The sequence below is a fragment of the Dyadobacter psychrophilus genome, assembly GCF_900167945.1.
Taxonomy (GTDB): Bacteria; Bacteroidota; Bacteroidia; order Cytophagales; family Spirosomataceae; genus Dyadobacter; species Dyadobacter psychrophilus.
On sequence record NZ_FUZA01000011.1, the window covers coordinates 1 to 57,671 of the forward strand.

The following is a 57,671-nucleotide window of genomic DNA, read 5'->3' on the forward strand; positions in this document are numbered from 1 at the left end:
TGCAATACGATCAAAGGTTGGGCATGGGCCAGCAATTATCCAGGCAGTCCTGTGACCGTTGAAGTACTTGAAGGTGCATCGATCCGTGCTACGGTCGTTGCGAACATATTCCGTCAGGACCTTTTGGATGCTGGTACTGGCACGGGCAACTACGGTTTTAGCATTGCCCTTCCCGCTGCACTGAAAACCGGTCAAGCCCGTCAGTTGAGCATCCGCATCCAGGGAACGACATTTACACTAGCAGGCTCGCCCAAGACAATCACTTGTGCAGCACCTCCGGTTTACAATGGCAACTTTGAAACTGCCGATTGTGATAAAATTAGTGGTTGGGTATGGGCCGTTAATTATCCAAATACAGACATAATTGTTGAGGTCATGGAAGGAACGTCAGTAATAGCAACAGGGCGGGCAAATATTTATCGAGGTGACATGAATATTGGTACTCGTAACTACGGATTTAGGATACCATTGCCTGCATCACTGAAAACTGGACTTTCACGTCAACTAACCGTTCGTGTACAAGGAAGTACTTATATTTTGCCAGGTTCATCTAGAACAGTTACCTGCGTATCACCTCCAGAGCCATATGCGGGTGACTTTGAGTTGGCTGATTGCAATACTATTAAGGGCTGGGCCTGGGCTTCCAGCAACCCTAGTTCATCTGTTACCATTGAAGTTTTGGAGGGTAACACAGTTTTTACAACTTCTGTGGCAAACATTTTCCGACAGGACCTTTTGAATGCGGGGACAGGCACTGGCAAATATGGGTTTAGCGTGGCACTTCCTGAGGAATTTAAATCTGGTCAAGCCCGTCAACTCAGCATCCGGATCCAGGGGACAATATTTACACTTTCTGGCTCGCCTAAAACAGTTACATGTGCTAAACCAGCAATCTACGGCAATTTCGAAACAGCAGATTGCAGTAAGATCAGCGGTTGGGTGTGGGCGTCAAATTATTCTAATTCTTCTTTAACAGTAGAAGTTTTAGAGGGAAGTTCAATTGTGGCAACTGCACAAGCAAATCTTTATAGAGGGGATATGAGTATCGGAACCAGAAATTACGGTTTTCGAATTCCACTACCGGAATCATTAAAGAATGGACAGCCAAGGCAATTGAGCGTTCGAGTCAAAGGGACTACCTATGTACTACCAGGTTCCTCTAAGACAGTGATATGCTCCTCTTCTGCAAGATACGCGGCTTCCGATTTTGGAGTGTTTAAGTCTTCGGTAACCGCAAATGGACAAATTGACTTTGAGCTAGTTCTCGCCCCAAACCCAACGAAAGGGCTGGTTACGGTAAATTACAACCTATTGCCGGGGCAAAATGCAGAACTAATTGTATTTGATTTAAAAGGTAGGACAGTCTATACTGGAATAGTAACTGGTATTGGAGAAAAGAAATCACAGCTGGTAGACCTCAGCTCGAATGCTGAAGGCGACTATATTTTCCAACTACGAGCATCCAACAATGTTCAAGTGAAGCGTGTCGTCTTGATAAAATAAGAGCTTTCGAGGCAGCAATTTAAGAATTTGTCAAAGTATGTATCTCAAGTAAGGCGTAAGCGAAAAAACTTATTCTGAAAATGCCAAACAGCCTCTAAGTGAGAAAAAGGCTTTGAATGACACTGAAGCGGGCGCTACCAACTTGGATTTTGTAAGCGATACTTTTAAATCTGGCAGAATTTTCAAACATAAATAAATATGGATGACGCTAGCAGAGAAGCACTTGCGGCGGATGCGGACTAAAAATTAAACAGTAACTATCAGCACAGGTCAATGAAGGTCAAGCTTCAAATCAACAAGCGTCCAATGATAAAAGAAAATGCCGTCAGAAAGAAAAATTAACTGTTACAATCAATAAACGGTTTAAGTTGCCGGCCTTCTTAAAGTGAAAGCCTGCATTGTAATCGTTAGCCGCGATAAAACTAAAATTTAAAAAGTCTATGTTAGCTCCTCATATATAGAAATTAGCGATTTAATATTTCTGTCTGGAGTGTACTTGCGCTCATAGGTTTCTCTTGCATTTTCTCTCATCTGCCTTTTTATTTCCAGGGGGAAATTTTTCCAATTGTCAATTTTATTTTGCAAATCTGCAACATTACCGGCCTCGAAGTGAAGCCCGTTTACACCATCGGTAATCATATCTGTCATTGCACCAAGCTTAGAGGCAATGACAGGCGTTGAAACGGAAAAAGATTCTATTATTGTCAATGGCATACCTTCATACCAGATTGATGGAAATACTAATGCAGTGGCTTCTTGCATATTCTTTTTAACCAAATCAATAGGAAGCTTACCCTTGAAAACAATATTTGGACTTTTCTCGGCCGATTGTTCAGTGAATTTTAATAGTGGGCCATCTCCTATAATTACCAATTTGTGATCAGAGTTGGCGAAAGCTGAAATTAATTGTGAAATTCCTTTTTCCTCATTAAGGCGACCTACATAGAGAAAGAAATCACCGGAGTTTGCTGCGACTTTCTCATTGTTGCTGGCCGTCGAATTAGCTTTCACAAGAACTTGATCCTCTCTCAGGCCGAAATCAGAATTTAAAAATAATGACCTAACGAATTCACTGTGAACCAGATATTTATTGACATATTTCCAGGTTCCCATTCTTTTGTGTAAAAAAACAGTAAAAGCAAGCCAAAAGGTCATTAGGATTGAATTCTTGTAAACACCCTTAAATACTGCTTTCCAAGGGAATCGTGTATTTAAACTTTCATGAAAAATTGCACCATTATGGAAAAGTGTGGCAGATGGACATAAAAGTCGATAATTTTGGATGGTGAGAACAATTGGAACATTTGCCCATTTTGCAGCCAAAATCACTGCGGGAGATGCAGCAAAACTCCAGTTATGTAAATGAATTATATCAGGCTTGTATTCATTGATTGTATTTTTTATCGACAAAAAGGAGAATAAATTAAATGGAAGCATAATAAATTTCAACATTGCCTTAAACCCTTTTCCATTCGAAAAGAAAATCGTTTTTACGTCTAAACCTGCTTCAAGCAAGTGATGTGTTTCATTCTCAACTATTGTTTCTTCGCCACCCCGAACATTATAGAGTGTGTGGATTACAAGTAGCTTCATAGATTAAAAATATTTTAAGTAAATTTTCAAATCGAAAGTAGCAAACGAAAGATCTACTTTTAATAAATTTGAAAAACATAATTGTATGCAGTTGATATAATAGCATGTGAGACATTACAAACTTGTAGCGGCAAGACTTCAAAGTTTACCAATATCAAATACGTAATTCGTTGAACGGATATAGTTAAGCTTTGTTTATTCCCTGAGCCAAATGAATTTCATAAGAATCGGGAATTTGCTTGAAAAGTTTAATAGAAATGTACTCTTTTAAGAAAAGGTAAACAAAAATAGAGTTAGTTACAAAATACCGCTTCCATAGTCTGCGAGGTTCTTGAAATAGGCGATAGAGCCATTCGAGGCTATATTTTTGCATCCATAACGGCGCTCGAGATTGTGTCCCAGCAAAGACTGGGAAAGCCCCACCAAGTCCAATCATCACAGCATTAACGTTGCCTTTCATCGTGGCCATCCACTTTTCCTGTTTCGGGCACCCCAATGCGACAAGTACAATACCAGCATTGGATGAATTGATCTTTTCTATAATACAGTCTTGCTCGACCTTTGTTAGCGGTCTAAATGGGGGAGAGAAAAGGCCAGCTACCTTTAATTTTGGATACTCTTCTTTACACCGTTCGATAATAGTCTCGAGAACATCATTGGTGGACCCGTAAAAATACACACTTGTCTTTTGACGCTGGGCGCCAATAAGTAGAGATTGCATCAGATCCATTCCAGCAACACGTTCTTGATTAATGTTATATAATCCATTTAACCCAAAAACAAGTGGCATACCATCAGGAGTCACAATATCTGCGTCATTCACAATCTTTGCAAACGTGTTGTCGAAGTATGCCTCAACTAACATGTGTACATTCATCACACATACATAGGCAGAGATGTTTTTCTTGGCTAAATCCAAGATTCTGTCTATAAAACTTTGATAATTCCCAAATGAAATTTTGGAATTTAAGAATGTTATTTTTCGTTGAGTAACTGCTGAATCTTTCATTATATTTGTTTTTAAGCGCTTAAAACCTCAAGTTGACTCTGGATAGTATCCGGTTTCAAGGTAAGCATATTTATACACTATATTAGTTGTTCCACTTTCGAATCGCTTGCTCTAGCACATTGTTATTTGGACTATTCTTCTGAAAATGATTATTTCTCATTTTCAACTGAGTACTGTCTGAGTGATTAAAACGATACTCACCGTTCTGAATATTTACAACTGTGTTCCCACTAACATCAAAGTCGGAGGAGCTTTGGTCAAAGAAGAATCCATTGTTGTCGGAACCTATTGCGTGCTTCGATTTATATATATTCTTAATATAATTATTGGTATATCTAGTACCAGTTTGTTTTCCAAGCGTATATATTCCAGCACCATCCGCCAATACCTTCATTACATTAAATATATAGTTCCCATCTATTAGATTGTCGGTTGTATAATTTTCTGAACGATCGTAAGTCCATCCTACACTTATGCCGCTGTAAGGAAGATCATGAATAATATTGGATTTGAGAAGTGTATGATTTGCTTGCATCACTCCAATGCCGACACCAGAAGGGAAAACTTTGCCACAATCATTTATCACGCAACCCTTTACTTGATTGAATGCAGGAGACTTGCCATCTGGCCAACTCTTGCGTTTACCGCCAGTAATATCAAAACCTATAATAATGCCGCCGCCTCCATTGTCATAAATTTTACAATTTGCCACAATGTTATTAGAGGAAAATTGACCTATCCAAATAGCATAATTTCCCAGATGACTAAAAGAACAGTAATTAAACGAACATCCTGTAGCAGCTTCAAGATAAATTGAGGAGCCACAGTCTAACGCAGCCTGGTTAGAGGAGAAACCTTTATCAAAACGAATCCAAGGAAAATTTGCAGAATTCTTGTTTTTATCAACTTCTGCAATCCTGTGTACTCCCCAACTCGAAGATGAATATTGGAAGTTAATATTCGAAAATTTAAGGTTGCGCACTAATGCCCCCGTGTTTGAATCACCTTTTATTATAACTAATGAATCGACGATAGGCGCAATAAATTTTAATTGATTGGGATCCTCACCTCTTCTAGCAAAATACCATACCTCACTTATGTCAGATTTTAAAAGCCATTCACCAGGAGAGTCCAGGTAGTCTTCGGAATTCTCAATTCTAAAACGAATTTTGGGACCGTAGAAGCCAACTGGATAGGTTGCAGGATTTTCAAAATTAATAATGTGATTTTTCTTGTCAATATTTCGTATTGTATGCCAAGAAGCTTCCCAACTGTTGTACACTATCACTTCTCCGGATAGATCTCTTATTGAGTCTAGAACATTATCTGCATATATAAAGCCACAAAAAACATCTATCGAATCTTTAACAAGCCTGCGGATCGCTGGGAAATCTAAGACTTTGTATGATGAGGCAAATTTTCCAATAGGACCTTTGCTAAACATTGTATCTGATGCTGCACGTGGAAGTCTTTTGCCGTTTACGAACAGAGCTCGGAAGACGCCATACCTCTTATCATATGCGCTAAGTTTAAGTTTCCAGATACTATTTTTATCGCTTTTTACCCATTTGCCCGATAAAACGGTTCCCCCATTCAATATGACCTTTTCATCTTTGTATGCAATATATTCGATGCTATGAAGTGAATCTCCTCCATCTTTCGGTGTGAAAACGATTGGCTTTTTCAAGTAATAAGTTCCGCCTCTAAGAATCACTTGAACGTTCGTTTTCCTGTCGGTCCTATTTCTAATCTTCTGCTGGACTTGATCAAAATTGGAAAATGGATTCATGATAGAACCGTCAGGATTGTTAGAGCCTTTGGAAGCTAGATAATATCGAATCACACTCTGTCCAAACATCTCGGAAATAGATAAAAGTGTAATAAGAAGCATGAACGTTATTTTCTTCATCTAGTTTAGAACAATCTAAGTTGGTTACTCTTATCTTTTAGTTCAAATAACTTTAATTTTACATGATTTTAAGTCTCTGATCCTCAGACGAAGAGTCGCAAATTTTTTTTTATACCACGGTGAGCGCAGTCATGTTATAAGTTTTGTATGGTAGCAAAGACGGCTATCAATTATTATCTGCGTATATCATCTATATTAGTCTTAACGGCCGAAGCGGAGGTAAAAGTGCTTTTTGTCGAAATTCGCTTTTCACCCCGTGCTTTATCAAGTCTAAAATTTTCTAATAAAGGCATTTGCAAGTTGCGTTCATTTCCTCTCGAAAGTTGCTTTGCCAAATCATGCGCATCCTGTATTAACTTGGGGAGTGGACTTTTTACTCATATTGTTACTTTTTTACTCATATTGCTACTTCTTGGTCTTGATATAGATTGGTGCTGATCAAATGACATAACTGCCCGCCTAATGGAAAACACCTGATATGCCATTTAACACGAATCTTACATAAAAAAGTAAACAAAATATCACTAAATATGCAATTCGATAGTATAACTTATAGAAAGTTATTGATGCTAGATAGATATTAGCAAAAATTAATATTATTGAAACCCGTTGAATAATTTGAATGAAGAAGAAAAGATTTTGTAAGATTATTCCAGCAAAAAATATGTTAAAAAAAACAATAACTGTCGGGGTGACTTTGATTTTATTGGAATAAAAGATCAAATAGAATATTGTGGCAAATATGATCTGATCAAGTATAACACCGTTTAACGAAACCTCGCTATTACTTAACTTTTCAACTTCCGAAAAATAATTAGGAAGATTAGCCATGTAAATTCTTAAAAATGTGTCTGCTTGTTTGAACAACCCAAACAGACTATTAACCTGATTTAAAAATAAAAAAGCTGCAGAGGCAAGCCACAGACCTAAATAATATACTGGCGATAAAAACTTTCTTGAGAGAAAGTACAATGGAAGTAAAATTATCGACAATTCGTGAATTGTAAACAGAATGGTGATGAGTACGCAATAAGCCGGGAGGTTTTTTTTGAGAATATAAGTAACTCCAAACTGGTAAAATAGCGCAGTTATGATAAACTGTCTTAAAATATTAAGGCTTAGACAATAAAATACTAACGCATACATTAATATTCCGAACAAAGGATATTTAGTAAATTTTACAATGGAAATGTAAATTAATAGCTGTGTAACTAGGGATATAATAATTAAGAAAAATCTAGGATCATCGCTAAAATATCGAAGAAAAGTTATTAAAGCGTTGTATCCAATATTTCTACTTTGTACACTTGTCCTTGGATTGATATATCCCTGAACATACGTCATAGTATCGGTACCAACGTCAAATGGCCGAAATGCCGAAATTAAATACAATATTAAAAAAACAAAAAAACTCCAAGCTAAAAACTGAATTTGAAGCTTCTGGTTATTAATGGTCACTATTGTTCTCATTACATCTTTTTGTTATCAGTAAGCTATATGAATACTACGGGGCAAATGTACGAATAATGCGAGCCGGGTTACCGACAATCACCGAATTATCAGGTACGTTCTTGACCACAACGCTTCCAGCACCGATTTTTACGTTATTGCCAATTGAGATATCACCGATTATACAGACGTTTGCACCCACATCGACATTGTCGCCTAACACTGGACACCGCGAGTAGGAGCCATCGGCAAGTACTTTTGTGCCGATGGTTGTTGAATGACGTAATATACAATTACTACCAATAATAGTCCCGTCATTGACCACAAGAGCTTGGCCATGAAATAGCGTTAATCCACCTTTAATGACGGTTTTGTATGGCAATTCAACACCTAGAAACCACTCTACCACAATCCTATATATTACAAGCTGGGGAACCAATAGAAAGAATAGAATTTGGTTTTTCGTGGCGATATGCGATAGCCGAAAGCCAATCATAATTAGACGGCCTTTAATGTTTCTTGGATTATTACTCCAATCTTTAAACAATAGCATGATGAAATGTTTGAAATTTTAAAAATTTGCAGTGCATACTTCATTGCTGGTTGTTTACATTACAGGTTTTTTATGAAACCTATAAAAAGACCTTTTTACACTTGACAGATACAGTTCCCCAAGTTGAAATAAATCACCGTTGAGCAAGGGGGAAGTAAGACAGCTGGATAAACGAAGATTCGCATAGTAAGCGAAAAGTAGATAGCGTTTTTCATTAGCAGCTATCTTAAGTGACCTTATTTTCGACGGCAGATTTAAAGAGTCGGCTCTTAGCCCGTAGGATGCAAGAACTGTCAAAAAATAACTATAACCAATGTTATACCCTAACTCTCGTTGTTCCTCTTTTTTGCTAGTGGAAATCTGTTGATCAGATCTTCTGTACTTAAGTAAGGATTCGGGAATATTTGCGAGAGTTCCGTACATGGCTAGTCGGCTAAAAAGGTCATAATCTTGACAATACCTTACCTGTTCATTGTATCGAATTGAATTTAAAACAAGGGTCGCTCTTCTTATAAAAACGGTTGGATGTGCTATGCAATTTCTCATTAGGAGAATTCTTTTGATATCATCGCTTTCTATCGGCTCTCGTATTAGTTCCATTAGGTCCGACTCATTAAAATAGTTCATCCAAGTTCCGCAGACTACACAGTTCGGATTTAAGTTCATGAATTCCACCTGTTTCTCAAACCGATGAGGAAGAGAAATATCATCGGCATCCATCCTTGCAATATATGTACCGGATGCTTTACTTAGCCCTACATTTAAGGATTTTGTCAAGCCGATGTTATTCGAATTCTCTATAATTAATATCCGGAGATCACGTTTCTGATAATCTTCCAGCAATTTCCGATTTGAAATGCTTTGTGGATTATCATTTACGATAATGAACTCAAAATCGCCATATGTCTGATTTAATATGGAATCAATGGATTTACGCAGCCAGTCGGCAGGTTCGTTGTAGATGCTCATCACCACCGAAATTTTAGGTGTTTCACTTTCTGCCATATTTTTAATTCTTAATTTGCGTCAATTAGTTTTTCGTCTTATTATTTTAGCTGGATTCCCTGCAACTACACAGTTCGCCGGGACGTTTTCAAAAACTACGGATCCAGCTCCTATAATAGAATTAGATCCAATTGTGATGTCACCAAATATGACGGAGTTGGCAAAGATCGTGACATTATTTTCAAGGACAGGATATGCCGCTGTCAAGAATTCTTTTGTTTCCTTTGTTCCAATCGTGACGTTTTGATAAATTATACAATTTTTGCCAAGTTTTACTTTTTTTCCTAGTACTATGCCGACAGGATGTGGAAATATTGTGCCCTGCTCGTTTAAATACTTTATTCCAATTGTTAAATGATTACAAAAATATATTTTAAAGGTCTTAAAATATACAAGACTATATATTGTATCACGAATGAATGCAATCAATAATTTAAAAGCTTTAATAGCTATCATCACTGTCTTGTTATGTTATATTAATTTTCTAGAGCGAATTGCTTGATACCGGTATATCGTTTCAAATAGAAAAGAAAATAGATAGATGTAGGCAAACACAAAAAGCTCGTGCTTGTTAAATAAATTGATGTAAATAAATACTAGAATTAAATATACCAAAGCAGAGTATGCCATGCTACCGAGGATTGGTCGATCAAAACCATTTACGAGCAGGCAATTTCTACCAAATAATGCGCCAATTATATATACTGGAAGATTAAATGCTAATAATCTTGTTAGGTCAATTGCGGTATCCATGTCTTCACCGCCTAGTAAATAAACTAACGTTGGTGCTAACACCTGAATTCCGGCTACCATTACAAGTGAGGCGATAAGGGCAATTGCAAGGATTTTCTTTAAAAATCCAGTGTCTCGCAACCTACTCATTCTTGGAAATACGGCTTGGCTGATAAGGTCCAGAAAAGTAATGCCAAGATTAATAATCTTGGTTGCCAGATCGAAATAAACCACTTCTGTTAAGGAAAACAGATGTTTGACAACAATAATACTAAAATTGGTTTTAAATATGTTTGTACCGTAAGATAATGCCATTACGTAAGTTCTTCTTAGATATCCTCGCAGTATATTAAAAGGCTGCCACTGAAATTTCACACCGTGGCGTCTGATAATTAGTAAAGAAACTACACATGAAAGCATTGAGCCGATCCCGTTTATGGCAGGAACTAAGAGATAGTCATCATTTCCATGAATAAGAACAAAGATAAATGTTAAAAAAAATAGCCTACTTACAAGCGTCAGCACAGTTATGTACTTCATTTTCTCTGTCCCTTGAAAGTACCATAATGGGAAAACGAACTCATAAAGACACATCCATAATGTTAGATAAAATAGTGCTTTATACTCGGCAAGCTCGGCAGAAAAGGCCAAAAAGGCTGACATTAGTAAGCATGAACAAAGAAAAAGAACTCCTTTGATAAGATATACACTGCTAGCAATTTCAGTAATCTTTTTGGGATCATCTCGATGTACACTAATATCCTTTGTGGCTGTAATGTTGAAACCAAAATTAACTAAAACGACAAGGTAGCTTACAATGGCTTGCGAGTAAACCACCATACCATATTGCTCGGTACCAAGAACACGGATTAAATATGGATACGTAAGTAAAGGCAGAGCAAGATTGAACAGTTGCAATAAAGATAAATAACCAAAATTAGCTATAAGAAGATAATAAGGTTGAAGTTTGATTCTGAAAGATTCAATTCTAGCTTTCATTAAGCTCATATGCTATTTTGCGGCAAGGTAGGTTAGGACTTAAAGTATTCTTTAAACCAACTTGCGAAGTCCTTCAATCCAGCTTTTAAGCTCACATTAGGTTTATAACTCGTTATTCGTTCTAACTTTTCCTGGTCAGCCCAGGTTTTTGGAACGTCCCCCGGTTGCATAGGCATAAAGTTTTTTAATGCAGGTTTGCCTAATCCGTTTTCAAGTTCTTCAATGAATTCCATCAGATTTACCGGTGAACCATTGCCAATATTCAATACGCGATATGGCGGCTCCTCCGTAATCGTTGTCAGCGCAGTTTTTACAATACCATTTACAATATCTTTGACATATGTAAAGTCTCGCTGCATGTCGCCATTGTTGAAAACTTTGATCGGCTTACTATCAGAAATAGCCTTCGCGAACAGCATCGGCGCCATGTCGGGTCTTCCCCATGGTCCATAGACAGTGAAAAATCGCAGGCAGGTGATCGGGATACTATATAGATGGCTATATGAGTGTGCCATCAGCTCATTGCTTTTTTTAGTAGCCGCATACAAGCTTACAGGAGAGTCAACTTTATCCTCTTCCGAAAATGGAATTTTAGCATTTGCGCCATAAACAGAGGACGATGAAGCATGAACCAAATGCTTAACTGGGAAGTATCTACATGCTTCCAGTATATAATGAAATCCTACTATATTAGATTGAACATACACATCGGGATTTTCAATTGAATATCTTACTCCCGCTTGTGCTGCAAGATTAATAACAATATCAAACTTTTCTGACTGGAAAAGACTAAAAAGTTGTTGCTTATCTTCGAGGTTCATTCGAACAAAGCGGTAGGCTGGATTGACGATGCTTTCGGTAAGTTGGTACCACTTAACTTCATCTTGATCAATGCCCGCTTCTTTTAAACGGGCATATTTCAGTTGTGGTGAGTAATAATCGTTGATGTTATCGAGGCCGACAACTTCAAAACCGTCCTCAAGTAACTTTTCAACTGTGTGAAATCCAATAAATCCTGCACTTCCTGTTACTAAAGCTTTCATATTTTACGTATCTAGGCTCTTCGTGTTGATAGAGCACTTAAAGTCGGGTTACTCAAAGTAATTCAAAACACCGAATCCCTCTTTGAGAAGCAGTTGATCTTTTTGGAACAACTTCAGGTCGGAGGTTGCCATATCATGGATAAGCGTCTCAAGTGTATGCTTCGGCTTCCATCCCAATTTTTCCTGAGACTTGGTAGGGTCGCCTATGAGCAATTCGACTTCAGTAGGACGATAGTATCTTGGATCGATTTTTAAGACAGGCGTGCCGATTTTCAAGTGTTCGCCTTCCGATATACCTAATTCTGCAAGCCTTGCTTGGTCAACGGATAGGATGGTTCCCACTTCATTCTCCTCTATTCCTTCAAAAGCAAGCTCCACACCTAAAAAGGCAAAAGTCATGCGTATAAATTCACGAACTCGTGTTGTTACACCAGTTGCGATAACAAAATCCTCCGAAACTTCTTGCTGCAGAATGAGATACATAGCTTCAACATAGTCTTTGGCATGCCCCCAATCGCGCTGTGCGTCTATATTACCCATGTAAAGGCAATCTTGTAGGCCTAAAACAATCTTAGCGGCCGCACGCGTGATTTTTCTCGTAACAAAAGTTTCTCCACGTAATGGAGACTCATGATTGAATAAAATTCCGTTAGACGCAAACATTCCGTAAGCTTCCCGATAATTCACTGTAATCCAATAAGCATATAGTTTTGCTACTGCGTATGGAGATCTTGGGTAGAACGGAGTCGTTTCTGACTGCGGAACTGCCTGTACCAATCCGTACAGCTCAGATGTTGAAGCTTGATAAATTTTAGTTTTCTTCGTCAAGCCCAGAAGTCTTACCGCTTCCAATATACGAAGCGTCCCTATACCATCTGCATTTGCGGTGTATTCAGGCATCTCGAAACTTACCTGGACATGACTCATTGCAGCTAAATTATAAATTTCATCTGGCTGAACCTCTTGTATTATTCTTGTCAAATTCATTGAATCCGTCAAGTCGCCATAGTGAAGAATGAACTTTGGGTGCGCAACGTGCGGATCTTCATAGAGGTGATCAATGCGATCTGTATTGAACAGAGAGCTTCTGCGTTTGACGCCATGAACCACGTATCCCTTGCTAAGCAAGAGCTCGGTCAAATAGGCACCATCTTGCCCTGTTACACCCGTAATTAATGCTACTTTTGACATACTATGTTGAGATTTTAAATGATGAAATATTGTTCATCATCAAGTTTTATACTGCGTAGATTTCCTGATTTTTTAAGAAGTCCTGGTAGGCAAGAGCAATTCCTTGAGGAAGCGCTATTGTATGTTTCCAACCCGAAGCATGCAATTTTGAAACATCCATCAATTTTCGAGGCGTACCGTCGGGTTTAGATGTGTCCCAACGAATTTCTCCGGCATAACCGATTATGTTTGCCACAAGCTCGGTGAGCTCCCTAATTGATAGATCCTCACCGGTGCCGATATTGACAAGTTCTCGTTCATTGTAGTGCTCCATCAGGTAAAGGCAGGCATTAGCAAGATCATCTGCAAAAAGAAATTCTCGCTTAGGTGAACCAGTTCCCCATGCCTCTACAAAAGGCTTGCCTTGATGTGCAGCTTCATGGAACTTACGGATTAACGCCGGTAGTACATGAGAGTTGTTTAAGTCATAATTATCACCATACCCATATAAATTAGTGGGCATCGCGCTGATAAAATTGCTACCGTATTGGTCACGATACGCTTCGCAAAGTTTTATGCCCGCGATTTTAGCGATAGCATATGGTTCATTAGTTTCTTCAAGTAACCCTGTTAATAAATATTCTTCTTTAAGGGGTTGTGGCGCAAGTTTTGGGTAAATGCAAGAGGAGCCAAGAAACATGAGTTTTGTAACGCCTGCTACATATGCCTGATGAATAACATTTGCTTCAATCATCAGGTTTTCGTAAATAAACTCAGCACGGAAAGTATTATTGGCAACTATTCCACCTACCTTGGCAGCAGCAAGAAATACGTAAGAAGGTTTTTCTTCTTTAAAGAAATCTGCCACAGCTTGCTGATTTCGGAGATCCAACTCAGATGATGTGCGTGTTACAATATTGACATAGCCTTGAATGACGAGAGCTCGGTGTATTGCTGATCCTACCATTCCCCGATGTCCAGCAATGTATATTTTGTCGTTTTTTGTCATATTTCCAAAGAAGCTATTTCAAGAGACAAGATGTCCTGAGATTTATTACGCTAGCTCCTTAACATTTTGAGGCTCGCGACCAACACTGTAATAAGTAAAGCCTAAATCAGCCATTTGACTCAATTCGTATAGGTTTCTTCCGTCAAAAATGACTTTTTCTTTTAGAAGGTTGCCCATTTTTTCAAAATCGGGTGTACGAAATTGAGGCCATTCAGTAAAGATCATTAGCGCGTCTGCATCGTCTAACGCTGCATAGGCGGTGTGGCAAAAGGCCACTTCAGGAAGTATTTTTTTAACATTGTCCATTGCCTCTGGATCATATGCTGTGACTTTTGCACCCGCCGCTAAAAGTGCCTTTATGTTCTCAAGTGCCGGCGCTTCGCGAATGTCATCCGTATAGGGTTTGAAAGCTAGTCCCCATACGGCGATAGTTTTGCCTGCAAGATCTCCTTCAAAGTATTCACTCACTATCGGCAAAAGCTTCTTCTTTTGATCATCGTTAACTGCCATGACAGATTTAAGGGTCCGGAAATCATAGCCATAGTCCGAAGATGTCTTAGCCAATGCCTGCACGTCTTTTGGGAAGCAGCTGCCACCGTATCCAATGCCTGCAAAGAGAAATCGTTTCCCTATCCTGCTATCTGTACCTATCCCACGGCGAATGTCATCGACATTAGCACCAACCTTTTCGCATAAATTTGCGATCTCGTTCATGAATGTGATTTTCAAAGCAAGAAACGAGTTGGCAGCGTACTTGGTCATCTCCGCTGATCGCTCATCCATAAAAATTACTGGGTTTCCCTGACGAACCAGCGGCGCATACAGTGATTCCATTACTTTTTTAGCTAATTCGGAAGTTGTTCCAACAACTACCCTGTCTGGCTTCATAAAATCTTCAACAGCGACACCTTCTCTAAGAAATTCGGGATTTGACACAACATCAAATTCCACGATTGCATTTTTCGCAATGGCAGCCCGTACTTTCTCAGCAGTGCCAACAGGAACCGTGCTTTTATCGATTATCACGACATAGTGATCCAGTAGAGTACCCAAGTCATTCGCTACACCTAGAATATATTTTAGATCTGCTGATCCGTCTTCCCCTGGAGGCGTGGGCAGCGCTAGGAAAATAACTTCGGCATCTTTTACTCCTTCTGCTAAATCAGTTGTAAATTTTAACCGACCCTCCTCGATGTTTCGGTCAAACAATACATCTAGGCCAGGTTCATAAATTGGAATTTCACCTTTTTGAAGTCTCGCGACTTTATTTTGATCGATATCTACACAAATGACTTGATTGCCAGTTTCGGCAAAACAAGTACCCGTAACAAGGCCAACATAGCCTGTACCAACTACCGCTATTTTCATAACTAATGAGGTGAATGAGTAAAGTTTTAAGAAATTAAGGCAATACAAAAAATAAGTAAGATGGAGACCTAACTATTTGTAGAGTCGGGTGACTTGCGAAGGTTGGCAAAGTCACGCTAAGAGAAGGCGAAGCTGCCCTGTGTTTAAGATTTAAATTTATCATAACGTTGAGAATTAAGTAAAACTACATTCAATTTTCCGCTACGCTACTACAGCGCAAAAGCTAGTATTAATTATTCATAATAAATATAATACAAATATTCTCACTGTAAAATGCTTCCGTTAAAATCATTAGAATATTGCAAAAATTGCTTGAAAGTGCCAAATTCTAATTCATTAACCATTGCATTTCATCATACAGGTAAATTGTTGCTCTGAGAAAAGTCACATTGGCTTCGCATATCAGCAAAGCCAATGTAATTTTAAATCAACCTTTTCCAACAAGCTTTTTGAGTCTTGAGCCCATCGTTTGTACCCGGCTGTCGGATTCCTCAGCGTAATAACCATATCCATACCCGCCATATCCATAACCATAGCCATAGCCCGCACCGTAATTAACACCATTAAAAATTACGGAGAGGTTGGAGAAGCGTCGGGCCCTTTGCAAATCTCCAATTCTTTTTAGATGATCCAGCACTGTGTAGTTAAAGCGAACAATATATAGTGTTGCATCAACATGTTCAGCTATTAAGGCAGAATCTGTTACCAAGCCATAGGGCGGCGAATCGATTAATATATAGTCATATTGACTCCTAAGCTCTGCAAGCATTAATGGTAATCTACCATTACTTAGTAACTCAGAAGGGTTAGGAGGAATTGGCCCACTTGTTAAAACGTCGAATTTCGGGTGAACGCCTGTTGATTGGATAAAATCTTCATAGTGCCCTTGTCCGATAAGGCAGTTTGATGCACCGGTCTTATTAGGGACCATTAAACGATCGTGCAACGTTGGCTTACGAAGGTCGAGACCTATCAGTAAAACTCGTTTATCAGAGTATGCTAAACTCGCAGCCAAATTAATACTGATAAAGCTTTTACCTTCACCACCAATGGATGATGTAAACATGATAACTCGACAACTTCCGTCTCCAAGATATTGAAGGTTCGTACGCAACGCCCTGAATTGCTCAGCAACTGCGCTACGACTAGTCATTTTGATTATCGATTCTTCACCTGGAACGCCATTTACCACACCTTTCATTTGTCCAATCTCGCCTAAAATAGACGCGTGTGTCACTTTCTCAATTTCTTCTCTTGACTGAACCGTGTTTCGTAATAGGAACAACAAATTAATCAAAACAAGTGGGATAATAATGCCAAGAGCAAATGCTCCTCCCCATACCAACGCCTTCTTGGGCTTGATCGGCTTGAAAGTTGAAATAGGGGCATCAATTAACCTGCTATCTGTCACGGTCGAAGCATAAGCTAAGGCAGTTTCCTCTCTTTTTTGCAAAAGGTAAAGATACAATTCCTCCTTAATTGCCTGCTGACGCTTTATACCCACAAATTCTCGCTCCTTTTTAGGTATGGATCGCAAACCTGCTGAGAACCTTGTGTTAATACCTTCTAAGTTCCGCTTCGTAACGGCCATACCTCTTTTAAGATTCTGAACGTTTTCCCGAATTGATTGTCTTGTCCCGGCAAGCTGGGTGTTTATGGTCTGAAGCAGAGGATTATTTGGAGAAGTGGTTCTTGCATATCTTTCACGTTGCAGCTCCAATTCGTTAAATTTGGTAAGCAATGAAACAAGAACAGGATCATCAATCATATAAGTGGCCGGCGCAACAGCTCCTTCACCAGCATTCATTATGTAATTATCAACACTTTCCAGAATGCTTATTTTTGTATTAACCTCGTTAAGTTTTGAATCGTTTTCCTTAATATTTTCGAGGAAAAGTTGCGATTCGGCACTAATATCGGTAATACCCTGATTTGTCTTGTATGATTCAACATCTTTCTCAACGTCACCGAGTTCCCCAGTTATCAAACCTAGTCGATTTTCGATAAATTTGAGGGTGTTACTTGCTTCACTATTTTTATCGTTCAAAGATGACTGAATGTAAACATCCAACAATTTATTAAGTACATCTTTCGACCTTTGCACATTTGCGTCTTCATAAGTAATTTCAAGCACTGTACTTTTAATATTCGGTTGCTGTACAGACACTCGTCCAAGTATATTCTCAGCTAGATTTTTGACTTCGGTGAAATGAACTGTTACATCGGTAAATTTAGAATTCTCTCCTTTTGTTACAATGAAAGCTCCCCAAGCGTTATTAAACCTTTGATTGAAAGTGAATAACTGATCCTCGTCGTTGAATCTAAAATGTGTGCTATCTACCACGTGAATAATCAAAGGCTCTTCGTAACCGTATTCAGTTATAACTTCGGGTTTAATTTTAATCGGAGTTGTATTGTACAAATCTATGGTTCTTAGGCCGTCTTTGGTTGTATAAGACACATCAAGATTTAATTCTTTAACCACTTGTTCAACAAGAGTTTGGGATTTAAAAATTTCCATCTCATTTTCAACGGTTTTATTACCGCCAAACTGTGAGCTCATTTCCGTGAGTATATCTCCTTGCGAGCCTGTAAGACTTTTTTCCTCTTTAATAAGTATACTAGTCTTAGTGCTATACACAGGCTGAGATATTTGCAAATAAAAGAAAGCAGCCGTTAGCAGTATGAAAAGAAATATTGGAAACAGGTACCAATATCTAATCAGCCTCCTAATGTAGTCATTGAGGCTAAAGTCTGTGCTCTTTTCCTCAAAATCCTTCCCGTTCAAATTGCGATCTTCCATAAGTTGAGTATGATTTCTTGATTCAATTTTTGTCAATTACTTTGTCAAATTTAATATTAGAATCCCTAGGGTACTTATTCCACCGACAATAGTGACTATTAATGGGACAGTCCTTATTCTACTATCTGTGTCAAGCATTCTGGCTTTTACGGGCTCGACGTAGATGACATCATTTTTATGCAAGTAATAGTATGGGGAGTTAAAAATGTCTCGGGACGTAAGATCTATCCTTGCATACTCCCTTTTGCCATTTTCTTCTCTAATAATCATAACGTTGCTACGGTTTCCATAAATAGTCAAATCGCCCGCAAGGCTCAGGACTTCCGGAAGAGTAATCTTTTCATCAGGAATAACATAAACTGCTGGAAGTTTCACCTCCCCCATAACGGAGACTTTGAAATTTAGATTTCTAACAATAACTGAGGGCTCTTTCAGATAATTTTGCAGTCTGAGCCGAATTGTGTCAGCTGCATCCGTCGTCCGCAATCCACTGACCTTAACCTTCCCAACTAGCGGTATCTCAATTGCGCCATCTGAATCTACCAAATACCCTAAGGGCTGGACTCTTGCTCCCCCAACACTAGAATAATTAGTGCTGGCAGTGGTGAAAAGATTAGGCGTGTTGAACACTTCATTTGCCTCTGCATTTAAGCTCCCAACAATTATAGATAATATATCACTCGGAAGAATGGTAGGAACATATCTCTGAGTGATTTCTTGTGAAGAATAACGAAGCGAATCTCCTTGGAAATATACAATCGATTTTGGAGAAACGCAGGATGATATTCCTCCAATCATTGCAATAAGAAAAAAACCAAAGTTTGTGATTTGCTTTAATAGCTTAGGGGTAGACGAACTCATAGAAAAACGTTAAGATATGTTCTAACTAAATTTAAATCTTTACTAGTCAATGAATTGTGTAATATTATTTCAGGAAATAATTAGAACAAACTCATTTTATAAAAGGCATGTACGGAAAAAATAATAAGAAATATGTTATCGTCTAAGGAGGGGGTTCTTGATAATGTGCAAAACCGACAGGTTCAAGATTTAAGACAAATATAGAATAAATTCAATTGTCAACATCAAATATTTATAAGTTTTTCATTCTGGAAGGGATACTTTTGCAACCAATTATTCTTGTTACTTTTTTGAATCATCTCCAAATGCTGGATTTTGTGAGCGTCCGTGCCTAAAAATGTTATTAAATTATTTTTAAGAAGCCATTCGGCCATTTTTAATATATTCTCCCCATAGTAACCGCTAAGGGAAAGAATGTTTACCTGCAATTCACAGCCCTGATCAACCAGTTTTCTGTAAATGCTAGGGTCAGAATAGAAGTAAGTATATCTTTCAGGGTGTGCGAGCACCGGCTGGTATCCTTTTTGAATGATGGAAAATAAGTTTTCGGATGTGTTCATCAAAGGTGTTGAATATGGCAATTCTACAAGCAGCCGATTTCCTGGTAATGTTAAAACTTCCTGGCCCCCAGAAATCATTTCATTGAAATGTTCGTCAATGAAGTATTCTGCAGCTGCATCTATTTGAATAGTAAGCCCAGCAGCGCTCACCGCTCTTCTTACCTCATCCAGCTTTGCGCGTATTATTTCCGGAGTATTTCTGTAACAGTCCCACATTACGTGCGGTGTTGTTACGATCTTAACAAACCCCAGCGATTGCATTTTAGAAGCCATTTCAACAGCTTCCTCTATTGTTTGGACACCATCATCTATACCTGGTAGAACATGAGAATGTATATCAATGCCAATGGAATCCAGACTTATATTTTTTTGCGTTTTTTTGTCAAATAGCCAGTTAAGCATAATAATTTCGGTTGCCTGGCTCACGTTTAGTGTGCGTTTCAACCGGATTTTTTGAGATGATTTTTTATAAAGTTTGTTTAAAGATCAGATTCTTATTTGGTTGTTGAAATTACCACGCCTTGGAAACCTTTAACCATGCGCCAGTCGAATTGTAAAGAAGAGATCCTTGATCAAGAGCAAAGCCTCCACTAATCGCCGTATTATGTTTTAACCGTCGTCTGCCCTCGATTGATGAAGCAAATTGACCTTCTTTTTCGAAATATGGGGGTTTACTTGGGATTCGAATGTTATTTAGAGAATGGCCTAACGGACTCGTACCGTAAGTGCCGTAGTTTAACGAATAATTGAGCCTCAGCATCAGGCTCCATCCCGCTACTGCGACCTCTGTGGCACCGTGGAACGCCGTTAAACGGTTATTGATGTAAAACTCATTCGCAACCTTGGGTAAGTCTTTCCTACTGTATTTTGCACTGGTTACAAGCGGGTTGCCAATATTTTCGCCCTTGTAGCTCCATCCCTTTAGGTAAATATAATTATTATAGTAGTCTTCGTCACCCGAAGGCGTGATTTTTGCATCAATCTCGCCGCCCTGGCTCTTTGTGTTAATATATTCAAATAGAATTTTTTTCAGACGGAAACTTGCAGTTGATTTAGAAAAATTCCTGTTAGATAAGCTAAGTCCGAAAATGCCATCTTTGACATTGTTTAGATGATAAAGGCCTCCGACTTCGAAGAAAAACTGATGATAAGCCATTACTCCTACTGCTCCTGCATCCACCTCAATGGCTTGATCTATTGAACCCAAATGATTGCCGACTTTAGATCTGGGGAGACCAATATCATCGCCACCATAGCTCTCTCCCAATATTACCCGCTTGTAGGTTTCCAAAACAGAAAGTTTGAAAAGCGTCGGATTCATTTCCTTCTCATTACCCCAAAACACTTGGTGATTGAAACCCGCGAAAACTCTCACATTCCAGGTCTGTTTTCCAAGGCGAGCGTAAAGTGATTTTTGATGAAAAAAAGAATTGACAGAACTAAACCTGTTTCCGTTTCTTACCTCGGTATTTCCCAACCACCCGTGCGCGAAATTTCCCTTAACGGCAATCACTCCTTTCAAAAATGGCAAATCCCAGAACTCCGGAATGGAAATTTCAACTTTTGGAATCCCGAGACTATTTCCCGAAACGGAAAAGGCGCCTGAGGACAACGTCGTGTCGATCAATCCCATAACGTCTCTGCTGCGGCCAGCCTTTAGTTGAAAAATTCCTAACCGTCCCTTAGCATAACCTTCAATGAGCATTAGCTCTGAACGTCTGCCAATATTAAACCTGGGTTCCAGGTAAACGCCCCAGTCTGTTAACTTATCCTTGCGGCTCTTAACATAGTCACGACCGATGCTCCCTATTAAAGAAAATGATGGTCCATCAAGGGGAATGCTGCCGAACTGGTTTGAACGCATCCAAAAAGGCACCTGTTTGTTAGAGGTGGCTATTGCCATCGCCGCGAAGCCAAATTTGAATTGTTTTCCAGCCTGCTCTGACGTTGTGTCCTCTATTACAGAAGTATCTGAGAAGTTTGACTGAACCTGCATGGTGCCTGCAACTGCTTCATAGAAGCAAGTGCATAACAAAATCAAAAATAAAGGTAATTTGACCAAGGCGTGCATGCAATTAAGATGTTGAGTAGCTTAAAAAAGTCTTTACAATGGGTCAAATATAATGCGTTTTTCTTAAAATATTTATATAATCAAACATTATCAGTTTGTGAACGATACCCTCACCCCCTAGCCATCGCCTCCTGATGCCGCCACAAATCCTGAAAAACCGCACTATTCGCACGAAGCTCCGCAAACGTCCCTTCGTCCACCAGATGCCCATCCCTCAGAATATAAACATAATCAAACTTGGTCAGTAGGTGCAGGCGGTGAAGCGTGGAGATGACTGCCTTATCTTTAAATTCTGCAAACATTCTGTCGTAAATAAGCGATTCTGTTTTGGGATCGACGCTGCTGGTGGGCTCGTCGAGCAGGACGATCTCGCTGCTTCTGGCTGCCAGAATGCCTCTTGCCAGTGCCAGGCGCTGTTTTTGGCCGCCGGAAAGATTTACGCCTCTTTCCTGAATATTTGAGTTTAGGCCATTTGGCAGTTTGGCAATTACGTCAGTGAAATGCGCCGTTTGGCAGACCTCCAAAATTTCTTCCTGATCAAACGGCAATCCTAATGTAATGTTGTATGCTATTGTATTTTCAAATATTTCCGGATCTTGGGGAAATAAGGTGATTTGGTCTGCTAATGTTTGCATATCAGTAGGTTGCTTACCGTCTACTAAGACATTAACACCTGCTTCTGGTGCGTACAACCCTCTCAGTAATGCGAGCAACGTGCTTTTGCCACTGCCGCTTTCGCCGATAAATGCAATTCGCTGACCTTTTTTAATGCGAATATGCAGTCCGTGCAGACTGTGCGCCTGTTTTTCCCTGTCGTAAACTTCGCCGTGTGAAAAATTGAGGTCATGAATTTCGATTTCCCGCCAGTGATCGGGGAGGCCTTCTGTGGCATCCGGGCGATGTTGCTGCTTGTAAGTTTCTGAAATCGAGCGCGCTGTCTGAACTTCGGTGTTATAGCGGATGATTTCGGTGTATTGCCAGGCAATATCTTGAAAAACGCTGGTAAACTGGTTCACGTAACTTAGTAAGGTCACGAGGCCACCTACCAGGAACACTTGTCCCGGAACGTAGTTTTGGTATATATAACCAACAGTAACCACCACATATATCAGCGCAATGAACATGCTGGCCACAAACCACTTCCATTCATTAACGGTAATTGATCTTACAAAAGGTGGAAAAACGTCATCCACCTTCGCCATCAAGCTGATTTTCATCCGTTTTTCAAGCCGCAATGTGATTACGGTAATAATGTTAGAAAGGCTGTCAAACAACGTGGAGGATACAACGTGTTCCCTTTCATTGGTTTCGTCAAGTGCTTTGATGAACGGTTTGTCAAACTTGAATATTACCCAGATATTAATTATTCCGATCAAGACGCCTATCCCTCCGAAAATGGGAGAAAACCAAACAATGGCAATAAATGAAAAAATGAATTTTGCGAAGGCGTGCAAGAACATGAAGCCATTTTGAAAAAAATCTCGGAGTGCTTCATAAGCCTTACGGATCCGGTTAATTGTAGCTCCGCTGTGATGGTCCTGATGCCAGCGAATAGGCAAATGCAGTGCCTGATGGTACATTTCATCCAGGAAGTTTTTGCTCATGTCAAATGCCAGTTTGCGTTCCATAATCCGTGCAGGACCGTGAAAAACCCATTCTCCAACGGTTAAGAGGACGTATCCTCCAACGTAAAGCCACACATTATCCAGGATACCGGAAGGATCTTTTTGAATAGATTGAACAAACCAGCCATATAGCAGCGGATTTGTTGCGAGCACAATATTGGCCATGATAAACATAGCGTAAACAAGCACGTAATGCTTTCGTTGCTGTCGTGCGTAGCGCCAGGCGGTTACCAGGAGGGAAATGTATGGGTTACTCATTTGCATTTATATTCTCCCGCAAAGTTAGCATTGTTCGCACGCATCATCTTGGCGGCAATGTGATATTCTTATTGCCAAAGAGTAGTTTTCACCCAAATTTGATTTAAATAAAAAAGAGTTCACATCATTGAAATACAAAACGCGTCTGGCTTTCTTATGAAAAAAACATTGACTACATTATGTATGGCGCTTTTTTTGAGCGTTGGCTTACAATTTTCATCCGTAGCACAGGACGGCTGGATCTCACTTTATAATGGAAAAAATTTCGATGGCTGGAAAATCGGGGCGAATGCATCCTCGTTCACCATCGTAGACGGGAATATTCAGGTTGCAGGCCCAAGGGCTCATTTGTTTTACGATGGTCCTGTCAAAAATCATATGTTCAAAAATTTTGAATTCAAAGCGACGGTGATGACTAAACCGGGCGCAAATTCAGGAATTTTTATCCATACGGCTTATCAGGAAGACGGGTGGCCATCGCAAGGTTACGAGGTGCAGGTCAACCAATCGCATACAGACTATAAGCGCACAGGGAGCTTGTACAATGTAGTCGATGTGAAAGAAACGTATGTGAAGGACAACGAATGGTATACCGAGTACATCAAAGTAGAAGGCAAGCACATCACCATTAAGATCAATGACAAGGTTGTTGTGGACTACGAGGAATCGGATGTGGACAAAAGGGATGGTGACATGAAAACCAAATTCCTGAAAGCCGGCACATTCGCATTGCAGGCACACGATCCTAAAAGTGTGGTGCTATATAAAGATATTATGGTGCGCCCGCTAACAGAATAAGGATTTCACAAATTACATTACAACATGGAAGATGTTGTCCGTTTCGAATCAACTCTGGATCGCCTCCCACGCAAGGGAGGCGAATTTTATATGCTCGTACCCGACGAAGTTGCCATGCAGTTTGTGCAGGGACGTAAGCCTGCGCGTGTGAGGTGCCTGTTAAATGGCAAAGTTGATTTCCAGTGCGCAATACGGCCAAAAGGTGGGGGAGGCTTTTACATTAATATAGGAACGCCGCTTAGGCAGGAAGGCAAATTTGTATTAGGTCAAAAGCTAAATGCAGAAATTCGCAAAGATGAAAGCGAATTTGGACGGGATGTGCCCGAAGAGTTGCAGGAATTGCTGGAAATGGATGAGGAAGGTAAACGTCTATTTTATGAATCGCTGCCAAGTCACCGGCGCGCCATCATTTATTATGTTGCAGGGGCGAAATCCGTTCAGGTGCGGATAGATCGCGCCATTATGATGATCAACAGGTTGAAGGTCAAATAGTAATTAAATGTCTTTTCCGCTCGCACTGCGATATTGGCTTGGGGAAATCCCTTCTGATTTCCTGAATTGCCTTCCGAAATAATTGAGATCCGAAAAGCCGAGCTGGTAACAAATATCCGTCACACTTGCCCTGGTGCCCAGAAGCAGGTGTTTCGCTTTTTTGATTTTTTCTCTCAAAATAAAATCAAGCGGACTAATGCTGTATTCCCGCTTAAATGCCCTGTAAAACGAGGCGCGGCTCATGCACGCCTTGTCACTAAGCTCATCCACTTTGATGTTTTCGCTGATATGCGCCCGGATATAGTTAATCACAAATGCCAGCGGGCTGTCTTCTTGTATGAATGCTGCTTCGTCGGTCGCTGCCAAATTCTGCGTCTGAATAATGTGGACGATTAGCTCCTGCAAAGTCAGGTCAGCCAAAATGTCCTTTCCCAGCGCTGATCCCGAGCAGATGTGGATCAGTTTGTTAAGCGTTTGGGCCAGTTCCACATTATTGAGAAAATGATACTGGTTGTGATGCAAATTCCAGTATTGCTGCTTGCCTTCCCGGGGATATGTCTCATTTAATCTATCAACAATCTGCTTGATTTTGTTCTGGTCCAGCGCCAGCGCTATACATTGTGTTGGATTGTCCTTATTGGCTTCTGGAAAATCAATCTTCATGGTCACATTGGCAGGCACTAGCACAGTTTCCCCTGGCAGATAATCAAAACCAGGCTCTTCAAACAAGTGCATCACCTTTTTGCCCCTGAGCATGCTGGTGATCACAAAATCCGAAAAGGTTAGCGGCACAAGCTGCGAGGTTTGCAATGTTTCAAACAGGTTCAGTTCGCAGTTTTCCAGCGTAAATGCCCGCCTGTTTTCAACCAGCGTTTTAAGCGATTTTTCTGCTGAAAGTGCCACTGCATTAAGTTTGTATCCCGCTGCCATGATGCCGTTTCCGTGTTTTAATGTTGCTGAATGTGCATTTATAAATATAATTCTTTTTTGATAAAATGAGATATTTATCCTACAATCTGGAACGATCGTGCCAATCAAGAACGGTGTTTTGAGCTAGGTTTGTATTTATAAATTAATTTAAATCAACATTAAACTATGGATACGATCACCGATAACCCGCAGACCCAGACAAAATCATACGCCAGCGAGACGCTTGCAAAAAGACCTGAATTCAAAGAGAAGTACGGCAATTATATCAATGGTAAATTCGTGGAACCGATAAAGGGAGAGTACTTTGAGAACGTTTCGCCCATCGACGGACAGGTTTTCACCAAGGCCGCCCGCTCTACCAAGGAAGACATTGAACTGGCTTTGGACGCTGCCCACAATGCATTCCCTGCATGGAGCAAAACCGCCGCCAGTCAGCGAAGCAACCTTCTTTTGAAAATCGCGCAGGTTATCGAAGATAATTTGGATTACCTGGCTATCGTAGAAACCGTTGACAATGGTAAGGCAATCCGCGAGACGCGCGCCGCCGATCTTCCGCTGTGTGTGGACCATTTCCGTTATTTTGCGGGTGTGATCAGGGCAGAAGAGGGGAGTGTCTCGGAGCATGACGAAAATACGGTTTGTATTAATTTACACGAGCCTCTTGGCGTCGTAGCACAAATTATTCCCTGGAATTTTCCTTTGCTGATGGCAACCTGGAAAATTGCGCCTGCGCTTGCAGCCGGATGCTGCGTAGTGGTGAAACCCGCAGAGCAAACGCCAACTTCAATCATGGTGCTTATGGAGCTGATTGGTGATATTCTCCCGGCCGGTGTGTTAAATATCGTTTCAGGATTTGGTGTAGAGGCAGGAAAACCGCTGGCATCGTCCCCCCGCGTTGCTAAGGTTGCCTTTACAGGTGAAACGACCACTGGCCGGCTCATTATGCAATATGCATCCGATAACCTTATCCCCGTCACGATGGAGCTGGGAGGCAAATCGCCAAACATTTTCTTCCCTTCCGTTGCTGACGAGGATGATGCATTCTTTGATAAAGCTATTGAAGGTGCGGTGCTATTTGCACTCAACCAGGGTGAAGTCTGCACGTGCCCTTCCCGGATTTTAGTGCACGAAAGTATTTATGACAAATTTATGCCGCGCGTCATTGAGCGTACGAATGCGATCAAAATGGGCCATCCGCTGGACAGCACAACCATGATGGGCGCGCAGGCCTCTAATGATCAGTATGAAAAAATACTTTCCTATTTAAAAATAGGAAAAGAGGAAGGAGCCCAAGTGCTTGCCGGTGGCGATGCGCAAAAATTTGAAAATGGCATTTCGGGAGGTTATTACGTTAAGCCAACGATTTTCAAAGGCCATAACAAAATGCGGATTTTCCAGGAAGAAATCTTTGGGCCGGTGGTTTGCGTAACAACATTCAAAACCACTGAGGAAGCTATCTCAATTGCCAATGATACATTATATGGTCTGGGCGCCGGAGTGTGGACGCGTGATGCGCATGAGATTTACCAGGTGCCGCGGGCCATTCAGGCAGGACGGGTTTGGGTCAATAATTACCACGCATATCCAGCGCATGCGCCATTTGGAGGCTACAAAAAATCAGGTTTTGGAAGAGAAAACCATAAAATGATGCTCGGTTACTATCGCCAGACCAAAAACATGCTTATCTCTTATGATAAGAACAAGTTGGGCTTCTTTTGAAAATAACACTTATGAAAACCAGCAGAGTGCTCATTACAGACGAAGCGGTTAAGGTCGTCGAAAAGCTCAAAGCAGAAAACGGAGATTTAATGTTTCACCAGAGCGGAGGCTGTTGTGATGGCTCTCAGCCTATGTGTTTTCCAAAAGGCGAGTTCCGTACCTCGGGCAGCGATGTGCTATTAGGCGAAATTGCAGGCTGCGAATTTTACATGAGCCGCGATCAGTTTGAATACTGGCAGCATACCCAGCTCACCATTGATGTTACGCCGGGAAGAGGATCAAGCTTCTCGCTGGAAATTCCAATGGGCATTCGGTTCATCACCAAGTCCAGGTTATACAGCCCCGAGGAAGCGATTAATCTGGTGGATGTAGATTTGTAGTTTAAATGATTGCAGCAAAGGTCAGGACGCACAAAGCAGCAAGTTTGCCGCGTGTATCTTGGCCTTTGTTTTCATTTTGCGCCGGATATTTTTTATATTTGTTCAAATCAAGCGGTTTGCTGACTGGGAAATATTGAAGTCAGCTCTTTTTTTAACACGTCTGTAGTCGTTTAAATCTATGGACTTTACAAGCTGAATTTTGAATTTCAATGAATTTGAACTCCACGAAGACGTGCTTAACGCCGTGGATTCCATGAACTACCAGCAAGCAACACCTATTCAGGAGCAAGCAATCCCTTACATTCTTAGCGGTAAAGATCTTCTGGCCTGCGCGCAAACAGGAACAGGAAAAACGGCTGCCTATCTGATCCCTATTTTAGATAAAGTTGCCCACGAAAGCAACGAACACACCGGCGCATTGATCCTTGTACCAACGCGTGAACTTGCTGTGCAGATCGATCAGCAGATCCAGGGTTTGGGATACTTTGTTGGCGCGACCAGCATCGCCGTCTATGGGGGTAATAAGGGGCCGGAGTGGGACCAGCAGAAAAAAGCGTTAACCCAGGGGGCAGACATTATCATTGCAACCCCAGGCAGGCTGATCGCCCATTTGCAACTTGGCTACGTGACTTTTGGGAATGTGAAGCATTTGGTGCTTGACGAGGCCGATAGAATGTTGGACATGGGTTTTCTCAGTGACATTTTGAAGATCATGAGCTTTTTGCCTGCTAAAAGACAAACGCTTATGTTCTCGGCAACGATGCCTCCTAAAATTGGTGATCTGGCAAAACGCATTTTGCAAAATCCTGAGGAAATAAGACTTGCGGTTTCGCGGCCGGTTGATCGCATTGATCAGCAGTTCTATATGGCAAAGGATGAGCAGAAATTACCATTGCTGCTGCATTTATTGAGTCAGGTTGAAAACACCAGTATGGTGCTTTTTACCTCCCGCAAATCCACGGTGGAACCGATTGTTCGTGCATTGAAAAAGCTTGGCCTTGCTGCCAGGGGAATTTCATCCGACTCTGAGCAGGCCGACCGGGAGATTGTTTTGAGAGAATTTAAAAACAGGCAATTCCCCGTTCTGGTGGCAACAGATGTGCTCTCACGCGGAATTGATATTGATAATTTGAGCCACGTAGTCAACTACGACGTTCCGCGTGATCCAGAGGATTATGTTCACCGCATTGGTCGGACGGCGCGTGCGGAATCAAAAGGTACGGCTATAACGTTCATTAATGAGCAAGACCAGAAATATGTTCTGAAAATTGAAAAGCTTTTTGAAAAAGAACTTGAAAAGCGATCAATAACCCAGGACCTGGGACTTGGAGATGCTCCACTATTTGAGCCGCGGCGTTTCAGGGCAGCCGGCGGTCGCAAACCTGGGGTTGCTGGCAAGCCAGCCCACAAATCAGCGGGAAGACCGAAAAGACGTAAACCTAAAAAGGAAACAAATAATCCTACCCAGGCCTAGCCTGTCAGAGTTTGTCAGACATGACGCAGCAGAAGTGATGAGGAAATATGATTATATCAACATTTATTTTAACGATAACATTGATATAAATGTGGTATGCCTTTTTTGCTTTTCATTTGCTTGCTTTTAAGTCGTCATGAATAAACTTAAATACCGTACTATTGGACCGTTTGATAGATTGGATAAGGAACCATAAGTTCAGCGTCTCAGATCCGCCCATTATATCGATGGAGGGTTTGTTCTCGCTCTTGCTGCTTTTGCTGCTAAGCCTGGTTGCTGTATTTTTTCACCTTATCCGCATTTTTTTCAATTCTCCCGTTGATTTTTCAATGGACTGGAATTTGTTTTTGAGCTGGATTCCGCTTATTACTGCATTCCTGGCCGACAACTTTACCAAGCGATTCGGGGCCATTCCCTTTACGCTGATCCTGCTCACGACCGTGTGGCTGGCGTTTTTTCCCAATGCGCCTTACATGATCACCGATCTGGCCCATTTGACAGTGGATTATCAGCGGGACCTGACCTGGCACGATGTCATCATGCTTTTCTTCTACGCAGAAGTCAGCCTTTTTAATGGCCTGGTTTCCCTATACTGGATCCACCGTTCGTGGCGACGTGTTTTTACTAGACGTATCAGCATTACGTTTCTGCTGTTGAGTCTTCCGCTTGCAGGCTTCGGGGTTTATCTCGGCAGGGTTAGGCGCATGAACAGTTGGGACATTATACATGATCCGCACGCCATTTTTAAGAACCTGATTGAAAGCGCTATGGACCGCACGGCCTGGGTTTTCAGCATGGAAATTGGTATGTTGCTGGGGATTCTGTATCTGGTGCTTTGGGTAATTATCCGTTTCCGTATTAGATACAGCAAGAAAAATCAAGTTGTTGAGTAAGAATTAAGCCATGAAACCGTGATTATTTCGATATGCAAATATCTGATAATGTAAAAGATTCCTATTCTTCGCAGTATAATGACGACTCGGTTTCCTGGCGTAATACAGGGGCTAAGTACAAGGCGCGCAACATTGTCGCACTGTCAAAGAATATCAGTTTCAAAAATGTGCTTGAAGTTGGAGCTGGCGAGGGGAGCATTCTTTCCTGGCTTTCTCAATGGGATTTTTGTAAAGATCTCAATTGTGTCGAGATCTCTGAAAGCGGAATCGGCTTGATAAAATCCAAGAATATCAAAAACGTTAACGATGTACTGCTTTTCGACGGTTACCAGATCCCGTATCCCGACAATCATTTTGATCTGGTAATCTGTTCACACGTTTTAGAGCATGTGGAACACGAACGGATTTTGCTCCGGGAAATCAAACGCGTTTCAAAATATCAGATTTTCGAAGTGCCCATTGATTTTTCTTTTTATGTGGATAGGAAAGTCAAACATTTCCTTTCCTACGGGCACATTAACATTTATACACCTGCATTGCTCAGGTTCCTGCTCAGGTCTGAGAACTTCCAGGTCAAGAGCGACATTTGCCATCTTTACAATGATGAGGTCATCAAGCCGCTTTTTAAGAATAACCCGGCAGGATTTTATTTAACCAAATTCAAACATTTCATCTTGCGGCTTTTTCCATATCTTTTGGGAATTAAACCCAATGCCTATGCGGTGTTGACGGAAAAGACTGAGAAGGATCTATCCATATTTTAAGTGACGGATTCAGCGCAATTACCCCTTCAAATAATCTACCATGACAACGACCTCGTTGCCATCAACAAGCCAAATGGACTACTCGTGCACCGATCGCCGATTGCCGCGGACGCAGATATCTTTGCCGTTCAGCTGTTAAGGGACCAGCTCGGACAAAAAGTATTTCCCGTTCACCGGCTGGACCGAAAAACTTCCGGTGTGCTGCTCTTTGCATTAAATGAGGAAATGAACAGTCTCATGCAGCAGCAGTTTCAGGATGGAAAAGTCGAAAAAACTTACCACGCCATTGTAAGAGGCTACGCACCGGACGAACTCGACATTGATTATCCCCTAAAAAAAGAAGACGGCACCATCCAGGAAGCGTTCACCTCCCTTCGTACGCTGGCGCGTACAGAAGTAGACTTCGCCATTGGCAAACACCCCACTTCGCGCTATTCCTTAGTAGAATTAAAACCTACTACCGGCCGCATGCACCAACTCCGCAAGCATATGGCGCACATTTTTCATCCCATTATCGGCGATAGGCCGCATGGCTGTAATAAGCAGAACCGATATTTTAAGGAGCAGTTTGGTTTGAACGAGATGATGCTTCATGCATCGGAAATAACATTTTCACATCCGTCTAATATGCGTTTAGAGACACTCCGTGCGCCTTTTCAAAAAAACTTTATTGCTGCGATGAATTTGCTGCGCATATATTTTATACTATGAAGTCTTAGAAACTTGGATTCATTAGATATGCTATCGTTTGCAAATCAGCAAAGTATTTCAGCACATGTATTATACAACAACGACCGCACTTAAGTCATCTTTCGAACATTGGCGAATCGAAAAAATCTTTTAAAGTGATATTAAGTGCCTGACAGATTTTATTTATGGAGTAAATTGTTGCACCTCTCCCGGATTCTAACCTATGCAACATCTGCTTGTCAGTTTCCATTTCATTTATCGCAAAATTGTTTTGCTTCTTACCGGAGGACAGTCGAAGTTCCTTAATCCTTTGAGCAATCTTTTGCTTCAATTCGATATCATGATGGTCCAGTTTTGCGCTCATTAGCGCAATCAGGAAAAAATTAAAAAAATAAAAGTCATCCATTTGGCTGACTTTTATTTTTTTAATATATTTGGGTCAATTATTGCGATACTTCACAAAAATATTTGAAGCATTCGCTTAGAGTCTCACATTAGAAAACTGGTAATTTTTGGAACGAGACCATAAGTAGAATAGCTCACGACCTAGGCGTGGGTTTGCTTATTTGTTCCAGGGTATACCAGTACCTCTAATGAGATAAGTTGAGTTCCACGCCTTTTTTGGCTCCCCAGATTTTCTAACTTATCTGAATTTAGTAACAGTCCTTTTGTTCAACACCAACCATGACGTTTATGAACAAGGTGCTCACTTATCAACTGGTAATCCGTAAGCCGCAATAAGCCCGGGCCGGGTCTGTTAGTTTTTGCTGCCCAATCCTGGGTTGCATCCTTTGCCGCAGCTATTCAGGCCCGGCGTAAACCGGTATTGCCTTCAATTTTCACTCCAAATCATAGTTGCAATGAAGTCACTTTATTGTTCCCCAAGAAGGCTATTGACCTATGTAGCCTATCTGATCCTCGCCTACGGTCTATTAGTCAGCTGGCGCCCAGCTTCTGCTCAGGGCCGTCCGGAAGTTAAAGGCAAGGTAATGGCCATGGACCAAAGTGCATTAGTTGGGGCCAGTGTGCAGATCAAATCGACGACCTCAGGCACTACTACAGCAGGAGATGGCAGTTTTTCACTTTTCGTGGATTCTTCCCGGGTGGCCCTTGTCGTCTCGTTTATCGGGTATCGTTCCATTGATACATTAATTTCGCTTCCACAAACGACTGCTCTTGTCTTTAATATGCAAGCGCACAGTGACCGCTTTGAAGAAGTAGCCGTCACGGGTTATCAGACGATTTCCAGAGAACGGGCTACGGGTTCATTTCTGCATGTGGATAAAGAGCTAGTAAACAGAAGAGTCTCAACCAACATTTTGGATCGTCTCAACGGGATTGCTGGCGGACTGCAATTTATTTCCAATGCTTCAAATGGCTCCTCGGGTAATTTAATGAGCCGCAATCTGGGCATTCGAATAAGAGGAGAAAGCACGCTTGCCGATGAATCCCTTATCAGCCGAGATCCACTGATTGTTGTTGACAATTTTCCATTTGAGGGAAACCTGGACAACATTAATCCCAATGACGTGGAATCTGTTACCGTTTTAAGAGATGCAGCAGCGGCATCCATATGGGGCGCGCGTGCGGCTAACGGGGTAATTGTTATTACCACAAAAAGCGGTAGCAAAAACAGACCGCTTCAAGTGGAACTTAACAGCAACATATCTTTTGGCAGTAAACCCGATCTTTATTATGATCCCAATTACTTGCAGTCCAAAGATTATATCCATGTCGAGCGCATCCTTTTTAATGCAGGTTATTTTGATGCGGATCTATCGGATGCTACATCCAGGCCAGTTGTCTCGCCAGCTGTTGAGCTGTTTTCACAGCAAAAAAGGGGCGCGATCAGCCAGCAGCAAGCAGCTCAGCAATTAGAGGCGCTCTCCCAGGTGGACCTGAGGCCTCAATATCTCAAACACGTTTACAGGCCTTCGGTCAATCAGCAGTATTCAGCAGCAATTACTGGTGGCACTAAACAGGCCTCATATTCGGTTGGCCTGGGATATGATCATAATGCATCGGAGCTGATCGGTAATGGCTATCAGCGTTTTACACTTAACGCAAAAAGCCTGTATTCCATCAGTCGGAAGCTAGATGTTACCCTGGCAATTAATTATGGCAGCAACAAATTAACGACTAACAATTATCAGAACCAGTTTGGATCCCAAGCCGTTGGCGGTAAGTACGGCAGTCTTTTCCCTTATGCCATCCTGGCAGATGAAGATGGCAGCGCCCAGGCCGTTGCCAGAGATTACCGGGACTCGTTCCTAGAACCTGCCGAAAGCCAGGGGCTGCTTGACTGGCGCTACCGGCCATTAGCAGAAACGGCTCTTGCCGATAAGTATACCAGGACCAACAGCCTACTGATGCGGCTGGGTGCCAGCTATCAATTGTTTAAGGCCCTGAAAGCAGAGCTTTGGTACCAAAGCGAAAGGCAATCTATAACGGATTGGGACTATAGGAGCGTGCAGACCTACTTTGCCCGCAACCTGATAAACCGCTTCACCCTGATCAATACCGATAGTAGTCTTACATACCAGGTGCCTGTCGGTGGCGTGCTCAACACAAACCAGGTTGAATCAAATGCCCAGAACGCAAGGGTGCAGCTTAGTTTCGACCGTAGTTGGGGTAGCGTGCATACTTTGACAGCAATTCTGGGCGCCGAGGCGCGCTCACTGGACACGGAGAGTGCCAGAAGGCTTGCTTATGGATACGATGATCAGACTGGCACGTCAGCCAACAATTTGAATTTCGCCGATGCCCTGGCCATTTACCCCTCCGGCAGTGAAAGAATTCCCGCTCCCGATGGCGACATTTATGGCGTTACCAATCGCTTTGTTTCCTATTATGGCAATGCGGCCTACACTTTCAAGGGGCGTTACACGCTTTCTGCCAGCGCCAGAAGGGATGGGGCCAATATATTTGGTGCCAATTCCAACAGACGCTTTACACCACTATGGTCCCTGGGAGGCGCCTGGGAGCTGACCAAGGAGCCGTTTTATCAGATCGATTGGCTGCCATATGTAAAGCTTCGAAGCTCAATTGGTTCCAGCGGCAACGTTTACCAGGGCTCGGTATATACCACCGGTGTGTATGTTCCTAGCAGCTACTCAGGTTTAAAAACAATTATCAACCTATCAGCGCCCAATCCTGGGCTCAGGTGGGAGAATGTCAAAACCTTTAATTTCGGTGTTGATTTTGCACTTAACAAGAACGCTCTGAGCGGAAGCCTGGAATTCTACCACAAGAAGGGCGCCGATCTTATCGAGCGGCAGGCACTTGCGCCCTCGATTGGTTTTAGCCAGTTCTATACGAATGGCGCCTCCACAAAAGCCATAGGAATTGATTTGAACCTTTCCAGCCAAATAGCCATAGGTAAGGTGATCTACAGCCCCACGCTGCTATTGAGCACTTTGCAGGATAAGATCACAGCTTATAGCGTAAAGCAGACAGCTGTCAGCATTCAGCAAGGATCGGGTAGGGCAGGGCTGGTGGGTAAACCCATCTATGGGATTTTCGCCTACAGGTGGTCAGGTCTTGATGCTAGCAGCGGCGATCCGATGGGTATGCTCAACGGCGAGCCAAGCAAGGATTATACGGCCATCATCAACAACTTTACGCCTGACAGCCTTGCCTACATGGGGCCGGCAGTGCCGCGGGTTTTCGGCTTTTTTAGAAACGACTTTACCCTAAGCCGCATTACACTTTCTTTTAACATCGGCTACAAGCTCGGATATAGTTTCCGGCGCGCTTCGACAAGCACGAATTACCAGGATGTTCTTCTCTCAGAAGCCAATAGCGATTTTAGCCGACGCTGGCAGCAGGCAGGTGATGAGCTCACCACAAACGTGCCCTCACTGGTTTACCCTAGCGATAACGCGCGCGCCACGTTTTACAGGTTCTCGCAGGTGCTCGTAGAAAAAGCCGATCACGTCAGATTGCAGGATGTGCGGCTGGGATATGATTTTGGGGGTGCTATGCTCAAAACCATGCGCCTGCAAAGTTTTCAGGCTTATCTCTACACCAGCAACCTGGGTATTCTGTGGCGGGCAAACCGGCACGGCATTGATCCCGATGCGGCCGCTGTCAATGCAAGCGACCATCCTTTGCCCGCTGTTTTCACCCTGGCAGCAGGCATCCGCCTTACTTTCTAAAAAATGGATCAACAACAAATATGACAATGGAAAAACTTCGAATATCAGCGCTTATAGCGCTATTAGCCGCACTTGGATTACTGAGCGGCTGCCAGACGGATTGGCTGGACGTCAAACGCAGTAAATCAGATGTGATGCCCGCTTCGCTGGCCGATTTGCAGGCCATCTTAGATAACAACATAGTCGTAAATAGTAACTACCCCATGCTGGGCCTGGTGGGCAGCGATAACATTTACATTCCCGACGAGCGCTTAGGACAGGCGGCACTTAAAGAGCGCAACGCATATTTGTGGAATGCAGATATTTACCGCGGTGGTTCGGCCTCTGAATTCTCCGGGACTAGCCAGAAAATCGCCTATGCCAATATCGTCTTAGAGCGCTTGCAGAAGCTTAGCGCGCCCGCCCAGGACAACATCAAAGGGCAGGCGCTTTTTTTAAGGGCATACGCCCTACACGCCATGGCCCAACTGTTTTGTAAACCCTTTAATCAGGCCTCGGCCGCTGGTGATGTGGGTCTTCAAATCCGGCATCTCTCAGATCCCAGCCACAAAGTCGCCCGCTCTTCGGTGCTTGAAACCTACCAATCCATTGCCTATGACGCTACCCAAGCTTTTGCGCTCCTTGCTGAAAGGCCCCTGTATGTCAGCCGCCCGAGCAAAGCGGCGGCAGCGGGCCTGCTGGCCAGAATGCACCTGAACATGGGTGAGTATGATAAGGCACTTGAATGGGCAGATGCAGCTCTAAAAAGCCGAAGCGAGCTGCTGGATTTTAACGTGGTCGATAAAGCCGCCAGCGGGATCTTTGCATTTGCTGCCTACTCAAACAAGCACCAAAACCCCGAAGTCATATTTTATGCCGAAGGCGCCACAGGCGCTGCAACTTACGGGGGTTATGGCGTGAGTTTTGCAGACACGCTGCTGGCGCGCGCCTACAAACCCACTGATCTTCGAAAGGCGCTTTATTTCATTAAAAATGCAAATGGGCTCTTTGAGCCGGCCGGAAGCTATACCGGATCCATCAGCGCATTTTACGGGGTGGCTACCAATGAAATATACCTGATCAAGGCTGAGTGCCTGGCCCGTCTTGGTCAGCATCAGCAGGGTGTTGCCCTGCTCAACAAGCTGCTTACGCACCGCTACCAGACTGGTAAATATGTTGCAGTGCAGGCAGGCGATGCGCCCTCTGCATTAAAGGCCATACTTGACGAGCGCCGTAAGGAGCTGGCCTTCTACGGCCATGCCCGGTGGAGTGATCTCAGAAGGCTCAACTTGCAGCAGTCCCAGGCCACAACCATTACCCGCATCAGCGGCGGAACACGATATCAGCTACTGCCAAACTCGCAGCGCTACGTGCTTCCTTTCCCGGATTTAGAGCTGCAACTCAGCGGCATTACCCAAAACCCCAGATAATTTTTTTTTCAGCATTAAAATCCAAAAAGCAATGACATTCAAGCTTATCTTATCAACTGCGATTTTTTGCACATTTCATGCGTTCTTGTATGCACAAGAAAAACCTGATGCGCCAGCGCGCTTCACGGTTCACGTCCAATTCACGGAGCCCTTAGGTATCGATTCGCTGTATCTTCGGATCAACAATCGCTTCTTTTCAGTTATTGTCGGAAACGAGCAGGTCATAGCTGCTGGCAAAGATGCAAATAACGGCTTTACTTTCAGGATCCGCCCCGATCAGTCGGCAGGCCAGTTTGATATACGCAGAAAGGCAAAACGAAATAGCAGTCAGGATGCAGAATTGGTATCAATGCCTTTCGTTTTGGCTCAGCCATGGCAGTCAGAAGACAGTATTGTTATTAGAGTTTCCAAAAGGCCGCTTGACTATTTTTCAGGAAGCTTTCCTTACCAATACGAAATGAAATTCAGCGGCAAGGGCGCCCGGCGTTATCAAGCCAGATACGACGCCAGAATTGCCTACTACGAAGCAGGATTTGCGTCTTCAAATTCCCGGCTTTTTGATTCTGCGGGCGCGCGCTACCAGGATCCTGCGCGAGAAAAAATCCATGCCGCACTCTCGATTTTGGAGCTGCACAAATCAAAAATCAGCTTATCAGATTATCAGTTGATTAAGGCAGATATTTTAGCTGAAAATTTCAAATCCCGCTACAATGCACTGCGGTTTGCGCTGCCCCAGCAAACAGATACTGCCGCTTTGGCCAGAAGCTCCGGCCCGCTGGCATCTGAAATGGATTCGCTCATTGCCAGCGTCCCTGAGCATATCGCCCAGCAATCTTTTGATTTTATCAGGTTTCTAGCCTGTAAACTCGAATTTGATAATCAGTTTGCCACTGCAAAGACAGATCAGCAGATCGATCTTGTAATAAAGCATTATCAGGGCCCACTTAGAGACAGACTGCTTACAGTGTTGGTTCAAAACAGAAGATCTGACCCCCGTATCAATGAACTGTATGAGCGGGTAGATAGGCTTGTAATGGATCAGGATAGCAAAACAGAGCTCAGGAAAATGGCGGCCACACTTACGGGTATCGATGCCAGGGACTTTGAATTGCAAGATGCTGGGGGCAATATGGTGCGCCTGAGTGAATTCAAGGGGAAAGTAGTCTTTATTGATGTGTGGTTTACGGGCTGTGGCGCCTGTGCGCATTATTACAAAAATGTGCTTAAAAGTGCTGAGCAGCAGCTAGATGGCGATGATCAGATTGTATTTGTAACGGTTTCAGCAGACACACAAAAAAAGCTCTGGCTTAAAAGCCTGAGCACTGAAAACTACACGGGCGGCCATTCAATCAATACGTATACGATGGGAGAAGGCTTGAAGCATGACTGGACAGCATACTATGACTTTGAAAGTCTACCTAAAATGCTCATCATCGACAAAAAGGGGCGATTACATAGGATTTTCAATAACGGACTTGACAAAGCAATCAGTACCTCACAGCAGCTGGTCTCTACCCTCAATGAGGTCAAAGCAATGAAATAACCTATTTCCCTGACCGTACAGGGAAATAGGTGACTTAGATTATTGGTCTCGCCACTTGGTTTCACTCACAGCTGGCCCTTTGGCAATGCGTCCTGAGGCGTCGGGCGTAAGTGAGGTAACGATCTCGCAGGCTTCTTCTTCCCCCTGACCGCAACCCGCCGGGGCACTGGCCGAAGTCTGGTAGTAGGTTGGCTGCTCGTCACTGACGTGAAAAGTAGCAAGCGTGCTGTCCTTAGCCGTAACATTCTGGGTGGCCAAAGCCATACCTGTGCCCAGTGCCAGTGCCATAACAGGCAACCAGTTGATTTTCAAATGCGTCTTCATATGTTTATTGTTTACATGTTTGTTCCTACTCTTTTACAGGTTTTCAGAAATGCCCTGATTCTTTTTTGCGCAATAGAATATTTTTTAGCTGCGTGGTTTGCCCCAGAGAATGGCAGCGATGAGTAGTCCGATAAAAAACAAATTGAAAGTAAGGTGCTCTGTCCAGCTCATACTAGCCAGCACGCCTCCGCAGCTGCATGGGATTGGGGCCTGGCCCGTAAGAATAGCGATGATGTAAATGCTAAAAGCAGCCAGTAATACCAGGGCCAAAATCAGCCCTGTTCTAAGTGTGCTTCTAAAACAAAGCAGCAAGCAGACCAGGATTTCTGCGGCAGGCACCAGCCAGCTCAGGGGCAGTGCAAAACCTTTTAAAAGGGGCGAGCCGCTAAGCTGCCCCTGAAAGGTCTTCATCTCTAAGAGCTTGCTTACAGAAGCATACATAAAAAGCAGCATAGTGCTGGCTTGCGCAGCAGCTGTTAGTAGAATGGCAGCCTTGGTGGTCGTGCTTAGATTGTTCATATCCCGTTTTTTGTCGGGATAAAACTAGTTGTGATTCAAGGGGATACCCTACACCTAAGCCAAGAAGTAAACCTTAGCGCCGGCGCGCTCTGATCCGACTCAGCGAATAGGGACGGATATTTAAAAAGGCAGCAATGTCTTGCAGCAGCATCCGTTCTGCCGGGTATGCCTGGCAAAACAGTTCGTAGGCCTCAGATGGAGGGATCTGCATTAATTTGGCGCGGAACTCTCTTTGCTTTGCGTCGTTGAAATAGATCTTGCGGGCAAGCAGATGCCCTAGGGAAAAATGATCAAGCACATACTCAGTAGCTACTGCATCCATGTATAGCACTATCGACGTCTCAACGGTTGTAATCCGCTCACCAGGCTCGAAAACAGCCCTGTTTTTGCTTAAAACAATGTCACCTTCCTGCCAAAAGCGGCTCACGATTTGCTTTCCGGAATCATCGGTGTAGGTAGATTTTAGCAAGCCGCTGCAAAGCATCCATGTGCGGCTTGCGTGCCGCAGGTCACTAAAAAGCGGCTCGCCTTTTGAAATCGCCTGCACGTGCAACTGATTAGATAAGTAAGATCTAAGATCAGCACTGATGGGGGCATAGCCTTCAAGTAGATCCAGTAAATTTAAGATGCAGCTCATCGGTTTTGATATTCCTCTATCCATTTGATCATTGATTGAAGTGTAGATATGACAACCTTGCGGTCATTTTCTTCAAGGGTATAAGACTTGCTTCGCATACTCTGCCAGGATATATCTGCCTTAACGGATGTAGACAAATACGGCGCAAGGCTCTGCATGATGGCCACCAGCGATTTTGCCTGAAAAATCCTGAGTGCATCCATGCTCCGCAGGATAATAGCAATCTGGTCGACGGAAAGAAAGCATAGGACTTTGAATGGCTTTCCATCACTAGATAAGGGCAGCCGGCTGTTTGCCACTTGCTTGCTGTAAAGCCTGGCAAAGTGGACTTCCTGCTCAAACCAACTGCCAATGACCTTTTTGATATCAGGATTTTTGTCGTCAAAGGCCCGCTTGGAATGCATCTGGATCTGGCAGAATTCTTTGTAAAAAAATTGCAACTGTACCAAACCGCTGTGGGCAAAGTCCTGCTGCTGGATTTGCAGAGCAATCTGGCCGGTATAAAAGCGTATAAAATCAGCATTGTTAAAATTGAATCCGATCAAAAGGTTATGAAGATTATTCTGATTGATGCTGGCCTGCTCATGGATCTGCATCTGGGTAAGGCCGGCAATGAGTCGTTGATGGTAAATCAAATCAGTTTCCATTACCGACCGGCCCGGTTGATGTGCTAAATGCTGCTGGATAGCATCCCGAAGTATTCCCAGTGGCGCAGGGTCAGTGAGCTTTTGGCAAACCTCCTTCATCCAGCCGCTAAACCTTTCTATCAGCTGATCGCGCGCAGCTTGGAGCAGGACATAGCCAACGACTTTTTTTCTGAGTGGCGGCCCGTGTAAACTCATCTCAGCGGTGTGAAGCACGCCAAAAATACATGCGCTCAGCGCCTTGCACGCCGTGGCAATTTCCGCGGATTCACCTTGCCAATACTGCTCATTACGCATGGCCTGATCGTAAAGCAGCACCAAGGCGTTGTGGTAATTTTTTAAATATTGATTTTTGTTCTTACCGCTGAGCTCAAATGATTTGCGCCTTAGAAACTGCCTTTGCTTTTCATATTGGCGGTCAGCCTCAATGGCAATGGTCCGGCAAAACATGGCAGTCAGGTAAGTTTTGGCCGCCTTATCTGCTTTAAACATCTCGGTAACGGCCCAATCCAGCCAGTGCAGGGGGTAATTGATTTCTTGCATATCACAATTGTTAATGCTAAAAGTGAAAGCGCAAAATCACTGCGGGCGCGGAATTCTTAAAATTTGTGGTACCAGATATCCACTTACAGGGATCAATGGTAGTGAGCGGATCACCTTTGATAAAATCCGGGCGGCACCGGGTAGGTTACTAAATACAGGCAGCGCCAGGCTGCCTGTATACAGCTCATATCATGGTCTTCTGCTGATTGATTGTGCAGACCACCCCGCTGGTGGTAGGAGAGGAAGGCACAGATGCATTCTCATGCTGCGGGCCGAATACGATCAGCTGACTTTTTTTGAAAACCGGTTTGTGCTGAATGCTTTGATTTTTCATGTCTTTTAAAATTTAGAGTTGAAAATGCGGAAGCCACAAAGCAAAGTACAAATCATCATTACTGTTAATTTCTGGGACCAAGCGCACCAAAATGGATACGAAAGCACTCAAAGCAGGTTTTTCGCGCGCAGTGGCAGCGTCAGATCAATGGCAAATGAGCTCTCATTCTTGCTGATCGTAAAGCTGTGTTGCTTGGGATATTGAGCTTTCAGGCGCCGGACAATGTTATTAAGACCTATTCCGGAGTCCGGCCGGCGCCCTGCATCAGATTCAGGTAGCTGCGGCAGACTGTTGATGATGTAAAAATGAAGCGTATCGTCCTGTATATTTGCTTTGATGCGCACATAGCTTTTTTGATAGGAATCATGCACGCCGTGTTTGATGGCATTTTCTGCAAGGCTCACCAGCAATAAGGCCGGTACTTGATGCTCTGGTTTAATGCGTCCCAGTTGCTTGTAGCTGATCTTTGAGCGGCTCTGGCTTCTGGCAGATTCCAGAGCCAGTATATCCTTCAAGCACCCGATCTCCTCTTTAAGAGCCACTGCATGCTGGGTTCCTTTATAGAGTGTATAACGCATCACAGAAGACAGGGAGGCTAGATAGGAGGCGGCTTTATGCGAAAAAGGCAATAGTTCTGCGTAGGCTGCATTGAGCAGGTTAAATATCAGATGCGGAGAAAGCTGGGCTTTCAAAGAATTGATCTCGGCCAGTAGGCCTTCCTTTTGTATTTGCATGCGAATGCGCTCATTGATGATAGCAGTCTTGAAGACCTTAATTGAAGCCGGAAGCAGTAGCAGCTGTAAATCTTCAAAATCATAAAAAACCATGAAAAGGCCCTTACGGCTCAAAAGGTCGCTTTCCATGTAGAGCCGCCACAGCATTTGAAAGGCGGGCGCGGCATGCTCGATGTCAAGGCTAACGCTGGCGATGTAAAACATGGCCAGCGTCGAAAGGTGTATGGCAATTAGCGAAGCTACCAACACGGAAAACCATAGTTGAAAGCCGCCCAGGCGCCCTCGAAGCTGATGATAGACCAGCATGCAGCCGTAAAAAACCGGGATGTATCTCAGATAGTATAAACCATAAGCTGCCAGCATAGGCCTTGTTATCTGGATTTGATAGGACAACGGCCAGAAATACAGCAGATGGCTTATAACAAATAAGGTCCAGAAAGACACATGCATCAGCAGCCGTGTATGCCCGTTTTTGGGAAATATCAAGGAAAAGGGCTCACCGCTAGCCTGTTTTAGACTTGCTATTGAGTCAGACGCCTGCATATCTCGTTACGTTCTTTTTTAGAAATACTGACGCGGAAATTATTGTCGAGAGTAATGATGTTACCGTTGATTTCTGTAACGGCCCCCCGGTTGACTATATACGACTTGTGGGTACGGATAAATTTGTGGGGCGGCAGATTGTTTTCCATATCCAGAAGCGATGCCCTTGCCAGCAGCTCCTGCTTTTGACCGTAGTATATCTTGATATAGTTTCTTTGGGCTTCTATGAATTTGATTTCGTCCAGGTTAATGCGAAGGTGTTTTTTATCGGCTTTAACCCAGACGGCCTGTTGATTGACAAAGACAGAAAGCAGCTGTTGGTCTGCAAGGCTACTAGCATCGGCTGATGGTGGGGACGGCAAGGCTGCCTGGGAAATGGACTCAGTTGGAGCATAGTGAAAGCTGTCGCCAAAATGAGCCTTGAGGCGAAGTTTGTTGACAGCTTTCAAGAATTTTTCGAAGTTAACGGGCTTTAAAAGAAATGAAGAGACCTCGTAATCGTAACCATCCAGGGCATACTGTGAATGCGCGCTGCAAAGAATCACGTTGCAGCGGTGGCCTGGCAGCAGATCAAGTAGAGTTAGCCCATTCAAATTAGGCATATTCACATCTAAAAAAATGATGTCTGGCCCTAGGGCCGGAACCTGGGTTAGGGCATCAACAGCACTGTAAATGCTTTTTAGATGTGTTAGCCAGCTAATCTGCTCAATGTGATAGCGAAGTACATTGTGTGCAGGCTGCTCGTCATCGATAATTACGCATGAAAGCGTTGTTTTGAAATTGCCGCTCATAAGCTTGGTATTTAGTCATTGGCTATAACTAAGATTTGTGCGGCAAAATCCAGTAAGTAGGTAAACAGATAATCCAATTTATGCAATTGTCGGTTACATACAAAATGGCTGGTGCTATTTTTTATTACCGCCTTTTTCTTTTGCCTGCTGGCTAGCGATAAATTTGTATAAGTAATGATAGTGCAGTAGCTCTTGCTGCATATGGTCTGCTGCAAATAATCGGTTTAAAAACATATGGATAAAACTGGCTGCCAGCTCATGTTGTCGCTGCCTGGAAACGGGCCGTTTTGCAGCCAGCTGAATCGTTTTTGAACGGTCAGCAAAAAAAGGCGCCAAAGGTGATTTATTGCCCCTGATGTGGTCATCGAGTATTTGCTGGATAAGGGCTCGGTCATCTCGGAACTTTTGATTCAACTGATGCTGGTTTGCGCCCACTTTTTTGGCAAGAGCCTTTGCCAAGGCAAAGCAAAATTCTTTCATTTCTGCCTGAGTGAGTGCCAGGTCTTCCATCAGCATGTATGTTGCAACCAAGGCGATCATCATGCGGTTGGTAGCCAGCCCTGAGCTGATTAAATCGAGAACAGTGTTGCTCTCAAAGCAAAAAATCGATTCAACGATCTGATAGCTGATGCCGTTATACCGTTCAAGTTCCCGCTGGTATGTATCCACGCAGATCTTGCTTACTGTGCCGAAATATAGATGCGTCGATAGCGACTCGCCAATCAGGGCCAAGGGCTGGGCTGCGCCCCAAGCGCCGGTTTTGCAGCGCAAGCGTAGCCGCAGGTGATGGCCTTGATCGTAGTATCGCACATAAAACCAGCAATTGATCACACCCTCAGCCAGAAGCTTTTTTATCACCGGCAATATTGAATCCGTCAAAATCCTTTCTGCTGAATGGGGACCGCAGTATATTTTCACAAAAAGCCACTCGCTGCCCGGAAGAAAATCTCGCTGCTCGCACGGATTGATATGCTCACAGACTGGCGCAAGCGACTCGCCCCCCACATGAAGCGTGGGTATGATGATCTGACTAGCAAAACTTTTGCCGCCACTGCCGAAAAGCCCCGGAAGGCTCTGGCCAACATGCTCAATGATTCTGATGGATTTGTAGCGCTCTAATGCCTCAAAGACAACTTGGAGTGCAAAATCGCTGTCGCTGTCAATGAAGAGTTCATTGTCAGCCCAGCATAAAAAGAATAGGCGTGGCACGTTAAGCGGTTTGCTAAGCTGAGCCCACCTGGCTGCCAGCGGAAGTTTTTGATGGGCCTTTTCCCATTGGCCAGGCAACGAAATATTCCAGGTTGCCAGGCTAAGAATGATGTGCTTGTATTCTATACGGGGAAGAAAGGGTTGCTTTGAAAGAAAATCCCAGTCCCAGTTTAAGTGTAAGTCAGATTGCTGGCGGGCTAAGTCACAAAGGAATTTGTATATGGGCACGCCATGGCTATAATTATGGGCGTTGGTGAGCCTGGGGATGATTCTTTTATTGAGCGATTTAGAGAAAAGAATGATTTGGCCGTCTTCTGTAACGGATACCAGCAGGTCCTCTGCCAATAACTGCGTGTGATTTGGGGAGCAGAATCTTCTGGATAGGTAGCAAATCTCATGTTTTCTGAGCTGGGGCCTGGACAAAATGTTTGCAGAGCTTATATGTGGCAAATGGCTAATCTCTGCATATATATGTTCAGGGTGGTACAGCTCCTCGGTAGAAATTCCTTGACTGACCATCCCTTTAAGCACGTGATCACCGTGACAAAAGCGCGTCATCAAGTTGAAAGCAGAAGGCCCTCCCCAGGCTTGATGTAAAAATTTAAAGTCGCCCTGCTCGAAGGCGGAAGGACTTTTGCTCACCAGTGAGCCCAGCAAATACGCACCCTCCGTTGGCGCCTTGTCTTGCTGCTTTCCGCCCTTTTTAATTCTGGCAAGGTGATCATCAGTGATTTGTAGAGCCAGTTTATTTTGGGCTAGGGCAGTAGTATACAAACTAAGTTTGAATTGGCTATACTCGGAAAGCTCAGTATGTTCAGCTGGCAGATCCATTGGATCTGTACCTGTTTGATGGTACTGCGCCTGTTCCGGTAAGGAATGTTGCCCATATTCGATACCCGAATCAGGATCCAAAGCCAAAAGCAAGGGGACCTGCTGATATTGGTAACGCTGATGAAATGCGGCGGCAAAACGGCTCAGTAAAGTGTTTTCTTTTTGCTGAGCCAGCACTGAGAGACTATCAAACTCTGAGATGATCAGCTGGACGGCCGTTTTATTTAAGGCAATCTTGTCATAGGGGAAAAATAAGTCAACTTGCAAGGGACAGTGGTTATTATCAGCTATTTGGTAATTTTTTTTCAGTAGCTGATTTATAATTCCGGCTTTTTGCGCAGTAGCCACATCTGAGTTTATTACCTGAGCAATTTCATTCAGATTGTTAAGGTGTGTTTCTGCATTTTTAAGACTGCCAATCTTTGAGGCGGCCCAGCCCAGAAAATCATCGTGAATGCAGAAGGCCTCAAGTTCACTGACCAGAACCTGAGACTCGATGAGTTTTTTGATGTAGGAAAGCCCCTGATGGGTATCTACCTTCATGGAGGCCAGAAGCAATAGCAGAGATTCGATGCTGCATCCATTTGCCGCCCGCACGAGCAGCTGATCCAAATGCTGACTATATTCAACCTCAGTCCAAGTGAAATGTCCGCTGCCCTCATAGATTCTTTCCATGTACTGAAAGCAGCCTGGCGCGCGTCTAAGTGAAGAATTTGGAAAGTAAAGCAGCTGGCTGCTAAGCTCGTCTTGATGCTGCCAATATTGACATAGCTGCCAGGCGACCCGTGAGTCTAATCGGATGGCAGGCCTGGCCTTACTTATGTCACTCATCCCAACTGCCGTATGTGAGCGCAATTCGACGGTTGAGCATCCGGCAAAAAGACCAAAGGGCGTGCATCTGCTGCTCATTCTGATCAGATATTTGTACAGGGCCAGATACATTTTGATAGGAGCACTCCTTTCTGAGCTGGCCATTTCTGATCTTAGCGCCCGGTAAAGGGTTGGGGAGGCAAGGTAAATGCTATCGCTGAGAACAGGATCAGAAAAAATTCTGAGCAATTCTTCTTTGAAAGAACCTAGATTGTTAGAAACCCTTTGATGGAAATCGGAAATGGTTTGCTCTGGCAGCAAAGGCCGTCTTAACAGGGCAAAGTTGTGGATCTGGGTTTGCATATGAGTCTGATTAAATTCAGCTCATATTAAGCATCAGATAAGGCCTTCCTAAATTTTAGGGACGATTAGCAGCCAGCCAGGGATCAATGTGCATTCATGCACTCTGAGTGCGATACTAAAAACACTTGCGGGGCCCTGCCTTCGAGTGGGCAGCATATAGGTAATGTCTACTTTATTAACACAAAGTCCCAAGGCCATATGCATGTCAATGGCGCTGAAAGACCCGAAATTTTTGCCTTTCAGATCGAGCAGAAAAACGATTTTGCCACTGATTCCTCTCAGGGATTGCATGCTTATCTCAAAGAAAGATAGAGACATGCTTGTGCAACCGATTTCTTAATACCAGAGGCAACCATCAGTTAGTGGTTAAATCGAAGTGCTTTTAGGCTTTGGGCTCCCTGAACTTTGTTTTGCCCTTATGCAGGCTTCCCTAAATACAGAGTGGTAATGAAATAGACAAATTTTCTAATTTTAATCTACTATGAAACGGAACACATTCACCGCGGCGGGAAAGCCAATGCAGAATGCTTACGATGAAAGATTAGATAGAACCTATCGGCAAGCCGTTTTGGATGCTTACTTTTTTGATTCTCTTGAACAGCTGCGCATTTTGTCATACAAATACCCTGATAATTACAACAGTAAACATCCGCCCAAGTCAATGAAAAGATTAACCTCAAATCAAAAGCGCACACTCTTGAAAGAAAGTGCTATGAAAAAAAAGAATTAACTATTGAAATCAACAACCGAGTCTAAATCACAGCTCCTTTAAAATCGGGAAGCCTACATTTCAAAATAAAATGTCCACAGGTAAATTCTTTTGCAAAAAATTGCATAACCAATTGGTTATATATATATGTTTGTATAACCAATCGGTTATGCATTAATAGTATGGTTGCAAGAAGAGATGTTTTCCAGGCCATTGCTGATCCTACCCGCAGGGCCATGATCGGTTTGTTGGCTAATAAGACATTGACCATCAATGAAGTGGCGGGAAATTTTGGTATGAGCCAGCCAGCCATTTCCAAGCATATGCATATTCTGACGGAATGCGGGCTAGTGGTGATGGTTAAGATTGGTAGGGAAAAGCATTGCCGGGCTAACCTCAAAGGATTAGAAGAAGTGACCCGTTGGACCGAGCAATACCGGATATTCTGGAATCAGCGGCTGGACGCACTGGAGGATTTGTTGAACGCTGACAATGACTAACATCTACGGATAATACCGATTTAACATAAACTTTTGAATGGAATGGAGCAACAATCAAACATCCCCGCTGTAACCGCACAAATGCTTATCCGCCAACCGGCCCGTACTGTCTATAAAGCATTTATTGATCCGGATATTACACGGAATTTCTGGTTCACCAAAGGAAGCGGAATGCTTAAAAAAGGCCAGCATATAACCTGGGAATGGGAAATGTACGGTATAGCTATCGCCGTTTTTGTGGAAGAAATCATTGAAGATCGCTTCATTCAAATCCGCTGGGACGAACCATCTACAACTGTGCAATTTGAATTTTGTGAGATCGCCGGGCTGGGCACCTATGTTGAGATCACTAATACAGGTTTTCAGCAGCAGAATGCGGAGCTATGGAAAGCGATCAATAACAATGCCGGCGGATTTACGACCGTGCTTGATGGAGCCAAGGCATATTTAGAGCACGGTATTGAGCTCAATCTGATCGCTGATAAATTTCCGCCGCAGGTAACTTCCCATTGATCGGTATGGAAGTGCTAGGTAAAGTCATCGCTCCGGGCGTGTTGTATTTTGAGCGCTTTTTTGGCAGTACTCCTCAAAAGGTATGGAAATATCTCATCGATTCCGAAAAACGAGGTAAATGGTTGGGAAAGGGTGATATGGAATTGTTTGAAGGAGGTAGGGTAGAGCTGTACTTCATGCATACTGAGCTCAGCCCATCCACAGCCCCAGTACCTGATCGATATCAGCACATGCAGCAAGGGCACCACTTCACAGGCAAAGTTCTTCAAATTAAACCGCCGCATCTGCTATCCTTTACCTGGGAGGATGGCTCTGAGGTCACCATCGAACTTTCTGCGCACAAAGACGGCGTCTTATTGCGGCTTACACACCGCAAACTGGCTGATGATCCGGCAACACGCTCGAGCGTAGCGGCTGGATGGCACACGCATATGGAAATTCTGCAAAATGTATTGAATGGAAGCATTCCTCCCAACTTTTGGTTGAGTTTTCATAACATTCAGCAGGTGTATCAGATTGATTTACTGCAACTCTGATCTCAAAGGGACATCGACCTTGTTGGTTCTTTCAGCCAGGGATGAGATTACCAGCGCGATTCCACAAAAGGTTAGACATTCGAACGAGCCTATGATATTTTCACCGTTCTGAATTCAGGAAAATGAATAGCATAATAAAGGTGTAGTGATACTAGCCAGATAAACAGCACCAAGCTCAATTTTTCGACAGAACCGCCCTGAGCTTTTCGAGCGCCTGCGCATGCTTCTGCTTGGGCATTCTTGCCAGGTTCATCAATTTCCATTGCACAGATGGAAGGGCAGCGACTTGCTCCAGGTTCTGTAGACCCAACAGATCCCATTGCGGAGTCTGTGCCTTAAATGATATGAGAAATTCCCTTTCCTGGTCAGTCATTTGCTTGTGAATCAGCTCGACCAGAAGCTCGCGGGTATCTTCGAGCTCTTTAAGGGAGACGTCCGCTTCGGCCATCTGGGCAAATTCATTTTCATAAATAGCTGTGATGTCTTTATGATGAGGCGCCAGCAATTCTGACATCGGGCGCTGGTGGCTGATCAAAAACACCAGGAAGGTTTTTCTCAGGTCTTGGGTGAGGCCTTCGTTTTCAAGAAGAAACTTCACGTCAAACAAGTCCCTCGGATGCTGCCTGTCCAATGCCGCGCAGATTTTCCCTGCATACAGATCGGGCAGGGAAGCAACCTGGATTTCGGCGTAGCCGAATTCTCTTTCCACCAATTCGCAGACTGCCATGCGCTCAGCTTCAAATACCGTCCCGCGTATCACCGGTGAGAGCTCGATCTTGATGCGCACATCGCCAAGTTGCACAATGAGCCGCAACCCATCATTTTGCTCGTGTGTGTTCTGCACCTTGGCCCCTGCGACTGTTTTGGTGATCAGCATACTAAGGCGTGTTAGCGCTTCCCGGATATTTTTCAGTGAAACCTCCCGCGGTTCAGCTGGCAGATAAAGTAAATCGATATCCACCGATAGCCTGGGAAGCTCGCGGTAGAAAAGGTTTATTGCTGTGCCTCCTTTTAATGCAAAACATTTTTCTGAGTCCAGCAGAGGCAGTACCCGGACAAGAAGTTGCACCTGCTGGTAGTAAATCGTATCCTTATTCATCCGTTCTGACTTTGTTTGGGGACTGTTATCTGGTAGACCTTATCCAGCTCACCGTTTTCTGCGATTACACGATTGCCTGTGCCCAGATCTATTCTTCCCTGATCAATCTTTGCTAGCCAGCTGTGACTATTCCGGGTGGCAAACCACAAAAATACCCGCTTGGCTTTGATACTGGTGCAGTCTTCCAGAAGGCGCTGCAAAGCGCGCGGCGATAACGTTGTCATACCTTGAAACAGCTGTTCGGCATGTTCGAAAGATATCTGATTGGGAACATCGGCCATCATCTCCAGGCAGGCACGTTCAGGTTGAGAGATGTTCAGTGCGTGCGTCCCGCCTCCCCAGGGGACCTGTAATGTGTATTGCCGGGAGGTCGCAGGGTCCATCGTCGCAAAAAGCTCAGATCGCCTGTGGCGCACAAAAGTTACTTCACTTATCAGCTCATCAGCCCATAAAGGCCATTTGTCGTTGCCATATAGGTGGATGATTGTTTTTCTGGAGCCAGGGATATAATGGGAAAAGCCCTTCAATTCAAGTGCGGTCAGCCCGCCAACCAGGTAGTCGGTATCCATGATTGATTGCAAAGTACATACTATGTTCTGCCAGCTGAGTCTGATGCTTCCTCTTGTGTAGACCCCCTTCGAGAGTAGTCTGAGTTGATGACTCTTAACCAGATTATCGATGGCATGTTTACTTAGCGAAGCTTTCTCCATTAGCCACTGCCTGGTAACAATACTTCCCTCAGGAATCAGATTTTCAAGTATCCTTCTTCGGTCCGGATTGCTTGGCATATTTATAAAATTGGAAAATGGCGGCGATCATCGCCGTGAAAACAAAGATAGACAAATAAATAGTTTATCAAACAACGAAATAACGGCGTTAATCGCCGTTATTTCGTTGTTTGATAAATTTCAACTCCATATTTTATTCAAATCCTCATTGATGTCTCCCGTGAATAATTAGAATTTCGAAGTAGATCAACCCAAACAACGGTGAGAAATTTTACCGAAAGGTATCTTTCAGAAAACACAACGCGTCAGTATTTACAAAAGCTGATGGATATGGGGATAGTTAAAATAAACAGCATCGGGGGGCACCACTTGTCTCTTTTGGAATTACACAGGATCCTTTCTTAATACCTTCCTGCTATCGGTAAATAACCCAACTTTCGGCACTAAGATCAAATTACTGCAGAAAGTTTGAAAACGAAATGCCTCCTGCCATTGTGGCCAGGGTACTCAAAAACTGCTCTCTTTTCATCAGAGTAAATGTTTTGATATTTTGGCGGATTGATAAGAATTACTTTTACAGTATTAGAGAGCAATAGTGGTATATATCGGTTACTTATTATCACCAAATAATCAATGCGTAAGATTTTTTTGTAAATTTATTTCATACTTGTTTACGATATAAACGTCCGTATACTAATTAGCAGAGCACCCTTTTTTCTTTTGTTAAGCATGAAAGCAGTTGCCTATTATCACGTATCCACTTACTTGTAGGGTAAAAGCGGTCTAGGGCTGGAAGCCCAGCAGCGGGCCGTAGAACAGTTTATAACAGTCCATGGCTATGAGATCGCCGGTGAATATTCTTCAGGTTCTTCCCTCGTAATATTTGAAACGCAGTTGGGCGGGTATGTTGAAAAGACAAAAGCAAACGGAATAAGGCAGCATCCCAAGCCATTAACATCGTCGGTAGTAGTGACAAAATCACGATTAAAAGGTATTTTGGGTGGTTTATGCGTCATGTTACAGGCATAAATCCAAGTACATAAGGCGAAATTGCAGCCCGTAAGTGCTGTTCCGAATGTTGCGTGGAGATGCTTTAATGTATAAGCCTTGGATGAACTACATATTTCTTAGCTAACTTGGTGCTACTTGGATGAGAAATCGAATCTTAGCGTTAGCTAAGTTATAAAAAGGCAACCTGCAGCTCCGTAGCTACTAGTACCTGACGTAGGGAATTCCTGATCCTTGTTATAGTAAGAAACGTCATCGCCGCTCCATGAAGTGTTCTGCTACATCTGATAAGCTCGAAGCTTGGTCAGTTGATAGAAATGCTTCATGTCAGAGGCTGCCTATTTTTTAATTGTCCTGATAAATAGCGTTGTTGCGAACGCAAGAAAAAATTCGGTGAATTAGCTTGTTGCTAATGGCATTAAGTATACTCATTTTATTCTTTCCCTCATTTACTTTACGGGTATAGTAACGCCCGAGGGTACCCACAGGGTTTCTCGCAAACCCAACGGCAGCCATATGAAGCAGTGCCTTGAGCTCTTTTCTTGCAAAGTGTGACACCCTTGTCCTTTTAATAATGTTTGTACCTGATTTCCATGGAAATGGAGCCACGCCGCAGAAGCTTGCAAAGGACTTGGGGCTTGCAAATTCCTTAAATTCGTTGGTATGGATAATAATCTGTGCTGCGGTAACTTCGCCGATCCTGGGAACAGACATAATTAAAGTTCTGAGCGTATCCAGCCGCTTATCCGACTTGATTAATTCTGCCGCTGCCTGTTCCACTTTTTCCAGATCGTCATTTATTGCGTTCAAGGTCTGGTTGATGTAGGACAATCGAGATAGCCTATCCGACGTTGATAAAAAATATGTTTCCGTTGGTAAGGAGGATCTTAATACTTTTTTGACCTTAAGTAAGCGCCGCCTAATTGAGTATAATGTTGCAAGTTCTTCAACACATTTTCGGGGCTTTTCCCATTTTCTGATAGATAAGTGATTTTTCCTTGCATACTCCGCAATTTTGATTGCATCGATTCTGTCGTCTTTGGCTCTTTGAATACCCATCGACCTCTTTATCTGCAAAGGCGACTCCAAATAAAGATCTATTTTCTGTTTGATTAAAGCGGCGGCTAAGAACTTGGTATAAATGCCCATATTTTCTGCACAAAAAATTATGTTTTTACTGTGCTTTTTATAAATTTTTTTGAAAGACGCTAAAAACTCGTTTATATCAGATAAGCTGTTGCTTATTCTTGCCAAGACAGGCGGCTCTTGCTTGTAAAGGGTTGCCAAGTCAAGATGGTTCTTAGAAATATCTACTCCAACAAAGATTTTTGAATCCATTGTTTTAAGATTTAGGTCATGTTCTGGGAAGCAAGGGACTTATCATGTGTGTACCGAAACAAGAATTGCGTAACCAAACGTCTTGTTTCGGTGTTTATCGGCATTAATAAAATCGACCAGCCTTGTTCTGACTGGCGCCGGAAAACCCGTAAAACAATCGAAACTCTCTTTTCACAGCTATGCGATCAGCAATTAATTAAACGCAACTACGCGAAGACCTCAGATGGGCTATTTGCCCGAATTGTCGCAAAAATAGCTTCTGTCTCAATTCTGAAAGCAATCAACTCGCTGGCAAACAAACCACTCGGACGCATTAAACACGCACTACTTTGCTAACCGCACAACGGGTAGTAATTACGTTTAAATACGATAACCTTGCAGGTTAACACATTTAAACGTGAGATTAGATAACGCTGCATGTATTTTAACAATAAGTCAAAAAATAAACCCTAAACTTGTTTTTCAACATAGAAGACACCGTCAGTTTCTTTTTAATGACATGCCAAGATGATAATGGTGAGACATTTACCGCAATGAATGGCTCAGCTGTTTGTCAAGGCCCTGTTTTCTAGTTGATTTCCTGGGTACAGAAGGATTGTACTTTTCTGTATCTCAGCAAGCGTGGTTAATTTGTATCGAAGGCAAGGCAGTCTGATTGCAGCCTAATTTCCGGCACTAAAGGCCAGGCTCGTTAGCTACCTGTTAAAAAAACAAATGTTAAACCATCTCCATTATGTTCACTTCGGATCCATGGACTGATTACACCATCGCGCTCAGTGCTTTGCTAACAGGCTATTATCTGTTTGTAATCATCAAATTCTATCGCAGCGATTTAAAGTCCTTGATCGGCTCGATTGACCGGCCCTCTGTGATAGTAGCCGGCCCTGAGGCACTGCAACAGAAAGCAGTTGCAAGCCTAAATGAGTCTTCCTCTGAGCTGGATAGTTTACAGCCAGAAGCGCTGATACCCTTCAAGCAGTTGCTATCCGAGCGGCTCGAAGAGCTAACCGGACATCTGAAAGAATTAATTATGGAAGCCCATCAAAAGCGGTATAGCAGCCAGGATTTGATGATACTGCTGCAAATGACATTAAGAGAATATCCCACAATTACCGGCTCACCATTCCAGCGGATGATCAATAATTTGATTGACTCGGAATGCGCAAAATACGGCTCCATGCACCTTAATGCACAGGACAAAGTGATGATATGGAAATCAGTGTAGTGGGGCTCGGTTCCGGATGAAGTTCCTGGCTATTAAGGTCAGGAATCTTCGCCGGGATTCAACCAGCACAATTAACCTTAAACAAATACTCCTATGAAAGCTTATGCACTAGTTTCAGCCGCAAAAAAGACAAAATCAAAAATTGCACCCCACGAAGGTAAACAGCGTATGCTTCTTACGCTGACAGGTAGTCTACTGGCCCTTATTGCCAAGGCCCAGGATGGAGCTGCCGGCATCGAGGAAGCCAATTCTCAGGTAAGGAGCTATTTTGAGCCAGGCACAAATTTAATGTATGCCATTGGCGCAGTGCTGGGCCTGGTCGGGGCGGTTAAGGTGTTTCAGAAGTGGAACGCGGGTGATAATGATACGGGCAAAGTGGCCGCTGCCTGGTTTGGAAGCTGCATTTTTTTGGTAGTGGTGGCAACCGTGCTGCAATCTTTCTTTGGCTTGTAGTGGCTAGTGCCAATAATGACAGCGTCTACCAGATCAACAAAGGAATTAATGCGGCCATTCAATTCAAGGGCCTGCAAGCGCAGTACATCTGGTATATGGGCGGGGCGGCCCTGCTGCTGACGATCTTTTACGCAATTCTTTACGTGTGCGGTGTTAATTCCTTTGCCTGTGTAGGCATCATAACTGCGGTGGGCATTCCCCTGATCATGGCCATCTATCACCTGAGCGGCACTTATGGAAAGCATGGACTAATAAAGCTGCTGGCTGCGCGCAGCATACCCAAAACGGTCAAGTCCAGATCTCGAATGATGTTCAAAAAACAAAACATATATGGAAAAGCTGCTTGAAGATCTAATTCCAGTCCTTGATATTGAGCATGACTGCATTCTTTCCAAACAGGGCGATATCACGGTCGTATTTCAGGTGCAGCTGCCTGAAATATTCAGCCTCTCCGACCACGACTATGAAGCCTTTCACCAAACGTGGGTAAAAGCATTAAAGGTGCTTCCAATGCATAGCGTATTTCATAAGCAGGATTGGTTTATTGATAGTTTGTACGCGGCCGATTTTACAAAAGAAGATAACAGTTTTTTATCTACCAGCAGCGAGCGGCACTTTAACGAAAGGCCCTTTTTGGATCATTTCTGCTATATTTTCATTACCAAAAAGCCCACGGGACGAAAGCCGTCCAGTTCTATGCTCTCAAATTTGATCCGGGAATCGATAGTTCCACCTCAGACCTTGGAGGCCAAGGCTTTGCAGGATTTTCTTGGGTCGGCCGGCCAGTTCAGCCATATTTTGGAGGCAAGTGGGTTTGTTAAGCTTACAAGGCTGAAAGAGCAAGACCTTTTAAGCCAGCACCGAAAGCCAGGCCTGATTGAAAGGTACTGTTTTTTGAGCCCAAGCCAACAGACGCTGATGGTCGGCGATATGCAGTTCAAAGACGGCATTCAGATCGGAGCCCAGCACTGCCAGCTTTACACGCTGGCAGATGCAGCTGAGCTTCCCGCCCAATGCCGCTCAAAAGCAAATTATGAAAAGTACTCCACCGACAAAACCAAATTTAGCGTAGGGTTTGCCTCAACGCTTGGGCAACTTCTGCCGTGCAATCACATCTACAATCAGTATATTTTCACTGGCGATTCGGCAAAGACGATCAGAAGGCTGGAAACAAAAAGACTGCGTTTGCAGTCACTGGCAGCTCACTCGCGGGAGAACTCGATAGCCCTTGATGCGACCAATGATTTTCTTAACGAAGCCATCAGCAGTCAGCGTTTGCCGGTCAAAGCGCACTTCAATGTGCTGGTCTGGACAGATCAGAAAGAAAAATTGCCGGAGATTAACAACCTGGTCAGCTCGGCGATGGCGCGTATGGATGCTACTTGCAAACAGGAAACAAGCGGGGCGCCTCAGATCTTTTGGGCGGGGATTCCCGGCAATTCAGCGGATTTTCCCATGAATGAAACCTTTGACACTTTCGCCGAGCAGGCCAGCTGCTTTTTGAATTTGGAAACGGGTTCTCAATCCTCACTGAGCCCGGTGGGCCTTCGGCTAGGTGACCGCTTGACGGGAAAGCCTGTGCATGTCGATATTAGCGATGAGCCTGTCAAGAAAGGGATCTGCACCAACCGTAATAAGTTTATTTTGGGTCCATCTGGAAGCGGCAAATCATTTTTTACCAACCACATGGTCCGAAGCTATTACGAACAGGGCTCCCATATCGTGCTGGTAGACGTAGGCCATTCCTATAAAGGGCTTTGTGATCTTGTAGGAGGATACTATTTTACTTACGAAGAGTCAAATCCTATCCGTTTCAATCCTTTTTATATTGAGGATGATGGGTGGCCCGACACAGAAAAAAAGGAAAGCATTAAGACATTGATCTTGGCACTTTGGAAAAATGACAATGAGCTTTACAAGCCAAGCGAATATGTTGCTATTTCCAATGCGCTCACGCTATATTTTGAGCTGGTAAACCAAAAGGATGTCTTGCCATGTTTTAACAGCTTTTATGAGTTTCTACGCGCTGACTTTATAAAGGTCTTGCAAGCAGATCGGGTTAAAGAAAAAGACTTTGATATAGCCAACCTGTTGTATGTACTGCGGCCCTACTACCGGGGCGGGGAGTTTGATTACCTTTTGAATGCCACAGAGAATATGGACCTTCTCAGTGAGCGCTTCATTGTCTTTGAGCTGGATGTGATAAAAGATCACCCGATCCTTTTTCCAATTGTAACCATCATTATCATGGAGGTGTTCATGTCCAAATTGCGTAAGCTGAAAGGGATCAGAAAGATGATTTTAATAGAGGAAGCCTGGAAGGCCATTGCCAAGGAAGGGATGGCAGATTACATACAGTATATTTTTAAAACTGTACGTAAATACTACGGTGAGGCCATTGTGGTAACTCAGGAAGTCGAAGATATCATCTCATCACCCGTCGTCAAACAGGCCATCATCAATAACAGCGATTGCAAGATCCTTTTAGATCAATCCAAATACCAGAACAAA

The 57,671-nt window shown here is 43.3% G+C and carries 50 protein-coding genes and 2 pseudogenes (1 of these 52 running past the window's edge); 21 read left to right on the forward strand and 31 right to left on the reverse strand.

All coding sequences use genetic code 11. From position 1 onward, the window contains the following. Nucleotides 1-1,503: T9SS type A sorting domain-containing protein (locus B5X68_RS26160; RefSeq protein WP_141110422.1), on the forward strand; the 1,503-nt coding region annotated here is incomplete at its 5' end. 438 nt (nucleotides 1,504-1,941) lie between these two features. On the opposite strand, the gene B5X68_RS26165 is transcribed toward B5X68_RS26160, so the two are convergent. The 17 genes from B5X68_RS26165 to B5X68_RS26245 form a co-directional block, all read right to left on the reverse strand. Further along, nucleotides 1,942-3,096, reverse strand: a complete 1,155-nt coding sequence (locus tag B5X68_RS26165) for a glycosyltransferase family 4 protein (protein ID WP_082217729.1) — start codon at nucleotides 3,094-3,096, stop codon at nucleotides 1,942-1,944. 184 nt (nucleotides 3,097-3,280) lie between these two features. Continuing rightward, nucleotides 3,281-4,105 (reverse strand): WecB/TagA/CpsF family glycosyltransferase, encoded by an 825-nt coding sequence (locus B5X68_RS26170; RefSeq protein ID WP_082217730.1) that lies wholly within the window; start codon nucleotides 4,103-4,105, stop codon nucleotides 3,281-3,283. An 82-nt stretch (nucleotides 4,106-4,187) separates the two neighbouring features. Continuing rightward, nucleotides 4,188-6,014 carry a right-handed parallel beta-helix repeat-containing protein gene (locus B5X68_RS26175; protein WP_082217731.1) on the reverse strand — a complete coding sequence of 609 codons (1,827 nt, stop codon included), beginning with the start codon at nucleotides 6,012-6,014 and terminating at the stop codon, nucleotides 4,188-4,190. Nucleotides 6,015-6,473: 459 nt separating this feature from the next. Next, a complete protein-coding gene (locus B5X68_RS29515; protein WP_082217732.1) occupies nucleotides 6,474-7,484 on the reverse strand; it encodes an EpsG family protein in 1,011 nt (336 codons plus the stop codon). A gap of 34 nt (nucleotides 7,485-7,518) precedes the next feature. Next, nucleotides 7,519-8,016 carry a serine acetyltransferase gene (locus tag B5X68_RS26185; RefSeq protein ID WP_082217733.1) on the reverse strand — a complete coding sequence of 166 codons (498 nt, stop codon included), beginning with the start codon at nucleotides 8,014-8,016 and terminating at the stop codon, nucleotides 7,519-7,521. 54 nt (nucleotides 8,017-8,070) lie between these two features. After that, a complete protein-coding gene (locus B5X68_RS26190) occupies nucleotides 8,071-9,021 on the reverse strand; it encodes a glycosyltransferase (RefSeq protein WP_082217734.1) in 951 nt (316 codons plus the stop codon). Nucleotides 9,022-9,042: 21 nt separating this feature from the next. Further along, nucleotides 9,043-9,477, reverse strand: a complete 435-nt coding sequence (locus tag B5X68_RS26195; protein WP_082217735.1) for a serine O-acetyltransferase — start codon at nucleotides 9,475-9,477, stop codon at nucleotides 9,043-9,045. 15 nt (nucleotides 9,478-9,492) lie between these two features. Further along, entirely contained in the window at nucleotides 9,493-10,752 is a 1,260-nt protein-coding gene (locus tag B5X68_RS26200) for an oligosaccharide flippase family protein (RefSeq protein ID WP_141110423.1), read from the reverse strand. A gap of 32 nt (nucleotides 10,753-10,784) precedes the next feature. After that, on the reverse strand, nucleotides 10,785-11,795 hold the full coding sequence (locus B5X68_RS26205) for an NAD-dependent epimerase/dehydratase family protein (protein WP_082217737.1): 1,011 nt from the start codon (nucleotides 11,793-11,795) through the stop codon (nucleotides 10,785-10,787). A 48-nt stretch (nucleotides 11,796-11,843) separates the two neighbouring features. Continuing rightward, nucleotides 11,844-12,986, reverse strand: coding sequence for a GDP-mannose 4,6-dehydratase (gene gmd / locus B5X68_RS26210; protein ID WP_082217738.1), 1,143 nt, complete (start codon nucleotides 12,984-12,986; stop codon nucleotides 11,844-11,846). Nucleotides 12,987-13,032: 46 nt separating this feature from the next. Next, on the reverse strand, nucleotides 13,033-13,974 hold the full coding sequence (locus B5X68_RS26215; protein WP_082217739.1) for a GDP-L-fucose synthase family protein: 942 nt from the start codon (nucleotides 13,972-13,974) through the stop codon (nucleotides 13,033-13,035). 45 nt (nucleotides 13,975-14,019) lie between these two features. After that, nucleotides 14,020-15,342: a UDP-glucose dehydrogenase family protein gene (locus tag B5X68_RS26220; protein WP_082217740.1), complete on the reverse strand. Its 1,323-nt coding sequence runs from the start codon at nucleotides 15,340-15,342 to the stop codon at nucleotides 14,020-14,022. Nucleotides 15,343-15,769: 427 nt separating this feature from the next. Continuing rightward, entirely contained in the window at nucleotides 15,770-18,145 is a 2,376-nt protein-coding gene (locus tag B5X68_RS26225; RefSeq protein WP_082217741.1) for a GumC family protein, read from the reverse strand. A gap of 36 nt (nucleotides 18,146-18,181) precedes the next feature. After that, the gene (locus B5X68_RS26230; RefSeq protein ID WP_082217742.1) at nucleotides 18,182-19,006 is read right to left on the reverse strand and encodes a polysaccharide biosynthesis/export family protein; all 825 of its coding nucleotides are present in this window, start codon (nucleotides 19,004-19,006) and stop codon (nucleotides 18,182-18,184) included. Between the two features lie 224 nt (nucleotides 19,007-19,230). Then, complete coding sequence (locus B5X68_RS26235; protein WP_229208578.1) at nucleotides 19,231-20,010, reverse strand: tyrosine-protein phosphatase; 780 nt, start codon at nucleotides 20,008-20,010, stop codon at nucleotides 19,231-19,233. Between the two features lie 67 nt (nucleotides 20,011-20,077). Beyond that, the gene (locus B5X68_RS26240) at nucleotides 20,078-21,637 is read right to left on the reverse strand and encodes a capsule assembly Wzi family protein (RefSeq protein WP_082217743.1); all 1,560 of its coding nucleotides are present in this window, start codon (nucleotides 21,635-21,637) and stop codon (nucleotides 20,078-20,080) included. Between the two features lie 110 nt (nucleotides 21,638-21,747). Continuing rightward, nucleotides 21,748-23,520: an ABC transporter ATP-binding protein gene (locus B5X68_RS26245; protein ID WP_082217744.1), complete on the reverse strand. Its 1,773-nt coding sequence runs from the start codon at nucleotides 23,518-23,520 to the stop codon at nucleotides 21,748-21,750. Between the two features lie 156 nt (nucleotides 23,521-23,676). Between B5X68_RS26245 and B5X68_RS26250 the strand changes: the two genes are divergently transcribed. Together B5X68_RS26250 and B5X68_RS26255 are read left to right on the forward strand one after the other, a co-directional pair. Continuing rightward, complete coding sequence (locus tag B5X68_RS26250; protein WP_082217745.1) at nucleotides 23,677-24,318, forward strand: 3-keto-disaccharide hydrolase; 642 nt, start codon at nucleotides 23,677-23,679, stop codon at nucleotides 24,316-24,318. Between the two features lie 24 nt (nucleotides 24,319-24,342). Then, a complete protein-coding gene (locus B5X68_RS26255; RefSeq protein ID WP_082217746.1) occupies nucleotides 24,343-24,810 on the forward strand; it encodes a YdeI/OmpD-associated family protein in 468 nt (155 codons plus the stop codon). Nucleotides 24,811-24,813: 3 nt separating this feature from the next. Here the strand turns inward: B5X68_RS26255 and B5X68_RS26260 are convergent, their stop codons facing one another. Then, nucleotides 24,814-25,740, reverse strand: coding sequence for an AraC family transcriptional regulator (locus B5X68_RS26260; protein WP_082217791.1), 927 nt, complete (start codon nucleotides 25,738-25,740; stop codon nucleotides 24,814-24,816). 165 nt (nucleotides 25,741-25,905) lie between these two features. Between B5X68_RS26260 and B5X68_RS26265 the strand changes: the two genes are divergently transcribed. The 6 genes from B5X68_RS26265 to B5X68_RS26290 all read left to right on the forward strand — a co-directional run bounded on the left by B5X68_RS26265 (nucleotide 25,906) and on the right by B5X68_RS26290 (nucleotide 31,681). After that, nucleotides 25,906-27,459, forward strand: a complete 1,554-nt coding sequence (locus B5X68_RS26265; protein ID WP_170916732.1) for an aldehyde dehydrogenase family protein — start codon at nucleotides 25,906-25,908, stop codon at nucleotides 27,457-27,459. An 11-nt stretch (nucleotides 27,460-27,470) separates the two neighbouring features. Beyond that, nucleotides 27,471-27,839: a DUF779 domain-containing protein gene (locus B5X68_RS26270; RefSeq protein WP_082217747.1), complete on the forward strand. Its 369-nt coding sequence runs from the start codon at nucleotides 27,471-27,473 to the stop codon at nucleotides 27,837-27,839. Nucleotides 27,840-28,038: 199 nt separating this feature from the next. Beyond that, the gene (locus tag B5X68_RS26275; protein WP_082217748.1) at nucleotides 28,039-29,313 is read left to right on the forward strand and encodes a DEAD/DEAH box helicase; all 1,275 of its coding nucleotides are present in this window, start codon (nucleotides 28,039-28,041) and stop codon (nucleotides 29,311-29,313) included. A 161-nt stretch (nucleotides 29,314-29,474) separates the two neighbouring features. After that, nucleotides 29,475-30,206: a DUF1361 domain-containing protein gene (locus tag B5X68_RS26280; RefSeq protein ID WP_229208579.1), complete on the forward strand. Its 732-nt coding sequence runs from the start codon at nucleotides 29,475-29,477 to the stop codon at nucleotides 30,204-30,206. Nucleotides 30,207-30,238: 32 nt separating this feature from the next. Next, nucleotides 30,239-30,970, forward strand: a complete 732-nt coding sequence (locus B5X68_RS26285; protein WP_082217750.1) for a class I SAM-dependent methyltransferase — start codon at nucleotides 30,239-30,241, stop codon at nucleotides 30,968-30,970. Continuing rightward, on the forward strand, nucleotides 30,971-31,681 hold the full coding sequence (locus tag B5X68_RS26290; protein WP_082217751.1) for a pseudouridine synthase: 711 nt from the start codon (nucleotides 30,971-30,973) through the stop codon (nucleotides 31,679-31,681). Nucleotides 31,682-31,775: 94 nt separating this feature from the next. Here B5X68_RS26290 and B5X68_RS26295 read toward each other — a convergent pair whose 3' ends face one another. Then, nucleotides 31,776-32,066, reverse strand: coding sequence for a helix-turn-helix domain-containing protein (locus tag B5X68_RS26295; protein WP_212568041.1), 291 nt, complete (start codon nucleotides 32,064-32,066; stop codon nucleotides 31,776-31,778). 454 nt (nucleotides 32,067-32,520) lie between these two features. Between B5X68_RS26295 and B5X68_RS26300 the strand changes: the two genes are divergently transcribed. The 3 genes from B5X68_RS26300 to B5X68_RS26310 are packed head-to-tail and all read left to right on the forward strand — an operon-like array spanning nucleotide 32,521 to nucleotide 38,769. Continuing rightward, nucleotides 32,521-35,817 (forward strand): SusC/RagA family TonB-linked outer membrane protein, encoded by a 3,297-nt coding sequence (locus B5X68_RS26300; RefSeq protein WP_082217752.1) that lies wholly within the window; start codon nucleotides 32,521-32,523, stop codon nucleotides 35,815-35,817. A 26-nt stretch (nucleotides 35,818-35,843) separates the two neighbouring features. Then, nucleotides 35,844-37,226 (forward strand): RagB/SusD family nutrient uptake outer membrane protein, encoded by a 1,383-nt coding sequence (locus B5X68_RS26305; protein ID WP_170916733.1) that lies wholly within the window; start codon nucleotides 35,844-35,846, stop codon nucleotides 37,224-37,226. Nucleotides 37,227-37,257: 31 nt separating this feature from the next. Next, nucleotides 37,258-38,769: a TlpA family protein disulfide reductase gene (locus B5X68_RS26310; RefSeq protein ID WP_082217754.1), complete on the forward strand. Its 1,512-nt coding sequence runs from the start codon at nucleotides 37,258-37,260 to the stop codon at nucleotides 38,767-38,769. Between the two features lie 39 nt (nucleotides 38,770-38,808). Here B5X68_RS26310 and B5X68_RS26315 read toward each other — a convergent pair whose 3' ends face one another. The 9 genes from B5X68_RS26315 to B5X68_RS26350 all read right to left on the reverse strand — a co-directional run bounded on the left by B5X68_RS26315 (nucleotide 38,809) and on the right by B5X68_RS26350 (nucleotide 47,369). After that, nucleotides 38,809-39,093: a DUF6520 family protein gene (locus B5X68_RS26315; protein ID WP_141110424.1), complete on the reverse strand. Its 285-nt coding sequence runs from the start codon at nucleotides 39,091-39,093 to the stop codon at nucleotides 38,809-38,811. Between the two features lie 84 nt (nucleotides 39,094-39,177). Then, nucleotides 39,178-39,612, reverse strand: a complete 435-nt coding sequence (locus B5X68_RS26320) for a MauE/DoxX family redox-associated membrane protein (protein WP_082217756.1) — start codon at nucleotides 39,610-39,612, stop codon at nucleotides 39,178-39,180. Nucleotides 39,613-39,685: 73 nt separating this feature from the next. Continuing rightward, complete coding sequence (locus B5X68_RS26325; RefSeq protein ID WP_082217757.1) at nucleotides 39,686-40,249, reverse strand: Crp/Fnr family transcriptional regulator; 564 nt, start codon at nucleotides 40,247-40,249, stop codon at nucleotides 39,686-39,688. After that, on the reverse strand, nucleotides 40,246-41,436 hold the full coding sequence (locus B5X68_RS26330; protein ID WP_082217758.1) for a hypothetical protein: 1,191 nt from the start codon (nucleotides 41,434-41,436) through the stop codon (nucleotides 40,246-40,248). The genes B5X68_RS26325 and B5X68_RS26330 overlap by 4 nt, the downstream gene beginning before the upstream one ends. 184 nt (nucleotides 41,437-41,620) lie before the next feature. After that, on the reverse strand, nucleotides 41,621-41,770 hold the full coding sequence (locus tag B5X68_RS29030; RefSeq protein WP_170916734.1) for a hypothetical protein: 150 nt from the start codon (nucleotides 41,768-41,770) through the stop codon (nucleotides 41,621-41,623). 107 nt (nucleotides 41,771-41,877) lie between these two features. Then, nucleotides 41,878-43,047 carry a sensor histidine kinase gene (locus B5X68_RS26335; RefSeq protein ID WP_082217759.1) on the reverse strand — a complete coding sequence of 390 codons (1,170 nt, stop codon included), beginning with the start codon at nucleotides 43,045-43,047 and terminating at the stop codon, nucleotides 41,878-41,880. Continuing rightward, nucleotides 43,026-43,838, reverse strand: a complete 813-nt coding sequence (locus tag B5X68_RS26340; RefSeq protein WP_082217760.1) for a LytR/AlgR family response regulator transcription factor — start codon at nucleotides 43,836-43,838, stop codon at nucleotides 43,026-43,028. The genes B5X68_RS26335 and B5X68_RS26340 overlap by 22 nt, the downstream gene beginning before the upstream one ends. Before the next feature lie 114 nt (nucleotides 43,839-43,952). Further along, entirely contained in the window at nucleotides 43,953-47,051 is a 3,099-nt protein-coding gene (locus tag B5X68_RS26345) for a lantibiotic dehydratase (protein ID WP_082217761.1), read from the reverse strand. A 48-nt stretch (nucleotides 47,052-47,099) separates the two neighbouring features. Beyond that, nucleotides 47,100-47,369 (reverse strand): hypothetical protein, encoded by a 270-nt coding sequence (locus tag B5X68_RS26350; protein ID WP_141110426.1) that lies wholly within the window; start codon nucleotides 47,367-47,369, stop codon nucleotides 47,100-47,102. A 190-nt stretch (nucleotides 47,370-47,559) separates the two neighbouring features. Here B5X68_RS26350 and B5X68_RS29375 point away from each other — a divergent pair. From B5X68_RS29375 to B5X68_RS26370, 4 genes and pseudogenes are all read left to right on the forward strand, one after another. Further along, a pseudogene (locus tag B5X68_RS29375) lies at nucleotides 47,560-47,781 on the forward strand (integrase core domain-containing protein); the annotation flags it as partial. 161 nt (nucleotides 47,782-47,942) lie between these two features. Continuing rightward, nucleotides 47,943-48,260 (forward strand): ArsR/SmtB family transcription factor, encoded by a 318-nt coding sequence (locus B5X68_RS26360; protein ID WP_082217764.1) that lies wholly within the window; start codon nucleotides 47,943-47,945, stop codon nucleotides 48,258-48,260. Nucleotides 48,261-48,302: 42 nt separating this feature from the next. Next, nucleotides 48,303-48,773, forward strand: a complete 471-nt coding sequence (locus tag B5X68_RS26365) for an SRPBCC family protein (RefSeq protein WP_082217765.1) — start codon at nucleotides 48,303-48,305, stop codon at nucleotides 48,771-48,773. Between the two features lie 11 nt (nucleotides 48,774-48,784). Next, nucleotides 48,785-49,309, forward strand: coding sequence for an SRPBCC family protein (locus B5X68_RS26370; protein WP_170916735.1), 525 nt, complete (start codon nucleotides 48,785-48,787; stop codon nucleotides 49,307-49,309). A gap of 175 nt (nucleotides 49,310-49,484) precedes the next feature. Here the strand turns inward: B5X68_RS26370 and B5X68_RS26375 are convergent, their stop codons facing one another. The 3 genes from B5X68_RS26375 to B5X68_RS26385 form a co-directional block, all read right to left on the reverse strand. Further along, a complete protein-coding gene (locus tag B5X68_RS26375) occupies nucleotides 49,485-50,408 on the reverse strand; it encodes a nucleotidyl transferase AbiEii/AbiGii toxin family protein (RefSeq protein WP_082217767.1) in 924 nt (307 codons plus the stop codon). Then, nucleotides 50,405-51,196, reverse strand: a complete 792-nt coding sequence (locus tag B5X68_RS26380; RefSeq protein ID WP_082217768.1) for a type IV toxin-antitoxin system AbiEi family antitoxin — start codon at nucleotides 51,194-51,196, stop codon at nucleotides 50,405-50,407. Before B5X68_RS26380 ends, B5X68_RS26375 begins: the two co-directional genes overlap by 4 nt. Before the next feature lie 1,293 nt (nucleotides 51,197-52,489). Continuing rightward, the gene (locus B5X68_RS26385) at nucleotides 52,490-53,482 is read right to left on the reverse strand and encodes an IS110 family RNA-guided transposase (RefSeq protein ID WP_082217769.1); all 993 of its coding nucleotides are present in this window, start codon (nucleotides 53,480-53,482) and stop codon (nucleotides 52,490-52,492) included. Nucleotides 53,483-53,620: 138 nt separating this feature from the next. Here B5X68_RS26385 and B5X68_RS29315 point away from each other — a divergent pair. The 5 genes and pseudogenes from B5X68_RS29315 to B5X68_RS26410 all read left to right on the forward strand — a co-directional run. Beyond that, a pseudogene (locus tag B5X68_RS29315) lies at nucleotides 53,621-53,818 on the forward strand (IS982 family transposase); the annotation flags it as partial. A gap of 397 nt (nucleotides 53,819-54,215) precedes the next feature. Further along, nucleotides 54,216-54,707 (forward strand): hypothetical protein, encoded by a 492-nt coding sequence (locus tag B5X68_RS26395; protein WP_082217771.1) that lies wholly within the window; start codon nucleotides 54,216-54,218, stop codon nucleotides 54,705-54,707. A gap of 168 nt (nucleotides 54,708-54,875) precedes the next feature. Beyond that, nucleotides 54,876-55,160, forward strand: a complete 285-nt coding sequence (locus tag B5X68_RS26400) for a DUF4134 domain-containing protein (protein ID WP_082217794.1) — start codon at nucleotides 54,876-54,878, stop codon at nucleotides 55,158-55,160. Next, complete coding sequence (locus tag B5X68_RS26405) at nucleotides 55,160-55,507, forward strand: DUF4133 domain-containing protein (RefSeq protein WP_082217772.1); 348 nt, start codon at nucleotides 55,160-55,162, stop codon at nucleotides 55,505-55,507. The genes B5X68_RS26400 and B5X68_RS26405 overlap by 1 nt, the downstream gene beginning before the upstream one ends. Beyond that, nucleotides 55,491-57,671, forward strand: the 5' portion of a protein-coding gene (locus B5X68_RS26410) for a TraG family conjugative transposon ATPase (protein WP_082217773.1). 285 nt of this gene lie beyond the right edge of the window; 2,181 of the gene's 2,466 nt are visible here — the first part of the coding sequence; its start codon is at nucleotides 55,491-55,493; the stop codon falls past the right edge of the window. The genes B5X68_RS26405 and B5X68_RS26410 overlap by 17 nt, the downstream gene beginning before the upstream one ends.

Bases quoted from the DNA above. Each gene is read 5' to 3' on its own strand.
- B5X68_RS26165 (WP_082217729.1), bottom strand. From the start codon at position 3,096: ATGAAGCTACTTGTAATCCACACACTCTATAATGTTCGGGGTGGCGAA.
- B5X68_RS26170 (WP_082217730.1), bottom strand. From the start codon at position 4,105: ATGAAAGATTCAGCAGTTACTCAACGAAAAATAACATTCTTAAATTCC.
- B5X68_RS26175 (WP_082217731.1), bottom strand. From the start codon at position 6,014: ATGAAGAAAATAACGTTCATGCTTCTTATTACACTTTTATCTATTTCC.
- B5X68_RS29515 (WP_082217732.1), bottom strand. From the start codon at position 7,484: ATGAGAACAATAGTGACCATTAATAACCAGAAGCTTCAAATTCAGTTT.
- B5X68_RS26185 (WP_082217733.1), bottom strand. From the start codon at position 8,016: ATGCTATTGTTTAAAGATTGGAGTAATAATCCAAGAAACATTAAAGGC.
- B5X68_RS26190 (WP_082217734.1), bottom strand. From the start codon at position 9,021: ATGGCAGAAAGTGAAACACCTAAAATTTCGGTGGTGATGAGCATCTAC.
- B5X68_RS26195 (WP_082217735.1), bottom strand. From the start codon at position 9,477: ATGATAGCTATTAAAGCTTTTAAATTATTGATTGCATTCATTCGTGAT.
- B5X68_RS26200 (WP_141110423.1), bottom strand. From the start codon at position 10,752: ATGAAAGCTAGAATTGAATCTTTCAGAATCAAACTTCAACCTTATTAT.
- B5X68_RS26205 (WP_082217737.1), bottom strand. From the start codon at position 11,795: ATGAAAGCTTTAGTAACAGGAAGTGCAGGATTTATTGGATTTCACACA.
- gmd (WP_082217738.1), bottom strand. From the start codon at position 12,986: ATGTCAAAAGTAGCATTAATTACGGGTGTAACAGGGCAAGATGGTGCC.
- B5X68_RS26215 (WP_082217739.1), bottom strand. From the start codon at position 13,974: ATGACAAAAAACGACAAAATATACATTGCTGGACATCGGGGAATGGTA.
- B5X68_RS26220 (WP_082217740.1), bottom strand. From the start codon at position 15,342: ATGAAAATAGCGGTAGTTGGTACAGGCTATGTTGGCCTTGTTACGGGT.
- B5X68_RS26225 (WP_082217741.1), bottom strand. From the start codon at position 18,145: ATGGAAGATCGCAATTTGAACGGGAAGGATTTTGAGGAAAAGAGCACA.
- B5X68_RS26230 (WP_082217742.1), bottom strand. From the start codon at position 19,006: ATGAGTTCGTCTACCCCTAAGCTATTAAAGCAAATCACAAACTTTGGT.
- B5X68_RS26240 (WP_082217743.1), bottom strand. From the start codon at position 21,637: ATGCACGCCTTGGTCAAATTACCTTTATTTTTGATTTTGTTATGCACT.
- B5X68_RS26245 (WP_082217744.1), bottom strand. From the start codon at position 23,520: ATGAGTAACCCATACATTTCCCTCCTGGTAACCGCCTGGCGCTACGCA.
- B5X68_RS26250 (WP_082217745.1), top strand. From the start codon at position 23,677: ATGAAAAAAACATTGACTACATTATGTATGGCGCTTTTTTTGAGCGTT.
- B5X68_RS26255 (WP_082217746.1), top strand. From the start codon at position 24,343: ATGGAAGATGTTGTCCGTTTCGAATCAACTCTGGATCGCCTCCCACGC.
- B5X68_RS26260 (WP_082217791.1), bottom strand. From the start codon at position 25,740: ATGGCAGCGGGATACAAACTTAATGCAGTGGCACTTTCAGCAGAAAAA.
- B5X68_RS26265 (WP_170916732.1), top strand. From the start codon at position 25,906: ATGGATACGATCACCGATAACCCGCAGACCCAGACAAAATCATACGCC.
- B5X68_RS26270 (WP_082217747.1), top strand. From the start codon at position 27,471: ATGAAAACCAGCAGAGTGCTCATTACAGACGAAGCGGTTAAGGTCGTC.
- B5X68_RS26285 (WP_082217750.1), top strand. From the start codon at position 30,239: ATGCAAATATCTGATAATGTAAAAGATTCCTATTCTTCGCAGTATAAT.
- B5X68_RS26295 (WP_212568041.1), bottom strand. From the start codon at position 32,066: ATGGATGACTTTTATTTTTTTAATTTTTTCCTGATTGCGCTAATGAGC.
- B5X68_RS26300 (WP_082217752.1), top strand. From the start codon at position 32,521: ATGAAGTCACTTTATTGTTCCCCAAGAAGGCTATTGACCTATGTAGCC.
- B5X68_RS26305 (WP_170916733.1), top strand. From the start codon at position 35,844: ATGGAAAAACTTCGAATATCAGCGCTTATAGCGCTATTAGCCGCACTT.
- B5X68_RS26310 (WP_082217754.1), top strand. From the start codon at position 37,258: ATGACATTCAAGCTTATCTTATCAACTGCGATTTTTTGCACATTTCAT.
- B5X68_RS26315 (WP_141110424.1), bottom strand. From the start codon at position 39,093: ATGAAGACGCATTTGAAAATCAACTGGTTGCCTGTTATGGCACTGGCA.
- B5X68_RS26320 (WP_082217756.1), bottom strand. From the start codon at position 39,612: ATGAACAATCTAAGCACGACCACCAAGGCTGCCATTCTACTAACAGCT.
- B5X68_RS26325 (WP_082217757.1), bottom strand. From the start codon at position 40,249: ATGAGCTGCATCTTAAATTTACTGGATCTACTTGAAGGCTATGCCCCC.
- B5X68_RS26330 (WP_082217758.1), bottom strand. From the start codon at position 41,436: ATGCAAGAAATCAATTACCCCCTGCACTGGCTGGATTGGGCCGTTACC.
- B5X68_RS29030 (WP_170916734.1), bottom strand. From the start codon at position 41,770: ATGAAAAATCAAAGCATTCAGCACAAACCGGTTTTCAAAAAAAGTCAG.
- B5X68_RS26335 (WP_082217759.1), bottom strand. From the start codon at position 43,047: ATGCAGGCGTCTGACTCAATAGCAAGTCTAAAACAGGCTAGCGGTGAG.
- B5X68_RS26340 (WP_082217760.1), bottom strand. From the start codon at position 43,838: ATGAGCGGCAATTTCAAAACAACGCTTTCATGCGTAATTATCGATGAC.
- B5X68_RS26345 (WP_082217761.1), bottom strand. From the start codon at position 47,051: ATGCAAACCCAGATCCACAACTTTGCCCTGTTAAGACGGCCTTTGCTG.
- B5X68_RS26350 (WP_141110426.1), bottom strand. From the start codon at position 47,369: ATGTCTCTATCTTTCTTTGAGATAAGCATGCAATCCCTGAGAGGAATC.
- B5X68_RS26360 (WP_082217764.1), top strand. From the start codon at position 47,943: ATGGTTGCAAGAAGAGATGTTTTCCAGGCCATTGCTGATCCTACCCGC.
- B5X68_RS26365 (WP_082217765.1), top strand. From the start codon at position 48,303: ATGGAGCAACAATCAAACATCCCCGCTGTAACCGCACAAATGCTTATC.
- B5X68_RS26375 (WP_082217767.1), bottom strand. From the start codon at position 50,408: ATGAATAAGGATACGATTTACTACCAGCAGGTGCAACTTCTTGTCCGG.
- B5X68_RS26380 (WP_082217768.1), bottom strand. From the start codon at position 51,196: ATGCCAAGCAATCCGGACCGAAGAAGGATACTTGAAAATCTGATTCCT.
- B5X68_RS26385 (WP_082217769.1), bottom strand. From the start codon at position 53,482: ATGGATTCAAAAATCTTTGTTGGAGTAGATATTTCTAAGAACCATCTT.
- B5X68_RS26395 (WP_082217771.1), top strand. From the start codon at position 54,216: ATGTTCACTTCGGATCCATGGACTGATTACACCATCGCGCTCAGTGCT.
- B5X68_RS26400 (WP_082217794.1), top strand. From the start codon at position 54,876: ATGCTTCTTACGCTGACAGGTAGTCTACTGGCCCTTATTGCCAAGGCC.